The 56,274-nt window shown below is 65.4% G+C and carries 54 protein-coding genes (2 of these 54 only partly in view); 29 read left to right on the forward strand and 25 right to left on the reverse strand.

Going from position 1 to position 56,274, the window contains the following annotated elements:
• From U0034_RS10000 to U0034_RS10020, 5 genes are all read right to left on the reverse strand, one after another.
• Window positions 1-440, reverse strand: the 5' portion of a protein-coding gene (locus tag U0034_RS10000; protein ID WP_085230007.1) for an ABC transporter substrate-binding protein. 781 nt of this gene lie to the left of the window's left edge; the window shows 440 of its 1,221 coding nt (coding positions 1-440); the start codon lies at window positions 438-440; its stop codon lies beyond the left edge, outside the window.
• 88 nt (window positions 441-528) lie between these two features.
• A complete protein-coding gene (locus tag U0034_RS10005) occupies window positions 529-1,296 on the reverse strand; it encodes an ABC transporter ATP-binding protein (RefSeq protein ID WP_085230008.1) in 768 nt (255 codons plus the stop codon).
• Entirely contained in the window at window positions 1,293-2,072 is a 780-nt protein-coding gene (locus U0034_RS10010; protein WP_085230009.1) for an ABC transporter ATP-binding protein, read from the reverse strand. The genes U0034_RS10005 and U0034_RS10010 overlap by 4 nt, the downstream gene beginning before the upstream one ends.
• A 284-nt stretch (window positions 2,073-2,356) precedes the next feature.
• Window positions 2,357-4,051, reverse strand: coding sequence for a GMC family oxidoreductase (locus U0034_RS10015; RefSeq protein ID WP_085230010.1), 1,695 nt, complete (start codon window positions 4,049-4,051; stop codon window positions 2,357-2,359).
• Window positions 4,052-4,132: 81 nt separating this feature from the next.
• Window positions 4,133-5,653 carry a CoA-acylating methylmalonate-semialdehyde dehydrogenase gene (locus U0034_RS10020; protein ID WP_085230011.1) on the reverse strand — a complete coding sequence of 507 codons (1,521 nt, stop codon included), beginning with the start codon at window positions 5,651-5,653 and terminating at the stop codon, window positions 4,133-4,135.
• A 171-nt stretch (window positions 5,654-5,824) separates the two neighbouring features.
• Here U0034_RS10020 and U0034_RS10025 point away from each other — a divergent pair, with 171 nt between their 5' ends.
• Both U0034_RS10025 and U0034_RS10030 read left to right on the forward strand, forming a co-directional pair.
• A complete protein-coding gene (locus U0034_RS10025; protein ID WP_085230012.1) occupies window positions 5,825-6,721 on the forward strand; it encodes a LysR family transcriptional regulator in 897 nt (298 codons plus the stop codon).
• 191 nt (window positions 6,722-6,912) lie between these two features.
• Complete coding sequence (locus U0034_RS10030) at window positions 6,913-7,446, forward strand: class IV adenylate cyclase (RefSeq protein ID WP_085230013.1); 534 nt, start codon at window positions 6,913-6,915, stop codon at window positions 7,444-7,446.
• 28 nt (window positions 7,447-7,474) lie between these two features.
• Here U0034_RS10030 and U0034_RS10035 read toward each other — a convergent pair whose 3' ends face one another.
• Complete coding sequence (locus tag U0034_RS10035; protein WP_085230014.1) at window positions 7,475-7,963, reverse strand: Lrp/AsnC family transcriptional regulator; 489 nt, start codon at window positions 7,961-7,963, stop codon at window positions 7,475-7,477.
• Between the two features lie 155 nt (window positions 7,964-8,118).
• Here U0034_RS10035 and U0034_RS10040 point away from each other — a divergent pair, with 155 nt between their 5' ends.
• On the forward strand, window positions 8,119-8,424 hold the full coding sequence (locus U0034_RS10040) for a 4a-hydroxytetrahydrobiopterin dehydratase (RefSeq protein ID WP_085230015.1): 306 nt from the start codon (window positions 8,119-8,121) through the stop codon (window positions 8,422-8,424).
• Between the two features lie 41 nt (window positions 8,425-8,465).
• On the opposite strand, the gene U0034_RS10045 is transcribed toward U0034_RS10040, so the two are convergent.
• The gene (locus U0034_RS10045; protein ID WP_085230016.1) at window positions 8,466-8,726 is read right to left on the reverse strand and encodes a DUF3717 domain-containing protein; all 261 of its coding nucleotides are present in this window, start codon (window positions 8,724-8,726) and stop codon (window positions 8,466-8,468) included.
• 141 nt (window positions 8,727-8,867) lie between these two features.
• Between U0034_RS10045 and U0034_RS10050 the strand changes: the two genes are divergently transcribed.
• Together U0034_RS10050 and U0034_RS10055 are read left to right on the forward strand one after the other, a co-directional pair.
• Window positions 8,868-9,554: a response regulator transcription factor gene (locus tag U0034_RS10050; RefSeq protein ID WP_085230017.1), complete on the forward strand. Its 687-nt coding sequence runs from the start codon at window positions 8,868-8,870 to the stop codon at window positions 9,552-9,554.
• Between the two features lie 132 nt (window positions 9,555-9,686).
• On the forward strand, window positions 9,687-11,240 hold the full coding sequence (locus tag U0034_RS10055) for a sensor histidine kinase (protein ID WP_085230018.1): 1,554 nt from the start codon (window positions 9,687-9,689) through the stop codon (window positions 11,238-11,240).
• A 32-nt stretch (window positions 11,241-11,272) separates the two neighbouring features.
• On the opposite strand, the gene U0034_RS10060 is transcribed toward U0034_RS10055, so the two are convergent.
• The 5 genes from U0034_RS10060 to mnmC all read right to left on the reverse strand — a co-directional run bounded on the left by U0034_RS10060 (window position 11,273) and on the right by mnmC (window position 18,419).
• Window positions 11,273-11,734: an SET domain-containing protein gene (locus U0034_RS10060; protein ID WP_085230019.1), complete on the reverse strand. Its 462-nt coding sequence runs from the start codon at window positions 11,732-11,734 to the stop codon at window positions 11,273-11,275.
• 270 nt (window positions 11,735-12,004) lie between these two features.
• On the reverse strand, window positions 12,005-12,649 hold the full coding sequence (locus U0034_RS10065) for a MarR family winged helix-turn-helix transcriptional regulator (RefSeq protein WP_085230020.1): 645 nt from the start codon (window positions 12,647-12,649) through the stop codon (window positions 12,005-12,007).
• Between the two features lie 544 nt (window positions 12,650-13,193).
• The gene (locus U0034_RS10070; protein WP_085230021.1) at window positions 13,194-14,312 is read right to left on the reverse strand and encodes a YbdK family carboxylate-amine ligase; all 1,119 of its coding nucleotides are present in this window, start codon (window positions 14,310-14,312) and stop codon (window positions 13,194-13,196) included.
• Between the two features lie 67 nt (window positions 14,313-14,379).
• Window positions 14,380-15,582: a cation:proton antiporter gene (locus tag U0034_RS10075; protein WP_085230022.1), complete on the reverse strand. Its 1,203-nt coding sequence runs from the start codon at window positions 15,580-15,582 to the stop codon at window positions 14,380-14,382.
• 869 nt (window positions 15,583-16,451) lie between these two features.
• Window positions 16,452-18,419: a bifunctional tRNA (5-methylaminomethyl-2-thiouridine)(34)-methyltransferase MnmD/FAD-dependent 5-carboxymethylaminomethyl-2-thiouridine(34) oxidoreductase MnmC gene (gene mnmC, locus U0034_RS10080; RefSeq protein ID WP_085230023.1), complete on the reverse strand. Its 1,968-nt coding sequence runs from the start codon at window positions 18,417-18,419 to the stop codon at window positions 16,452-16,454.
• Window positions 18,420-18,842: 423 nt separating this feature from the next.
• On the opposite strand from mnmC, the gene U0034_RS10085 reads away from it, so the two are divergent.
• Complete coding sequence (locus U0034_RS10085) at window positions 18,843-19,121, forward strand: HU family DNA-binding protein (RefSeq protein WP_085230024.1); 279 nt, start codon at window positions 18,843-18,845, stop codon at window positions 19,119-19,121.
• 117 nt (window positions 19,122-19,238) lie between these two features.
• Here the strand turns inward: U0034_RS10085 and U0034_RS10090 are convergent, their stop codons facing one another.
• Together U0034_RS10090 and U0034_RS10095 are read right to left on the reverse strand one after the other, a co-directional pair.
• On the reverse strand, window positions 19,239-20,549 hold the full coding sequence (locus tag U0034_RS10090; RefSeq protein ID WP_085230025.1) for a GTP-binding protein: 1,311 nt from the start codon (window positions 20,547-20,549) through the stop codon (window positions 19,239-19,241).
• A gap of 120 nt (window positions 20,550-20,669) precedes the next feature.
• Complete coding sequence (locus U0034_RS10095) at window positions 20,670-21,104, reverse strand: lytic transglycosylase domain-containing protein (protein ID WP_386092171.1); 435 nt, start codon at window positions 21,102-21,104, stop codon at window positions 20,670-20,672.
• Window positions 21,105-21,600: 496 nt separating this feature from the next.
• Here U0034_RS10095 and gspD point away from each other — a divergent pair, with 496 nt between their 5' ends.
• The 3 genes from gspD to gspF are packed head-to-tail and all read left to right on the forward strand — an operon-like array spanning window position 21,601 to window position 26,693.
• Complete coding sequence (gene gspD, locus U0034_RS10100) at window positions 21,601-23,952, forward strand: type II secretion system secretin GspD (protein WP_085230038.1); 2,352 nt, start codon at window positions 21,601-21,603, stop codon at window positions 23,950-23,952.
• A complete protein-coding gene (gene gspE, locus U0034_RS10105) occupies window positions 23,949-25,445 on the forward strand; it encodes a type II secretion system ATPase GspE (RefSeq protein ID WP_143795522.1) in 1,497 nt (498 codons plus the stop codon). The genes gspD and gspE overlap by 4 nt, the downstream gene beginning before the upstream one ends.
• Window positions 25,446-25,475: 30 nt before the next feature.
• Window positions 25,476-26,693, forward strand: coding sequence for a type II secretion system inner membrane protein GspF (gene gspF / locus U0034_RS10110; RefSeq protein WP_114718014.1), 1,218 nt, complete (start codon window positions 25,476-25,478; stop codon window positions 26,691-26,693).
• Between the two features lie 15 nt (window positions 26,694-26,708).
• Here the strand turns inward: gspF and U0034_RS10115 are convergent, their stop codons facing one another.
• Window positions 26,709-27,122: a general secretion pathway protein GspC gene (locus U0034_RS10115; RefSeq protein WP_085230823.1), complete on the reverse strand. Its 414-nt coding sequence runs from the start codon at window positions 27,120-27,122 to the stop codon at window positions 26,709-26,711.
• Window positions 27,123-27,257: 135 nt separating this feature from the next.
• On the opposite strand from U0034_RS10115, the gene gspG reads away from it, so the two are divergent.
• The 8 genes from gspG to U0034_RS10155 are packed head-to-tail and all read left to right on the forward strand — an operon-like array spanning window position 27,258 to window position 33,370.
• Complete coding sequence (gene gspG / locus U0034_RS10120) at window positions 27,258-27,722, forward strand: type II secretion system major pseudopilin GspG (RefSeq protein ID WP_085230822.1); 465 nt, start codon at window positions 27,258-27,260, stop codon at window positions 27,720-27,722.
• A gap of 56 nt (window positions 27,723-27,778) precedes the next feature.
• A complete protein-coding gene (locus tag U0034_RS10125) occupies window positions 27,779-28,282 on the forward strand; it encodes a GspH/FimT family pseudopilin (protein WP_085230820.1) in 504 nt (167 codons plus the stop codon).
• A 2-nt stretch (window positions 28,283-28,284) separates the two neighbouring features.
• Window positions 28,285-28,710 (forward strand): type II secretion system minor pseudopilin GspI, encoded by a 426-nt coding sequence (gspI, locus tag U0034_RS10130; protein WP_085230819.1) that lies wholly within the window; start codon window positions 28,285-28,287, stop codon window positions 28,708-28,710.
• Window positions 28,688-29,377, forward strand: coding sequence for a PulJ/GspJ family protein (locus tag U0034_RS10135; RefSeq protein WP_085230818.1), 690 nt, complete (start codon window positions 28,688-28,690; stop codon window positions 29,375-29,377). The genes gspI and U0034_RS10135 overlap by 23 nt, the downstream gene beginning before the upstream one ends.
• Before the next feature lie 2 nt (window positions 29,378-29,379).
• Complete coding sequence (gene gspK, locus U0034_RS10140) at window positions 29,380-30,543, forward strand: type II secretion system minor pseudopilin GspK (RefSeq protein ID WP_085230817.1); 1,164 nt, start codon at window positions 29,380-29,382, stop codon at window positions 30,541-30,543.
• Window positions 30,544-30,568: 25 nt separating this feature from the next.
• On the forward strand, window positions 30,569-32,032 hold the full coding sequence (gene gspL, locus U0034_RS10145) for a type II secretion system protein GspL (RefSeq protein WP_085230816.1): 1,464 nt from the start codon (window positions 30,569-30,571) through the stop codon (window positions 32,030-32,032).
• On the forward strand, window positions 32,029-32,547 hold the full coding sequence (gene gspM, locus U0034_RS10150; RefSeq protein ID WP_085230815.1) for a type II secretion system protein GspM: 519 nt from the start codon (window positions 32,029-32,031) through the stop codon (window positions 32,545-32,547). The genes gspL and gspM overlap by 4 nt, the downstream gene beginning before the upstream one ends.
• Window positions 32,548-32,590: 43 nt before the next feature.
• Window positions 32,591-33,370 carry a type II secretion system protein N gene (locus U0034_RS10155; RefSeq protein ID WP_085230814.1) on the forward strand — a complete coding sequence of 260 codons (780 nt, stop codon included), beginning with the start codon at window positions 32,591-32,593 and terminating at the stop codon, window positions 33,368-33,370.
• Between the two features lie 145 nt (window positions 33,371-33,515).
• On the opposite strand, the gene U0034_RS10160 is transcribed toward U0034_RS10155, so the two are convergent.
• Window positions 33,516-35,021, reverse strand: coding sequence for an efflux transporter outer membrane subunit (locus tag U0034_RS10160; RefSeq protein ID WP_085230813.1), 1,506 nt, complete (start codon window positions 35,019-35,021; stop codon window positions 33,516-33,518).
• 223 nt (window positions 35,022-35,244) lie between these two features.
• On the opposite strand from U0034_RS10160, the gene U0034_RS10165 reads away from it, so the two are divergent.
• Window positions 35,245-36,819 (forward strand): DHA2 family efflux MFS transporter permease subunit, encoded by a 1,575-nt coding sequence (locus tag U0034_RS10165; protein ID WP_085230812.1) that lies wholly within the window; start codon window positions 35,245-35,247, stop codon window positions 36,817-36,819.
• Window positions 36,820-36,847: 28 nt separating this feature from the next.
• Here the strand turns inward: U0034_RS10165 and U0034_RS10170 are convergent, their stop codons facing one another.
• From U0034_RS10170 to ada, 4 genes are all read right to left on the reverse strand, one after another.
• The gene (locus U0034_RS10170) at window positions 36,848-37,276 is read right to left on the reverse strand and encodes a hypothetical protein (RefSeq protein WP_085230811.1); all 429 of its coding nucleotides are present in this window, start codon (window positions 37,274-37,276) and stop codon (window positions 36,848-36,850) included.
• Between the two features lie 175 nt (window positions 37,277-37,451).
• The gene (gene gshA / locus U0034_RS10175) at window positions 37,452-39,068 is read right to left on the reverse strand and encodes a glutamate--cysteine ligase (protein WP_085230810.1); all 1,617 of its coding nucleotides are present in this window, start codon (window positions 39,066-39,068) and stop codon (window positions 37,452-37,454) included.
• Window positions 39,069-39,239: 171 nt separating this feature from the next.
• Complete coding sequence (locus U0034_RS10180; RefSeq protein ID WP_085230809.1) at window positions 39,240-40,166, reverse strand: DNA-3-methyladenine glycosylase family protein; 927 nt, start codon at window positions 40,164-40,166, stop codon at window positions 39,240-39,242.
• The gene (ada, locus tag U0034_RS10185) at window positions 40,163-41,323 is read right to left on the reverse strand and encodes a bifunctional DNA-binding transcriptional regulator/O6-methylguanine-DNA methyltransferase Ada (protein ID WP_085230808.1); all 1,161 of its coding nucleotides are present in this window, start codon (window positions 41,321-41,323) and stop codon (window positions 40,163-40,165) included. The genes U0034_RS10180 and ada overlap by 4 nt, the downstream gene beginning before the upstream one ends.
• A 367-nt stretch (window positions 41,324-41,690) precedes the next feature.
• On the opposite strand from ada, the gene U0034_RS10190 reads away from it, so the two are divergent.
• Window positions 41,691-42,122, forward strand: a complete 432-nt coding sequence (locus tag U0034_RS10190; protein WP_085230821.1) for a VOC family protein — start codon at window positions 41,691-41,693, stop codon at window positions 42,120-42,122.
• Between the two features lie 69 nt (window positions 42,123-42,191).
• Here U0034_RS10190 and U0034_RS10195 read toward each other — a convergent pair whose 3' ends face one another.
• Both U0034_RS10195 and sap1 read right to left on the reverse strand, forming a co-directional pair.
• Complete coding sequence (locus U0034_RS10195; RefSeq protein WP_085230807.1) at window positions 42,192-42,746, reverse strand: YaeQ family protein; 555 nt, start codon at window positions 42,744-42,746, stop codon at window positions 42,192-42,194.
• A gap of 288 nt (window positions 42,747-43,034) precedes the next feature.
• The gene (gene sap1, locus U0034_RS10200; protein ID WP_085230806.1) at window positions 43,035-43,379 is read right to left on the reverse strand and encodes a surface attachment protein Sap1; all 345 of its coding nucleotides are present in this window, start codon (window positions 43,377-43,379) and stop codon (window positions 43,035-43,037) included.
• Window positions 43,380-43,889: 510 nt separating this feature from the next.
• Here sap1 and U0034_RS10205 point away from each other — a divergent pair.
• The 10 genes from U0034_RS10205 to U0034_RS10250 all read left to right on the forward strand — a co-directional run bounded on the left by U0034_RS10205 (window position 43,890) and on the right by U0034_RS10250 (window position 54,610).
• Window positions 43,890-44,516, forward strand: a complete 627-nt coding sequence (locus U0034_RS10205; protein WP_085230805.1) for a LysE family translocator — start codon at window positions 43,890-43,892, stop codon at window positions 44,514-44,516.
• Between the two features lie 129 nt (window positions 44,517-44,645).
• Complete coding sequence (locus U0034_RS10210; protein WP_170151726.1) at window positions 44,646-44,813, forward strand: hypothetical protein; 168 nt, start codon at window positions 44,646-44,648, stop codon at window positions 44,811-44,813.
• A 412-nt stretch (window positions 44,814-45,225) separates the two neighbouring features.
• A complete protein-coding gene (locus U0034_RS10215) occupies window positions 45,226-46,914 on the forward strand; it encodes a methyl-accepting chemotaxis protein (protein WP_085230804.1) in 1,689 nt (562 codons plus the stop codon).
• 184 nt (window positions 46,915-47,098) lie between these two features.
• Entirely contained in the window at window positions 47,099-47,782 is a 684-nt protein-coding gene (cysC, locus tag U0034_RS10220; protein WP_085230803.1) for an adenylyl-sulfate kinase, read from the forward strand.
• Window positions 47,766-48,800 carry a hypothetical protein gene (locus tag U0034_RS10225; protein WP_085230802.1) on the forward strand — a complete coding sequence of 345 codons (1,035 nt, stop codon included), beginning with the start codon at window positions 47,766-47,768 and terminating at the stop codon, window positions 48,798-48,800. The genes cysC and U0034_RS10225 overlap by 17 nt, the downstream gene beginning before the upstream one ends.
• Before the next feature lie 58 nt (window positions 48,801-48,858).
• Complete coding sequence (locus U0034_RS10230; RefSeq protein ID WP_085230801.1) at window positions 48,859-49,983, forward strand: sulfotransferase family protein; 1,125 nt, start codon at window positions 48,859-48,861, stop codon at window positions 49,981-49,983.
• A gap of 34 nt (window positions 49,984-50,017) precedes the next feature.
• The gene (locus U0034_RS10235) at window positions 50,018-50,815 is read left to right on the forward strand and encodes a sulfite exporter TauE/SafE family protein (RefSeq protein ID WP_158243595.1); all 798 of its coding nucleotides are present in this window, start codon (window positions 50,018-50,020) and stop codon (window positions 50,813-50,815) included.
• Between the two features lie 59 nt (window positions 50,816-50,874).
• Window positions 50,875-51,828, forward strand: coding sequence for a sulfate adenylyltransferase subunit CysD (cysD, locus tag U0034_RS10240; RefSeq protein ID WP_143795520.1), 954 nt, complete (start codon window positions 50,875-50,877; stop codon window positions 51,826-51,828).
• 105 nt (window positions 51,829-51,933) lie between these two features.
• The gene (locus U0034_RS10245; protein ID WP_327196996.1) at window positions 51,934-53,250 is read left to right on the forward strand and encodes a sulfate adenylyltransferase subunit 1; all 1,317 of its coding nucleotides are present in this window, start codon (window positions 51,934-51,936) and stop codon (window positions 53,248-53,250) included.
• 229 nt (window positions 53,251-53,479) lie between these two features.
• Window positions 53,480-54,610: a porin gene (locus U0034_RS10250; RefSeq protein ID WP_085228360.1), complete on the forward strand. Its 1,131-nt coding sequence runs from the start codon at window positions 53,480-53,482 to the stop codon at window positions 54,608-54,610.
• 99 nt (window positions 54,611-54,709) lie between these two features.
• Here the strand turns inward: U0034_RS10250 and U0034_RS10255 are convergent, their stop codons facing one another.
• From U0034_RS10255 to atpG, 3 genes are all read right to left on the reverse strand, one after another.
• Window positions 54,710-54,847, reverse strand: a complete 138-nt coding sequence (locus U0034_RS10255; protein WP_233212122.1) for a glycine zipper 2TM domain-containing protein — start codon at window positions 54,845-54,847, stop codon at window positions 54,710-54,712.
• 178 nt (window positions 54,848-55,025) lie between these two features.
• Complete coding sequence (atpC, locus tag U0034_RS10260) at window positions 55,026-55,463, reverse strand: ATP synthase F1 subunit epsilon (RefSeq protein WP_085228362.1); 438 nt, start codon at window positions 55,461-55,463, stop codon at window positions 55,026-55,028.
• 10 nt (window positions 55,464-55,473) lie between these two features.
• Window positions 55,474-56,274: the 3' portion of an ATP synthase F1 subunit gamma gene (gene atpG, locus U0034_RS10265; protein WP_085228551.1), read on the reverse strand. The gene runs 69 nt beyond the window's last position; 801 of the gene's 870 nt are visible here — the last part of the coding sequence; its start codon lies off the right edge, out of view; its stop codon occupies window positions 55,474-55,476.

Here is a 56,274-nt window from a genome sequence, read left to right on the forward strand (position 1 = left end):
TAGGGCGTGCACTGTTCGTTCGTCAGCGCATCGGTACCCGCACCGATCGAGATGAACACGCGCTTTTTGTCCTTCGCCACACCGTTCATCGAGAGCGCCGTCGCGGAGTTGGTCCCGCCGATCAGCAGATCGAGACCTTGCGTATCGATCCACTGGCGAGCCGTGGAAGCCGCGATGTCGGCCTTGTTCTGATGGTCCGCCGAGAGCACCTTGATCGGCTTGCCGTTCACCTTGCCGCCGAAATCTTCGACCGCCATTTGAATGGCTGTCAGGCCGCCCTTGCCGTCGATGTCCGCATACAGGCCCGACATGTCCGTAATGAAGCCGATGGTGACCGCATTTTCATCGGCCGCCGCGTGCTGCGCCGGCAGCGCCGCGGCAAAAGCCGCTCCGGCCAGAGCGGCGAGGCGCACCATGCGTGGGAGCAATTTCGCTTTCATTGGTATCTCCTTGTTGGCATTATGGTTGTGCGTGCAACTAATTTGCGAAACCGGCGCGTGCCGGCGCCGCATGACACGTCGTGTCCGCTCAAACGCCGAGCAGATCGTGCAGGACGGGCATTTTGCTTTCGAGCTCGGCGGCAACGAAACGCTCGACGATCCGGCCGTGCTCCATCACGTAAAAACGGTCGGCGAGCGGCGCCGCGAAACGGAAGTTCTGTTCCACCATGACGATCGTATAGCCGCGCGCCTTCAATGCGAGGATCATGCGCGCGAGCGTCTGCACGATCACGGGCGCGAGCCCTTCGGAAATCTCGTCGAGCAGCAGGAGATTCGCCCCTGTGCGCAGGATCCGCGCAACGGCGAGCATCTGCTGTTCGCCGCCCGACAGGCGCGTGCCCTGGCTCATGCGGCGTTCCTTCAAATTCGGAAACATCGCATAGATCTCGTCCAGCGACATCGCGTCGGACGACGCGCCCACCATCGGCGGCAGCAGCAGGTTCTCCTCGCACGAGAGGCTCGAGAAGATGCCGCGCTCCTCGGGGCAGTAGCCTACGCCGCAATGCGCGATCCTGTGCGTGGGCATGCCGATCGTCTCGCGATCGCCGATGCGCACGGAACCGGTTCGGCGGCTCGTGAGCCCCATGATGGCGCGCAGCGTCGTGGTGCGCCCGGCGCCGTTGCGGCCGAGCAGCGTGACGACCTCGCCGCGGTTCACGGTGAGATCGACGCCATGGAGAATATGAGACTCGCCATACCAGGCCTGCAGGCCGGCAATCGAGAGCGCCGGCACGCCTTGCGGTCGTTCCGCCACGGCCACGCCCTCCTCGATGTTGTCGCGCTCGGTGTGGCTCATCCGTGTGCCCCCGTCAGGGTCGCATCGGCACTGCCCATATAGGCCTGCATCACGAGCGGGTTCTTCGATACCTCTGCGTAGCTGCCTTCGGCGAGCACCTCGCCGCGCTGCAAGACGGTGATCGTGTCGGAGATGCCGGCAATCACGTTCATGTTGTGCTCGACCATCAGAATCGTGCGGCCCGCCGAGACCTTCTTGATCAGTGCCGTCACGCGATCGACATCTTCATGGCCCATGCCCTGCGTCGGTTCGTCGAGCAGCATCAGTTCGGGCTCCATGGCCAGCGTAGTCGCGATCTCGAGCGCACGCTTGCGGCCATACGAGAGTTCGACCGTGGGCGTGTCGGCAAAGTCGGTCAGGCCCACCTGTGCGAGCAGTTCGCGGGCCCGTTCGTCGAGCTGCCGCAGCGTGCGCTCGGAGCGCCAGAAATGATAAGCCGTGCCGAGCGTACGCTGCAGACCCACGCGAACGTTCTGCAAAACGGTCAAATGCGGAAAGACCGCCGAAATCTGGAACGAGCGGATAACGCCGCGCCGCGCGATCTGCGCCGGCCGCTCGCGCGTGATGTCGACGTTGTTGAATACGATCTGCCCCGCGCTCGGCTCGAGAAACTTCGTAAGCAGGTTGAAGCAGGTCGTCTTGCCCGCGCCGTTGGGGCCGATCAACGCATGGATGGAGCCGCGGCGCACACGCAGATTCACGCCGCTCACGGCGGTGAATCCTTTGAATTGCCTGGTCAGCCCGCGCGTTTCGAGAATCGTGTCGCCAAGAATCATGTCCCCTTCCGTGCGAAGTCAGGCGAAGCACTGCTGATTTACGCATGCGCCGCGTCGGCGCATCGCTCAGGAGGGGCTCGATGTCGTCACAACCCCGTCTTTTGGCATGGTGCATCATCGCGGGGAGGTCGGCCCCGCACCATGCGGCACCGCGCATTGTCTCGCCAATGATGCAGCGCATTCATTGGGATTTGCACTTAGGTTTGTTTACGTAATGGGGGCGCGTGCGACACCCGTCCGGAGCGTGTTGCGGCAGGTCCGCCGCAGCGCGAAGACGGGCATCGTCATACTGTGGGCACGGCGGCGATATCGGCGAGTGCGGGCGCCAAGTCGCCTCGCGCAAGTGCGCGGCGGTCGGCCCGGATCATGTCGCTTGCACGCTCGGCGATCATCAGCGTGGGCGAATTCGTGTTGCCCGAGGTGATCGTCGGCATGACGGATGCATCCACCACACGCAGCCCCGCCACGCCCAGCACGCGCAACCGCGAATCGACGACGGCGCCAGGATCGTCCGGCGTGCCCATGCGGCACGTACCGACAGGATGAAAGATGGTCGTGCCGACATCTCCGGCCGCCTTGATGAGTTCTTCCTCGGTCTGGAACTCGGGCCCCGGGAGAATTTCCTGCGGCGCATAGCAGGCAAGCGCCGACGACGCCACGATCCGCCGCGTGAGCCGCAACGCATTGGCGGCCACACGCCGGTCGTATTCGGTCGACAGGTAATTCGGCGCAATGCGCGGAGGCACCTTCGGGTCGGACGATTCGACGTGGATGCTGCCGCGCGAGGTCGGCCGCAACTGGCATGCCGACGCCGTAAACGCATTGAAGCGATGCAGCGGCTCGCCGAAACGATCGAGCGAGAGCGGCTGGACGTGATACTCGATGTCGGGGCGCGTGATCGATGCGTCGTCGGACGCGGACTTCGCGAACGCGCCCAGCTGCGAGGGCGACATCGACATCGGGCCGCTACGCGAAAACGCATATTGCGCGGCGATCCAGAGCTTGCCCCACCAGTGCGCCGAAAGCGTGTTGAGCGTGCGTACGCCGTTGACCCGATAGGCCATGCGCAGCTGAAGGTGATCCTGCAGATTCTCGCCCACGCCGCGCAAGTCGTGCCTCACGTCGATGCCGAGCCGCTGCAGCCGCGCGCCGTTGCCGATGCCCGATAGCTCGAGCAATTGCGGCGAGTTCACAGCCCCGGAGGCAACGAGCACCTCCACGCGCGCGCGCGCGACGAACGCGCGACCATCGCGCCGGTATGCAATGCCGGTGCAGCGCCGGCCCTCGAAGGTCAGCCGCTCGACGAGCGCATCGGTGACGATGGTCAGGTTCGGCCGCGCGAGCGCCGGCCGCAGGAATGCTTTCGACGCATTCCAGCGCACCCCGCGTTTCTGGTTGACTTCGAAGTAACCTACGCCGCCGTTGTCACCGCGATTGAAATCGTCGGTGGCGGGGATGCCTGCCTCCTGCGCGGCCGCGTGAAACGCCTCGAGCACCTTCCACTTGAGGCGCTGACGTTCGACGCGCCAGGGTCCGCCGGACCCGTGCCATTCGCTCGTGCCGCCATGATGATCCTCGCTGCGCTTGAAAACAGGCAGTACGGCATCCCACGACCAGCCCGGATCGCCCGTTACGCGCGCCCATTCGTCGTAGTCCTCGCGCTGCCCGCGCATGTAGATCATGCCGTTGATCGACGAGCAGCCGCCGAGCACGCGCCCGCGCGGATAGGACAACGCACGGCCGTTGAGCCCCTGCTCCGAAGCGGTGCGATACAGCCAGTCGGTGCGCGGGTTGCCGATGCAGTACAGATAGCCGACCGGCACGTGAATCCAGTGATAGTCGTCTTTTCCGCCCGCTTCGACGAGCAGAACGCTCACGTCGCGATCCTCGCTGAGACGGCTCGCGAGCACGCACCCGGCCGTGCCCGCCCCGACGATCACGTAATCGAACTTGCCGGCCTCGATCGCTGCATCGCTCATGACGCGTGTCTCCTCATTCCCGCACGCCGACGGGCGCGCCGCCAACTGCTGCCTCTTTGCTGGCTGTTGCTACATTCGGCGCTATTTCGCCACCGGCATCGTGAACTCCGCACCTTTGGCGATGCTGTCGGGCCAACGCTGCATGATGCTCTTGTAGCGCGTGTAAAAGCGCACCCCCTCTTCGCCGTAGGCATGGTGGTCGCCGAAAAGCGACTTTTTCCAGCCACCGAACGAGTGCCAGGCCATCGGCACCGGAATAGGCACGTTGATTCCGACCATGCCCACCTGAATCTGCCGGGAAAAGGCGCGCGCCACACCGCCATCGGTCGTGTAGCACGACACGCCGTTCGCGAACTCGTGCGCATTGATCAGTTCGACCGCACTCGCGAAATCGGGTACGCGTACAACCGCGAGCACCGGGCCGAAAATCTCTTCGCGGTAGATGCGCATATCGGTCTTCACGTGATCGAAGAGCGTGCCGCCGAGGAAGAATCCGCCGTCATGACCGGGTACTTTCAATCCGCGCCCGTCGACGACGAGCGTCGCGCCCTCGGCCACGCCCGCCTCGATATAGGAAGCGACCTTTTCGCGATGTGCCGCTGTCACGAGCGGCCCCATTTCGGCGTCGGATTCCATACCGTTCCTGATCTTGAGCGCCTTCACGCGCGGCACGAGCCGCTCGACGAGCTCGTCGGCGACATGCCCGACCGCCACCGCCACCGAGATCGCCATGCAGCGCTCGCCGGCCGACCCGTAAGCGGCGCCGATCAGCGCATCGACGGCCTGGTCGAGGTCGGCATCGGGCATGACGACGAGGTGGTTCTTCGCCCCGCCGAGCGCCTGCACGCGCTTGCCGCGCTTCGCGCTTTCGCTGTGGATGTACTCGGCGATCGGCGTGGAGCCGACGAACGACAGCGCAGCCACGTCGCGATGCTCGATCAGCGCATCGACGGCTTGCTTATCCCCGTGCACGACGTTGAACACGCCGTCGGGCAGCCCGGCTTCCTTGAGCAGTTCGGCGAGCCGCACGGAGGCCGAGGGATCGCGCTCGGACGGCTTCAGCACGAACGTATTGCCGCAGGCAATCGCGATCGGAAACATCCAGCACGGCACCATCATCGGAAAGTTGAACGGCGTGATGCCGGCCACCACGCCGAGCGGCTGCCGCAGGTTCCAGTTGTCGATGCCGCCGCCGATCTGATCGGTGAAGTCGCTCTTGAGCAGATTCGGAATGCCGCAGGCGAATTCGACCACTTCGATGCCGCGCATGACCTCGCCCTTCGCATCCGAGAACACCTTGCCGTGCTCGCGCGTGATGAGCTCGGCAAGCTCGGCATGGTGCTCGTCGAGCAGTTGCTTGAAGCGGAACATGACGCGGGCGCGCTTGAGCGGAGCCGTTTCCGCCCACGCCGGGAACGCAGCCTTCGCAGCCGCCACGGCCGCACCGACCTCGGCCTCGCTTGCGAGCGGCACGCGCGCGGCCACGGTGCCGAGCGCGGGATTGAAGACCTCGCCGAACCGTCCGCTCGTACCGCTCGCGCGCTCGCCGCCGATGAAATGGGTCAGCTCGCGCACGCGCGCGCCTTGATCTGCTTCGCTCATGAATGTCCTCGCTGGGTGATGGAATGCGCCGGCCCTGGCCGCATGGCGCCTGATCGAATCGAAGCGTACGCGCCGATGCGGTACTCGATCCAATGAGTTCTTCTCAACAGCGATATAAGCCGCGCTAATATCGAGGTCTGCCTACTCGCGTAAGCGCCCGACTGCCCAACCATGGATCTCACCCTGCTGCGCGCCTTCGTGACGGTGGCGCACGCCGGCAACCTGACGCGCGCCGCCACCCAGTTGCACCTGACGCAACCGGCCGTGAGCCTGCAGATCAAGAACCTGCAGGAGGCGCTCGGCGTGGCGCTTTTCACGCGCACGCCCCATGGCCTCGCGCTGACGCGCGACGGCCAGGCGCTGCTGCCGCATGCCGAGCGTGCGCTCGCGGCGGCCGGCGACGTCGAGCGCGCAGCGGCCGCCTTGCGCCAGGAGGTGCGCGGCCGGCTGCGCATCGGCACGATTCTCGATCCGCATTTCCTGCGGCTCGGCGGGTTTCTCAAGCAACTCGTCGAAACCTATCCTCAGATCGAAACGGCCCTGCGGCACGGCATGTCGGGCTGGGTCGCCGAGCAGGTTCGCACGCGCGAGCTCGATGTCGGCTACTACATTGGCCAGCCGGCCGAGGAAGGCATGCCCGACGGCCTCTTCCACGTCGCGACGCTCACGCGGTTCCAGTACCGTGTGCTCGCGCCAGCCGGCTGGAAGGATCGCGTGAGCCGCGCCCGCGACTGGCGCGCACTCGCGGCCTTTCCATGGATCTGGACCCCGCCGGCTTCGGCGCATCAGCGGCTCTTGTCGCGGCGCTTCGCGCAAGCGGGGGCAAGCCCCGTAAAAGTCGCCGAAGTCGATCAGGAAACGTCGATGCTCGATCTCGTCAAATCGGGTGTCGGACTCACGCTCGCGCGCGACGCCATCGCGATTGCCGAAGCGCATGCGCACGCACTGACCATCGTGGAAGGCGTAACCGTGCCGACCGAGCTGACGTTCATCGCCCTTGCGACGCGCATGGAAGAACCGGCCATCGGCGCCGCGTTCAAACTGATCGAAGCCCAGTGGGCCGCCTGATTCCGGCGCGGTCCCGACCCGGTCGAGGCTTGATTGGTGCCTGATCCCCGGTTTTCTCACTGCTTTCGCCGCTTTTTGTTAGATTCGACCGGCACGCGACATCGCACGCATTCATGCGTTTGCGCTTTTTTGGCCGACGCCGCAAGGCGTTCTCCCGTTGTCTTCCTCGACGCTTACCGCAGGAGCATGACATGGCACGCAACATCGAAATCAAAGCCCGCGCACGCGCTTTCGACGCCTTGCGCGAACGGGCCGCGGCCCTCTCGTCCGAAGCGCCGCTGATCTTCCGGCAACAGGACTTCTTCTACGACGTGCCGCGCGGCCGACTGAAGCTGCGCCAATTCGACGACGGCACGCCCGCCGAGCTGATCTTTTACCAACGCGACGACCGCGAGGGGCCGAAGGCTTCCTACTACACGCGCAGCCCCGTCACGAACCCCGAGGCGATGCACAGCCTGCTTGCGACGGCCCTGACCACGCGCGGGATCGTCTCGAAAGAACGCCATGTCTACCTGACGGGGCGCACGCGCATTCATCTGGACCGTGTGGACGGGCTGGGTGATTTCGTCGAACTCGAAGTCGTGCTCGGAGCCGACGACGACGAGGAAGACGGCACGGCCGAGGCACACGAGGTGTTCGAGAAGCTCGGTGTGGCGGCGGCGGATCTGGTCCCGGTCGCTTACGTCGATCTGCTCAACGCCGAGGCGTCCGGCCGGGCCGCATAGCCGCCGACGGCGGGTGGGCGCCGAGTGCTCAGACGGCCGAGCCCGGCGCGAGATGTCCGAGCGGCAGCGGCCCGTTGCGCTTGAACGTCGTGAGGACGATGTTCGAGCGCACGCTGTCGACGCCGGGCACCCGCATCAGCTTTTTCATGACGAATGAGGACAACGCGCTCAGATCGGGCGCGACGATGCGCAACAGGTAATCGGCCTCGCCCACCACGGCGTGGCATTCGAGCACTTCGGGCAGCATCTCGATTTGCTGCTGAAACTGTTCGACGATGGTGTCGCCGTGGTGCTTGAGCTTGAGGCTCGTGAACGCGGTGACGCTGAGCCCGAGCTTTTCCGGACGCAGCACGACCCGATAACCGTCGATGATGCCGGCGGCCTCCAGCCGCTGCAAACGCCTGCCGATCTGCGAGGGCGACAGCGGCACGCTCTCGCCCAGTTGCTGGTGGGTGGCGCGACCGAAACGCTGCAGGACATCGAGCAGCGTGAGATCGAAATGATCGAGTTCCAGCATGGGCGTTCGTTGCATGGCAAAGCGTATCGACGCGCGATTATCGCATGCACGCCCTGCCCATCGGCCCGCGGCAGCGCCGCGGCTTATGTGGAAAAATGCCCTGTTGGCCTTCGGCGCGCTCAGGCGCGGCCGGCCTTGTCACGAGAGGTGCAACCATGATTCACAAGCTGACATCCGAGGAACGCGCGCGGCAACTCGCCGAATTGCGCGGCTGGCAGGCCGTCGCGGGACGAGACGCGATCCACCGGCAGTTCAAGTTCGCCGATTTCAACGAAGCGTTCGGCTTCATGACACGCGTGGCGTTGAAAGCGCAGGAAATGGATCACCATCCCGAATGGTTCAACGTCTACGACACCGTCGACATCACGCTGTCCACACACGAGGCGGGTGGCGTCACGGAACGCGATCTCACGCTCGCGCGCTTCATCGACAAGGCAGCTGCCCTCAGCGCTGCGCGGTAAGCATTTCGCAAGCGAGCCGAAGGAATCCCGTGGGGCGCGGGCTACCCCGCACTGCCCGCGCCGCCCGCGCCGCCCGCGTCGCCCGCGTTACTGAGGGTCAGATAATCGCGCCAGGCTTGTCGGGCGGTGGGTTCGAGCGCTTCCTCCGGTACCTGGGCCCGACGCTGTACAATCAGCAACGCATACGGCTTGGAGAGCGCGCTCGCCTCCTTGCACAAGCGAAGCTCATCGCCGCTCGACGGCGAGCGGGCGCGCCAGAAGTTGATCGCGGCTTCGAGTTCGTTGATCGTTATCTCGGACATGATAGGCGTGATGACTGCATGGCCACCCGGCGAGCACGCTTGCGACAGCGCGCTCGATCGTGGCGAAGGAGCCCGTTGAACCGCGTGCCGGCCGCGGCGAGTAAGCCGAAGGCTTAACCCATTGTACTTTGAGCGACTTCCATGCGACTCCTTCTGATCGAAGACGACCGCCCGATTGCGCGCGGCATCCAGAGCAGCCTCGAGCAGGCCGGCTTCACCGTCGATATGGTGCACGACGGCATTTTCGCCGAGCAGGCGCTGACGCAGAACCGCCACGAGCTCATCATTCTCGATCTCGGCTTGCCGGGCATCGACGGTATGACGCTGCTTTCCCGCTTCCGCCAGGGCAATCGTCACACGCCCGTCATCGTACTGACCGCGCGCGACGAGCTGAACGATCGTGTTCAAGGTCTGAACGCCGGCGCCGACGACTACATGCTCAAGCCGTTCGAGCCTGCCGAACTCGAAGCGCGCATTCGCGCCGTCATGCGCCGCAGCGGCCCCGCGAACGACGTGCCGCGCCCCGAAGTATCGCTGGGCGGTGTGCGCCTGTCGGGCGTCGACCGCCGCATCTTCAACGAAGATAAACCGCTCGAACTCTCGCCACGCGAATTCGCCGTGCTCGAGATGCTGCTGCTGCGTCACGGGCGCGTCGTCAGCAAGGCACAATTGCAGGACCACCTTACGCACTTCGGCGGCGACCTCGGCGACACCGCCATCGAAGTCTACGTGCACCGCGTGCGCAAAAAGCTCGAGAGCTGCCGAGTCGAAATCGTCACGGTGCGCGGCTTCGGCTACTTGTTGCAGGAAATCCGTCAGGCATCCTGAGCGGCCCGAAGCCGGTACCGTCCAGCATTCCCGCGACGTTCCCGGCTTCGTCCGCGCCCCGCTCGTTTCGTCGGCTTGCTCCATTTCATCCGACGAGCGCGCCCGGGCCCGACACGAAAACCAGAGACGCTCATGCCCCCCGCCGCCGCGACGAGCCTGCGCCGTTCATTGTTGAGGCGCCTGGCCGGGCCTTTGTCGCTGCTCGCGCTCATGAGCGGGCTGATGGCGTATTGGCTTGCATGGCAGTACACGCAGCACGTCATCGACCGGTCGCTCGCCGATCTCGCCACCGCGCTATCCAAGCAAGTCCAGATCGCGGGCCCCGATGCCCGCTTCACGGTCCCGCCGCTCGCGCAGGCGATGTTCTCCGACCCGCCGCAGCACCTCATCTACCGGATCAACGACGGCGAACGCGACGTCGCCGGCGATAGCGAACTCCCGCTGTCGGGTATGAGCGTGCGGCGCACGCGCTACGCCCTGATTTTCGAGGCTCGTCACCGCGACATGCTCGTGCGTGTGGCGCAGGTTCGCATGACGATGGCCAACGGGAAAACGACGCTCGTCGAAGTCGCGCAGCCGCTCAGGCATCGGTACCGCATCGCCGCCGAATTTCTCGTGGCCCTCATGATGCCGCTACTGCTGCTGCTACTCGCGGGCTGGGGCATCGTCTGGCGCGTCGTCAATCAACAGCTCGGCCCACTCACGTCGCTTGCCGATTCGCTGAACCGGCAAACGCACATGTCGCTCGAGCCCGTCGACGAAACCCATGTGCCGCTCGAGATCAGGCCGCTCACGAGTGCGCTCAACGCGCTGCTCGACCGGTTGAAGACCGCGCTCGATGCGCAACGCAAGTTCATCGCCGATGCAGCCCACCAATTGCGCACGCCGCTCACGGCCGTGAAGCTCCATGCCGAGCAGGCAGCGACGGCGCGCGAGCCGGCACAAACGCTCGCGGCCGTGCGCGAGCTGCGTTCGGCGGCCGACCGCGCGGTGCGGCTGTCGAACCAGTTGCTGTCGCTCGCACGCGCGGAACCGGGCGCACAAGCCGCGCGCTTCACCGATGTCGATATCGCCGCGATCGCATTCGAGACGGGCGCGGAGTGGGTGCCGCGCGCATTGGCGGCGCATGTCGATCTCGGCTTCCAACGCCTCGACGATCCTGCCAACGACACACCGCTCATCGTGCGCGGCAATGCCGTACTCCTGCGCGAAGTCATTGCGAACCTGCTCGACAATGCGCTCAAATATGTGCCCTCGGCACGCGTCGATTCGGCACGGGTAACCGTGACGGTGGGGCTCTCGCGTGCACCGAACGGCCTCTCGATGGCGGAGGTCGTCGTCGAAGACAACGGGCGGGGCGTGCCGGTGGAATTGCAGGCCGACCTCTTCAAGCGATTTTTCCGTGGGGACCGCCAGGACGCCGATAACGGTGTGGACGCCGGAGCCGGCCTCGGCCTCGCGATCGTGCACGACATCCTGACGCTACACGGCGGAACGGTGCTTTACGCCGACGCACCGGATGGCGGCGCACGTTTTATCGCACAGATTCCGCTCGCACCGGCGCCCGCAAATGACGGCGGCGGCGAACCGGCACCCGCAGCAAAAGCGCTGGCCGGCCAACACGATGCCGCTAAGGGCTCATCCTCCGCCGCGGCTCACCCGGCCACGAGCGAGCACCCCGGCTGACGGGCCGGGCACCGGCACGAGTCAGCCTCGCATCACCCTTTGCCGTTCTTCTTTGCGGCGAGCATCGTGCCGCGGCACTTGCGCGCGCCGCAGCGGCAGGCGTATTCCTTTTTGAGTTTCTTGGTCTGCCGGGCGTCGATGACGAGGCCGTAATCGTAAAAAAGCTCCTCCTCGGCACCGATATCGCGAAGCGCCCGGATGAACACGCGGCCATCGACCTCCTCGGCCTCGCAGTTCGGGGCACAGGAGTGATTGATCCAACGCGCACTGTTGCCGTCGACGTTGCCGTCGATCACGCGGCCATCTTCGAGTGCGAAATAGAACGTGTGGTTGGGTTCGTCGGGATTGTGCGGATGCCGGCGCTCGGCTTCGCGCCAAGAGATCCGCTCCCCCTTGTATTCCAGCAGTCGCTCATCGGCCTTGATCGGCGCAACGGCAAACACGCCCTTGCCATGCACACCCGAGCGGCGCACGACCAACTTGCGTGAACTCATCGACGAATCCTCTGAAAAACCTCAATACCGCCGCGTCGCGCCCCGGGCGCTGCCGCTCGAACGCATGCGTTTTCGATCACGGGATAGAAAACGCGGCGCCGAATGATCGCAATGACCGATTGGGCGCCGCGTCGACAGATGACGCGAGAGCGTCAAAACGGAATCGTACACGTTGAGCGAGCATTCGTTCAACGTCCCGAGCAGAAATCGACCGGATCGGGCCTTGCCGTGGCCGACGCGCGCAGCGCCAGACGCAGAAAGCCTGCCGCCTCAAGGATGCTGCGAGAAGATCTTCCAGGTCTTTTTCTGAGTACCGAGGTCCGCTTGCTCGTGCCGCTCGCAATCGAGACGCAAATCAAGATCGTCGATACGCTGCCCGTATGCGAGGCATCGATGGACCACCTTCTTGCCGCTCTTGCTCGGCTCGAAGTGCTTGCACGTCACGCACATGCGATGAATCGGGATATCGCCCTGCACTTCGAGCAGGCGGATCATCTTGATCAGCGTGCGGTAAAAGACAGCCTGTTCTTCGTCCTCGAGCTTGCCGATGGCGACATTGAGAAAATCGGGCCATTGCTGCGCACGCTTGGCCGCGGCGCGGCCGCGCGCCGTGAGTCGAACCGCGAGCGCGCGGCCGTCATCGAGCGCACGACGTTTCTCGATGAGCCCCTTCGCTTCGAGCGTGCTGACGGCATCGCTCGTCGTGGCTGCGGTCAGCGCCGTGTCGCGCGCGATGTCGCCAAGCCGCATCGGCGTCTTGCGCTGCATGAGCAGCATGAGGATCTCGCCTTGCGTCGGCGTCAAACCGGTGCTCTCGGCCCATTCCCACGCCTGGCTTCGCATCGCCGTGTTCAGCCGCAGCAAGCTGTGGGTCACGCGCCCTTGAGCCTGCTCTCCGTTTACGCCTTCGCTCATAGTCATTCTTTCGCTATTTCGCCATTGACAGCCTGCCGCGACAGATCCGGCCGGGACGCACGTTGCCTTGCGCGCGCCACGACCTCCGCGGTGCGGCCCTCTCTCCAGCGAGCCGATTTTACGCTTGGCGGGCTCGATATCGGACCAAAGAAAAAACGCATTCCCGGTGTTCGTCCCGCATGCCTGCTCCTTTCATGCGCCGGGCAGACCGGACCAGGCTCATCCGCCAACTCGCGCCGCCATTCGACAATGTGCGCCATTTTAAGCGACTGAATCGATTCGTACAGCCCAGTTATTCGCAAAAACCTGTGGATAAACCGTGTATAACCGCGTGAGCGTACTGTGAAGCGGATCTTGATAACAAAGCGGCAGGAAAAAACGCTCGGCGAGTTACCCGCTCGCCGCAGGCGATTCGCACCGCTCTCCCACGTGGTTATGAATCCGCCATCCCGTTGAAGACACGCGGAATTTGACGGTTGTCCACAGGAAGATGCGGCGCTTGTTAACTACTACTATGTTTGTATACATGTAAACGTCAAAACAACTAAAAACTGCGCCACCGGACGCATTGCTGCCGTGCGGCTTCATGCAAGGATTTTTCTTTCGCCACGATGCCGCGCAGCCAGGTGGCATCGTTCATCTGCTCCTTCGCTATCGCGCCGATTTCAACGAGCGCCTGCTGCGCGTGCAGTGCCTCGGCGTGCGGCGCAATCGTCTCGAGCGTTTGCAGGATGTCTTCGAAGATCGTCTTTCTTTCGCCCGTTTGCGGGTTGATGCAGGTGCCGCCAAGGCCGAACCGGCATGCCTCGAAGCGGTTGAACGTATAAACGAGGTAATCGTCTTCCTTGGGAACGAACGGCTTGTCGACGAGCAGATGCCGCGCGAGCGTCTGGATGTAGCAGGCGATCGCGGCCGCGCGATCGATCGATAGCGGCGTATCCATGACTCGCACCTCGATGGTGCCGTAGCCGGGTTTCGGCCGAATGTCCCAGTAAAAGTCCTTCATGCTGTTGACGACGCCGGTGGCAACCATCTTCGAGAAATATTCCCCGAAGGCGTCCCAGGTAAGCACGAAAGGCGCTCTGCCGGAAAGCGGAAAGGCGAATACGGAGTTGAGCCGGGCCGAGTGAAAGCCCGTATCCACGCCCTGCACGTAGGGCGACGAAGCCGAGAGCGCAATGAAGTGCGGGATGTAGCGCGACATCGCGTGCAGCAAAAAGAGCGCGCTGTCGGGATCCGGGCAGCCGATATGCACGTGCTGGCCGAACACCGTGAACTGCTTGGCGAGATATCCGTAGAGCTCGGACAGGTACTGAAAGCGCGGCGCATCGAAGATCTGCCGCTCGCTCCACTGCTGAAACGCATGCGTGCCGCCGCCGCATAGCCCGACGTTGAGTTGATCGGCCGCCGCCACGAGCGTGTCGCGGATCTCGCGCAGCTGCGACAACGCTTCTTCGTGCGAAGTGCAAATGCCCGTGGAGAGCTCGATCATGCTTTCGGTAATCTCGGGCGTGATGTTGCCCGGGCCCTTGCGGTCCTTCACGAGGCGCATGAGATCCGACGACGCTTTTGTCAGATCGTAGTCGTGCTTGTTGACGATCTGGATCTCGAGCTCGACCCCGAACGTGAACGGTTTGGAATTGACGAAAGGTTCAAGTGCCATAAACGTGTCCTGGTTTGCTGCAATATCGACGAAACGCGACGAGCGCGGCCATCGGCCGCGCTATCGTTCATTCGCGTCGTTCCCCGACGAGCGTGAGGCTCCGATAGACGATCCACGGGCCGACCAGCTGCAGCACCGCAATGGCGCACATGACGATGGCCCGCAGCGTCGGATCGAATTGCGGATAAAGCTGATAGGTGTCGTCGACGAGCAGATAGGCAAGCGCGGACATGGGCGCGAGCGAAAGGCCGAGCGCGATGCCCTGCTTCCAGTCGAGGCCGCTCGGCCGCGCGAACACCAGTACGCCGGTGACCTTCGCGACGAAACGCGCGACGATGAGCCCGAGCGCCGCCACGCCCCCGAGCGCGATGTCGCTCCACCGGAACGAAGTCAGCGTCAGCACGAAAAGGATCACTGTGAGCAGCCAGCCGGCGGTGCCGAAATGCTGCGGCCAAAGCTGAGGCTTTTCCTCGAGATTCTTCACGATGATGCCAGCCGCGAGCAGGCTCAGGATCGTCGAAAGCTTGAATACGTTGGCGATGGCGATCGCCAGCAGGACGAGCCCGAACAAGGTGACGAATGAATGTTCGTCCTGCATGTTGACGCGCCGATAGAAGAAATTGCAGGCACGCGCGAGCAAATAGGCGATGACGAGCGAGCCGACGATGAGATAGACAGGCTGAACGATCGTTGCGAATGCATTGCCGTAGACCTCCTGATGAAGCCAGCCGGAAACGATTTTTTCCACGACTACCGCGTACATGCTGTTGAGCGCGGTCAAGGTCAGCAACCTTTGCGTGACCTGTCCTTCCGCCCGCAATTCGGTCTTGAGCTGAATCACCATCGCCGGCGAAGTCGACATCGCGATCGCCGCCAATACCGTGGCCACGGGCGGTGCGACTTTGGCGAACAACAAGACGGCAATCACGAGAACGAACGTGAGCGTCGCCTCGGCGAGACTCGACGCGATCAGCCACGGGTTGCGGCGGATCCAGCGCAGATCGAGCCGGCTGCCGAGTTCGAAGAGCAGCAGCCCGAGTGCGACGTCGAGCAGCAGCCGCGAACTCGTTCCGAAATCGGCGTCGATCGCACCAATACCGGCCGAGCCGGCGATCAGCCCGATGACAGCGTACCCCGACACGCGTGGCAGCCGCCATGCCCGGTAACAAAGTTCGCCGCAGAGTCCGGCGACGAGCAAGGCGAGTCCTGCCCAGAAGACCGCGCTCGGTTCAAACGGCCAGCTCGGAAGGAAGGAAAACGCCGATTTCATGAGATAGCTTCTCCTTTGCGTCGTACACCGCCCCGAAGCGTGGAGTCGGACGGCGGCGGTTCGGATGCGTGTGTTTGCCCGATCGTGCGCCTGGCACCCCGCGGGCTGTGATGACAGCAGCCGGCACCCTGATGCGGGCGTGGCCGGCTGCGGCGAATGTGCCGGCGCAAACGCGCGCGCTCTGGCAGCGCACGTGCAGTCCGGCTAGATGAGTGAAAACGGACGCTGCCGTTGTTTGTGATTCCGAACCGGCTTGCGCCGTTCCGTTAACGTTCCGTCGACGGTCCGTCAACGTCCACTACGCGCCGCTACCGGCACGCCTGCATGCAACTCATGCGGAAGAACGCGGATTGTGCCACAGCTTGCACGATTTGAAGCAAATCTTCATCGGATCGCTCCTCTATCGGTAGAACTTATCGACAACATCAGCGGAATAGGAAAATTTATCCAATGTTTGTTCTGCTGAAAGCCGAGATCGGCACCGCCTTCCGGCAAAAAACGGACGAGCCGCACCGGTTTTTGCCGGGTTCTGCGGACGTATACGGCTCGTGGCGGATGGCTCGGGTCAGGGTTTACATGTTTACGTATGTATACATGTAGTAGAAGTTAACAAAGGGCCTCCAATTCTGTGCACAACCTCGGTTTACCGATTCGAATCATGGGTTTGGCAAACGCATAACCGGGTAGGAAAAATGTGCGTGACGTATACGCTTGCTGGCATAACTTTGTACCCGTGACCTTGCTGCCACCAGTTGTCCCGTATACGTCCACACACGTTTCACAGCGAATTCACGTACCAATCGACGGGTTGTCCACAGCCGCCAGTGGATAACCGGATTGGCGACCGATTGCCTTACCGTTCTATCTCGTTATCGTTCCAACTCGCCGTGGCGTAGTGCTCGCAACAAGTACCGGGCCGGATCGAGCGCGTCTGCCAGGTCCTGCTCGATAGGCCAGGGTTCGCCTTCGATCTGACAGGCGACGAGCTCGGCCGCAAGCGACGCCCAGACGAGGCCGCGCGATCCGAATGCGAACGAGCCGTAGAGTCCGGCCGAGCGCGGCAGGTCCGCCAACTGCGCGCCGCGCAGCGCAGCGGCGCTCGCCAGACATTGCGTTTCATCGCCGAGCGCGCCGACCATCGGCAGACGATCGCCCGTGACGCAGCGAAAACCGACACGCCCGGCAAGCCGCGCCGAGTCGAGCCGCGACAACTCACCAGCAAGCGTCGGCACGAGCGCGGCAAGTCTCGTCGTGTTTTCGAGGTGCCCCGACGCGCGCAGATCGTCTTGCGCGTCGTCGATCTCGTAGGTCGCACCGGTGAGCAGGCCGTCGTCGAGCGGCACGGCATAACCTTCCCCTATGAGCGGCAGATGCAGCCAGGGGGCCAAGCCGGGTGGCAGCCTCGTCAGTTGCCCGCGCACGAGGCGCGTCGGTGCATGACGCAGGCCAGCCACACGCGCCGCTTCGTGCGCGTTGGCAAACACGACGACTTCCGCGCTTGCAAGCACGCCTCCTTGGTCGTCAAGCACGGACCATCGTTCGCCGCTTCGGACGATATGGGCGGCGTTTGCGCCTGCGCGCCAGTCCAGTGCGGACCCCGCCGCCGCGCAAAGCGCAGCGCTGAGCGCGGCTGGGCTCAGCGAGCCGCCGCGTGGATAGAACAGGCCGCCGCGTCCGAGTGCCGCACCCGTCAGCCGTGCCGCCTCGGCGGCCGGCAGCCACGCCACGAGTTCGGCTGGATAGCCGAAGCGCGCGATGGCCTGCGTCAGCGCGGCGGCTTCCTGCTCGTCTGCCGGCAACTGCAGCAGACCATTGCGGCTGCGCTCGAACGCGTGCCCCGCCTGCTCGAGCGCATCCCATCGGCGCAGTGCGTGCAAGAAGCCGGCTCGCGTGATGCGCGACGCCATGCTGTCGTCGCGCGAGAGCAGTGGATGGAAGACGCCCGCGGGATTGCCCGAAGCCTCCTGCGCGGCACGTGCGTGACGCTCGAGCACCGTCACCCGCCATCCGCGCGATGCGAGCCTTTCGACGAGCGCCGCACCCGCCAGCCCCGCTCCGACGACGATCGCGTGCCGGTCGGCACAGATGAACGGAAGCGGCGGTTCGTGACGACGTACGCGCCAGCGCGGCGCGAACCGCCCTATCAGCATTTCGCGCTTGCCGGCGAATCCCGGCGCTTTGTCGCAGGCGAAACCCGCGGCTTCGAGCCCGCGCCGGACATGGCCGGCGCAGGTATAAGTCGCGAGTGTGGCGTCGGGCGCTGCCAGCCGGGCGAGGCCTTTGTAGACGGGCGCAGACCAGAGTTCCGGATTCTTGTCGGGCGCAAAGCCGTCGAGATAAAGCGCGTCGGCGCGCAGCCGCAGTTTCGGCAGCATGTCCTGCGCATCGCCGAACGCGATAGTCAGTGAAACGCGCGAGCCCTCGAATTCGAGCCGATGTACGCCGCCGACGAGCATCGGCCACGCGTCGACGAGTTGGGCGGCGAGCGGCGCAACCGTTGCGTCGGCAACGATACGATCGTGCAATCGGTGCAGATCGTCTCTCGAGAACGGGTGTTTTTCGATGGAGACGAAGGCCAGCCGTTCGGGACGGTTGCTATCCGCGCGCCACGCGGCCCACGTGGCGAGGAAGTTGCCGCCGAGCCCGAAGCCCGTCTCGAGAATCGTGTAGAGACGGCGTCCGCGCCAGCGATGAGGCAGCCCGTTGCCTTCGATGAAAACGTGCTGCGCCTGTGCGAAAGCGCCGGCGGTGCTGTGATAGATATCGCCGTAAAGCGGCGAAAAGGGCGTGCCGTCCTCGCGGAAGGCAAGCTGGGCGGGCGCGAGCGGAACAGTCATGCAAGGTCGAAAAAGAATTGAAAGGAGCCGCCGATGCGCCAACCGGTGCGCCTGACGGGCGCGATCGGGGTATGGCGGGCAGCGTGAATCGGTCGCGCCTGCACGGCCGGTAACGTTGGCAAAATCCAACGTCCGCGCCTGACGGCACCCCGAAAGCCCTTGGCAGGCGGGCTTTCCGAGTACGACAATGCGGGAAACTCAATGCCGACAAGGTAAAGAAGCGTTAAATTCTTCGGAAGCCTTGTCGTTATTGGGTTTGCGCTGAGCTATCATAGCAAGCGCCGCACGACGGCAGCGCCGGCAGGCGCACCGCTGTTGCTGGCGCACGCTTTCGCCACAGCTACTCGACGGCGCAGCTTGCGTACGTATAATCGGCGCGATTCGCGCTGTCCGTGTCACTCCAATCTGAAAAGAGGAACGTTAATGAACAAACAGGAACTGATCGACGCCGTCGCCGCTCAGACGGGCGCTAGCAAGGCTCAAACCGGCGAAACGCTGGATACGCTTCTCGAAGTGGTCAAGAAGGCAGTGTCGAAGGGCGATTCCGTTCAACTGATCGGCTTCGGCAGCTTCGGCTCGGGCAAGCGCGCAGCGCGCACCGGCCGCAATCCGAAAACGGGCGAGACCATCAAGATTCCGGCTGCCAAGACCGTCAAGTTCACGGCTGGCAAGGCATTCAAGGATGCCGTCAACAAGCGCTGAGCGCATGTTCGCTCGACGCTTCGTCGACACCCGCCTGAAGGCGGGTTTTTTTTTGCCGCGGTTGCGGCGATGATGAGCGGCAAGCCGCGCGCGGCTTGCCCGATGGGTGCCGACGCGCTAGCGGACGATTTGGTCCGTGCCGCCGTGCTCCTCGTCTTGCGCGTCGAGATCCCACGCGGGGAATGGATCGTTCAGCGCGGCCCAGGCCGCCGGCCCCTGGGCGTACTCTTCGTCGCTGAGCAGGCAAGCGTCGAGCTTCGCTCGCCATGCGTCGGCGTTCAGGTCGACGCCGATCATCACGATTTCCTGGCGGCGGTCGCCGATCGACGGGTCATCGAGCGAGCCATGCCAGTCCGCGGCGATTTCGCCGAGCAGTTCGTCGTCCTGGGGCCATTCGTCCCGTGGCTGGGCGGCCCACCAGAACCCTGCAGGGCCGTGGCGGCACGTGCCGCCCGCTTGCGACAGCGAGCCGGTTACGTCGTGGCGCGTAGCCAGCCAGAAAAAGCCCTTGCTGCGCACAACACCGCGCCAGTCGTCGTGCAGCAGCGCCCAAAGCCGCTCCGGATGGAACGGCCGGCGTGCACGGTAGACGAAGCTCGTAATCCCGTATTTGTCGGCTTCGCTTTCATGGCCGTGCCCATGGTCGTGCCCATGAGCATGCTCGTGATCGTGGTCGTGGTGATCATGCTCGCGATTCAGCGACGCGAGCCAGCCGGGCGCCGCGGCGGCGGCGTCGAAATCGAACCGCCCGGTGTCGAGTACCTCGCCCAGCGGTACCACGCCGAAGCGGCTCACGATCTGAACGGCGCGCGGGTTCAGCCGTGCGAGGATGCCCTGGAGCCGCGCCAATGCATCCGCATCGACAAGATCGGCCTTGTTGATGACGAGGACGTCGCAGAATTCCACCTGTTCCACGAGCAATTCGACGAGCGTACGGTCGTCTTCCTCGCTCGTGGCGAGCCCGCGCTCGGCGAGGGCTTCGGACGACTCGTAATCGCGCAGAAAGTTGAAGGCATCGACCACGGTGACCATGGTATCGAGCCGCGCGAATTCGCCGAGCGAAACGCCGTCGTCGCCTTCGAAAGTAAAGGTCTCGGCGATCGGCATCGGCTCGGCGATGCCGGTCGATTCGATGACGATGGCATCGAAGCGGCCTTCCTCGGCGAGGTGCCGTACTTCGGTCATCAGGTCGTCGCGCAGCGTGCAGCAAATGCAGCCGTTCGAAATTTCGACGAGCCGTTCTTCGACGCGCGAGAGCGCCGCGGCGTCGCGCACGAGCGAAGCGTCGATGTTGACGGCGGCGAGATCGTTGACGATCACGGCCACGCGCCGGCCGGAACGGTTGGCGAGGATATGGTTGAGCAGCGTGGTCTTGCCCGCGCCGAGGAAACCCGACAGCACGGTGACGGGCAAAAGGGGCTGGTTCATTGCGGTGGACATCGAATGAGCGAAAAAGGCGGGGCGCCTGGCGGGCGCGTAGCGTGCATTGTGCACCAAACGGCGGTCGACCGCCCCGCCCGGGGGCCGGCTGGTTTTAGCCGCCGGGCCTTACCGCTGCGCCTGGAGCAGATTCCAGCGAACCAGGATGTCGGCGATCTGGCGCGCGTACCGGTCGCGCAAGGTCGGCGTTTCGGAGTGATAGGCGCCGATGGCCGCCCACGTATTGCCGTACTTGTTCATCTTCTGCCGCAGATGCCACGCCGCGATGTAGACGTTCTTGCATGGCTCCATCAGGGTGTCGCTCGATATGCCGTATTCGGCGAGCCGCGGAAGATGAATCGAATTGATCTGCATGAGGCCGTAATCGGTCGACCCATTCGTGTTCTTGTGCTGCGCCTCGGGGCGGTTATGCGACTCCTGCCATGCAATGGCCCGCAAAACGAGCGGATTGACCTGGTGATAGCGAGCGGCTTCGTCGAAGCAGTCGGCGCGCGCGCCGGCGCTGGCGATAGATGCGCCCACGCTCACTGCTAGAACGAGCAAGCCCCGCTTCATGGCTTTTGCGTATTCCTCTATCGGATCGAATCGGATCAAATGACGCGAAACCTCGAAACCTCGAAACCTCGAAACCTCGAAACCCGACGGTTTCGCACCCGGCGGCCGGCCGGGCTCGGGAAAACCCGAGGGCGACACGGCAGATCCGCTGCAACGACGACCGTATGATACCGGGCAGCGGACTGTGCGCAAGGTGTGTCGACCGACATATTGACGGCGGCCGACGACAAATTCGCGACGATTCCGCTTGCGAACGACGGCGAGCGAACATCGCCTGACACCCGAGCGCTCCACAATCTGACGCGCCTGGAAGGAAAATCTGATCCGTTTGGAGGAAAAGAAGCGCACTTCCAACGATTGTGATTATTGGGACATAAAAAGCTGCTAATGTTCGTTTCTCGAAGGCTTGGCCGGCGCGAAGGGGCGGCGCGCGGCCAATCCCGAGATGCCGTGTACCGGCACTTTCGCATTGAACTTCTATTCCATGACAACAAATCGTATGGCATTGCGCCGAATCGCAGCAACGTTGCTGATCGCGGGCATGATGGCAGCGCAAGGCGCGCATGCGGAGGTCGCGCTCAACTTCGTCAACGCCGATATCGATCAGGTCGCGAAGGCGATCGGCGCCGCGACCGGCAAGACGATCATCGTCGATCCGCGGGTCAAGGGGCAGTTGAACCTCGTATCCGAGAATCCCGTTCCCGAGGACCAGGCGATCAAGACGCTGGAATCGGCGCTGCGCATGCAGGGTTTCGCGCTCGTTCAGGATCACGGTTTGCTGAAGGTCGTGCCGGAGGCCGATGCCAAGCTTCAGGGCGTGCCCACTTATGTCGGCAATGTGACGAGCGCGCGCGGCGATCAGGTCATCACGCAGGTTTTCCAACTGCATAACGAATCGGCGAACAATCTGCTGCCGGTGCTGCGCCCGCTTATTTCGCCGAACAACACCATCGCGGCCTATCCAGCCAACAATACTCTCGTCGTTACCGACTATGCCGACAACGTCAGGCGCATCGCGTCGATCATCGCCGGTGTCGACAACGCGGCGGGCCGCGAGATCGAGGTCGTTTCGCTGAAGAACGCCAACGCCGTCGATATGGCGCAGCAGCTCTCGAAGCTGCTCGATCCCGGCGCGATCGGCAATACCGATGCAACGCTGAAGGTATCGGTCTCGGCCGATCCGCGCACAAATTCCCTCTTGCTGCGCGCATCGAACAAGGCGCGGCTGGCGGTGGCCAAGAAGCTTGCGCAGCAGCTCGACGCCCCGAGTTCCGAGCCGGGCAACATGCATGTCGTGCATCTGCGCAACGCGAATGCGGTGCAGCTTGCAAAGACCTTGCGCGGCATGATGGGCAAAGGGGCGGGAGAAGGTGCGTCGAGCGCCGAATCGAACAACGCGAACTCGTTCAATCAGGGCGGCGGCGCGATGTCGACCGGCACGAGCGGCGTCCCGCCGCTGCCCTCGTCGTACGGCGGCAGCTCGCTCGGCGGAAGCGGCAGTTCGCTGCTGGGCTCGAGCGGCGGCGGACGAGGCGGTGCCGACAACAACGGCGGCTTTCTGGGCGACAAGCAAGGCCAGAACAACGACCAGAACCAACCGGGCGGCATGATTCAGGCCGATGCAGCGACGAACTCGCTCGTCATCACCGCGTCGGACGCCGTGTATCGCAATCTGCGTGCCGTGATCGACCAGCTCGACGCGCGTCGTGCGCAGGTCTATATCGAAGCGCTGGTTGTCGAGCTGAATTCGACCAGGGCCGGCAATCTTGGAATCCAATGGCAGATTGCGAACGGCAACCTTCTGGCGGGTACCAATCTCTCCAGTACCGCCGGCAACGCAAACAGTTCCAATATTCTCACCGTGGCAGCGGGGTTGGCCGCGGGCGGCGCTACCGGGGCCGCGTCGCTGCCGAACACCCTCACTCAGGGTTTGAACGTCGGATGGCTGCACAACATGTTCGGCGTGCAGGGGCTCGGCGGGCTGCTCCAGTACTTTGCCGGCGTAAGCGACGCGAACGTGCTGTCCACCCCGAATCTCGTCACGCTCGACAACGAGGAAGCGAAGATCGTCGTCGGCCAAAACGTGCCGATTCCGACCGGGTCGTACGCGAACCTGTCGACCGCCACACCGGGCACGGCCTTCAATACCTACGACCGGCGCGACGTCGGCCTGACGCTGCACGTGAAGCCGCAGATCACCGCCGGCGGGATCCTCAAACTTCAGCTCTATACCGAAGACTCGTCGGTTGTCGGCAGTACGATCAGCACGTCGGCGAATTCGCAGGGCCCGACGTTCAACATACGTTCGATCCAGTCGACCGTGCTCGCGGACAACGGTGAAATCATCGTGCTGGGCGGCCTGATGCAGGACAACTACCAGGTGTCGAACAGCAAGGTGCCGCTGCTCGGCGACATCCCCTGGATCGGTCAACTGTTTCGCTCGGAAACCAAGCAGCGTCAGAAAACGAACCTGATGGTGTTCCTGCGGCCGGTGATCATCAACGACAGCGACACGGCGCAGCAAATCACCGAGAACCGCTACAACTACGTGCAGGACATGACGGGCGGATATCGCTCGGATAACAACGTGATGCGCGACAAGGACTTCCCGGTTGTTCCCCCGATGCCGGCCGGCCCGAGCCAGGGCGCATCGCCGGCAACGAACCTGTTCGATCTCAGGCAGATGACCCGGCAACCGACACCGCAGCCACAGACACAGACACAGCCGCAGACAGCACCGTCACAACCACAGGCCGTGCCGTTGCAGCAGGAGCCGCCGCAACCGCAGGCCGTGCCTCAGCAGGCGCAGCCGGCAACACCGGGAGCGTCGCAGTGAGCGACGTGAGTGGCACTTCCCACGAAGGCGCCGCGGGTGAACGCCAGGCGCCCTCGCCGCTCGCGGCGCGTCTTTTGCCGTACGGATTTGCGCGCAACGGTCAGATTCTCGTCGCGCATCAGCGCCCCGAAGGGATCGAAGTCTGGATCAGCGAGCGCACGAACGGCGCGGCGCTCGCGGAAGTGGCACGCAACTTCGGCGCGCTGACGGCGGTTCGCCTGCCGGCCGACGAACTGGCCCAGGCGATCAACCAGGCATACGAGCGCAACGACGGCAGCGCGGCGCAGGTCGTGGGCGAAGTGGAAGGCGAAGTCGATCTGTCGCGCCTGATGCAGGACATCCCGGAGGTGGAGGACCTGCTCGAATCGGAAGACGACGCGCCGATCATCCGCATGATCAACGCACTGCTCACGCAGGCCGCGCGCGAGCATGCTTCCGACATCCACATCGAGCCGTTCGAGAATGCGTCCGTCGTGCGTTTTCGCGTGGACGGGACGCTGCGCGACGTCGTGCGCCCGAAAAAAGCGCTGCATGGCGCGCTGATCTCGCGCATCAAGATCATGGCGCAGCTCGACATCGCCGAGAAACGTCTGCCGCAGGACGGCCGCATCACCTTGCGCGTGGGCGGCCGCGCGCTGGACGTGCGCGTGTCCACGCTGCCCACGGGGCACGGCGAGCGCGCCGTGCTGCGGCTGCTCGAAAAAGACGCCCAGCATCTGAACCTCGAAGCGCTCGGCATGGGCCCCGATACGCTTGCGCAGTTCGACAAGCTCATCTCGCGGCCACATGGCATCGTGCTCGTCACCGGGCCCACCGGCTCGGGCAAGACGACCACGCTCTACGCCTCGCTCTCGCGCCTGGAGACGGCCACGACCAACATCATGACGGTCGAGGATCCGATCGAGTACGACCTCTCGGGCATCGGCCAGACGCAGGTCAACGAGCGTATCGGCATGACGTTCGCGCGTGCGCTGCGCTCGATCCTGCGTCAGGACCCCGACATCATCATGATCGGCGAGATCCGCGATCTGGAAACGGCGCAGATCGCCGTGCAGGCCTCGCTCACGGGCCACCTCGTGCTGGCTACGCTGCACACGAACGACGCGGCCTCCGCCGTCACGCGTCTGACCGACATGGGCGTGGAGCCCTATCTGCTCGCCTCCTCGCTGCTCGGCGTGCTCGCGCAGCGGCTCGTGCGCAGGCTGTGCCCGGTGTGCAAGGAAGAGCGGGTGGAGGAAGGCCGCGTGCACTGGCACCCGGTGGGCTGCGACAAGTGCGCGCGCTCGGGCTACGCGGGCCGGCGCGGCATCTACGAACTGCTCGTGATCGACGATGCGATCCGCACGATGATCCATCACAACGCGGCCGATGCCGAGATCCTGGTTACCGCCCGCGCGCAGGGCATGCGCACGCTGCGCGAGGACGGCGAACGTTGGCTCGCCTCGGGCATGACGTCGCTCGAGGAGCTGATCCGCGTGACGGGCGGCGCGTGATGGCGCATCAGCAACCGATCGGGGAGCGATATGCCGGCATTCCGCTTTGAGGCGATCGACACGGCGGGCCACGCGCAAAAGGGCGTGCTCGATGCGGACAGCGCGCGCTCGGCGCGTGCGCAGCTGCGCACGCAGGGCTTGACGCCGCTGGTGGTCGAGCTGGCGGGCAGCGCCGCGCGCGGCGAGCGCAGCCGCCGCCTCGCGCTCGGGCGCAAGCTGTCGCAGCGCGAGCAGGCCATCCTCACGCGCCAGCTCGCGAGCCTGCTCACGGCGGGGCTGCCGCTGGACGAGGCGCTGGCCGTACTGACCGATCAGGCCGAGCGCGATTACATCCGCGAGCTCGTGGCCGCGATCCGTGCCGAGGTGCTCGGCGGGCATTCGCTGGCCAACGCGCTCGAGCAGCATCCGCGCGACTTTCCCGACATCTACCGCGCGCTCGTGGCGGCCGGCGAGCATACGGGCAAGCTCGGGCTCGTGCTCTCGCGGCTGGCCGACTACATCGAGCAGCGCAACGCACTCACGCAGAAGATCGTGCTGGCCTTCACCTATCCGGCCATCGTGACGCTCATTGCGTTCGGCATCGTCACGTTCCTGCTCAGCTATGTGGTACCGCAGGTGGTGAACGTCTTCGCGAGCACGAAGCAGCAACTGCCGTTTCTCACCGTGATGATGATGGCGCTCTCGGGTTTCGTGCGGCACTGGTGGTGGGCGATGCTGATTGCGGTGGCGATCGTCGTGTACGGCGTGCGCGGCGTGCTCGCGCAGGCGGGGCCGCGGCTTGCGTTCGACCGGTGGCTGCTCACCGCGCCGCTCGCGGGCAAGCTCGTGCGCGGCTACAACACGGTGCGCTTTGCGAGCACGCTGGCGATTCTGACGGCGGCCGGCGTGCCGATTCTGCGTGCGCTGCAGGCGGCGGGAGAAACGCTGAACAATCGGGCGATGAGCGGCAACGTGGACGATGCGATCGTGCGCGTGCGCGAGGGCACGTCGCTTTCGCGCGCGCTCGGCAATACGCGCACGTTTCCGCCCGTGCTCGTGCACCTGATCCGTTCGGGCGAGGCCACGGGCGACGTGACGACGATGCTCGATCGCGCGGCCGAGGGCGAGGCGCGCGAACTCGAGCGGCGCACGATGTTTCTTACGAGCCTGCTCGAGCCGCTGTTGATTCTGGCCATGGGCGGCGTCGTGCTCGTGATCGTGCTGGCCGTCATGCTGCCGATCATCGACTTGAACAACATGGTGCAGTGAGAATGATGCTCGCGTTTACCGGACGTAGATGGTCGGCCCAGTGACGTTCGTCGGCAAAAAGACTTCGGAGCGCACGCCGTTGTGGTCGATCACGATCGATCGCGGGCGCACTTCAGCGAGCTTCGAATCTTCGCCGATGCGGCCACCGAGGGCGATCGCGTGCGGCGGTTCGTCGCCCACGCCGACGATCGCAGCCGCCCCTTCTCGCAACGCGAGGATGCCGAAGAGCTTGATGCTGCGATTGACGTCGCGCGTGAGCTTGCCGCCGAAGAGTGCGGTGGCGTCTTCGACGGATACGCTCGGCGCGACAGCCGCGGCTGGCGGTGCAGCCGGCGGCCGTGCGCTCAGCACGATGACCCAGTAAGTGATCGTTGCGCAAAAAACCGCGAACGTCACGAACGAGAGGAGGCGAATTTGTAGGGTAGTCATGCGTGTCATTGTACGAACTATTTCCGGGCCTGAGCGTGGCCGCGAACGCAAACGAACTGACATTACAATCACCGGCCGTACCGCGCCGTGCCACGCGGCGTTTTTCGGCAAACTTTTTCAAATGAGGTAGGAATGATGCAAATGTGGACGCGTCGTCAAATGGAACTCGCCACTCATCGCGCACGGCGTCAGCGCGGCTTCACACTGATCGAAATCATGGTCGTGATTGCGATCCTCGGCATTCTCGCCGCCCTCATCGTGCCCAAGATCATGAGCCGTCCCGATGAGGCGCGCCGAGTGGCGGCCAAGCAGGATATCGGCTCGATCAAGCAGGCGCTCGATCTTTACCGGCTCGACAACGGGCGCTACCCGACGCAGGAGCAAGGCTTGCAGGCGCTCACCGCGAAGCCGACCACCGATCCGGTTCCGAACAACTGGAAAGATGGCGGCTATCTCGAAAGGCTGCCGACCGACCCGTGGGGCCATCCCTATCAGTACCTGAACCCTGGCGTGCATGGTGAGATCGACGTCTTCAGCTACGGCGCCGATGGCAAACCGGGCGGGGAAGGCAACGACGCCGATATCGGGTCCTGGCAGTAATCGGGCCTGCGTTCGCCTTCGTGCCTTTTGCGCCCCGTTCTCCTTCTACCGCGATCATGGACCGCCCGACGAGAGGCCGCCGCGATTCCCGCACCGCCCGCCTGACCGGCGCGGCGGGCTTCACGCTGCTCGAGATGCTGGTCGTGCTCGTGATCGCGGGGCTGCTGGTTTCGCTGGCGTCGGTGTCGATCACGCGCAATCCGCGCACCGAATTGAAGGAGGAGGCGCAGCGGCTTGCGCTGCTTTTCGAATCGGCGTCCGACGAGGCGCAGGTGCGCGCACGCCCCATTGCCTGGCAGCCCGTTGCGGGCGGCTATCGCTTCGACGTTCGCACCGACGACGGGTGGCGGCCGATCCAGCGCGACGACCTGCTGCGCGAACGCAGATGGGAAGGTGGCGTGACCGACGTCGCGATCGACTATCCGGGCTCGGATCAGCGTCCGGAGCGCATCGTATTCGGTGTCGAGAGCATCGGTGCGGCGGTGACCGTCACGCTTTACTCGGCGGTTGGCCGCGCGACGATCGTCGGCACCGGCAACGGTCGCTACGAGGTACGGTGACGATGCGCCGTCTGCCCAGCCGTCTGTCCTTTTCGCGCTGTCCCGCCTCCCGTACCCGCTCGCGCGGCTTCACGATGATCGAGGTGCTCGTCGCGCTGGCGATCATCGCTGTCGCGCTGGCCGCCGCGCTGCGTGCGAGCGCGATGCTCGCGAACAACGAGGCCGCGCTTCACCGCCGGCTGCTCGCGGGATGGAGTGCCGACAACGTTCTTGCGCAGCTCTATCTGTCGCGCCAGTGGCCCGAGATCGGTTCGCATTCGTTCGATTGCTCGCAGGGCAACCAGCCGCTGCAGTGCACGCAACGCGTCAGCGCCACGCCGAACCCCGTATTCCGGCGCGTCGAAGTCTTCGTGAGCGTACCCGGTGAAGATGGCGTGCTCGCTCAACTCGTGACGGTGGTCGCCAATGAGACGAATCGTGCGCTCTGAAGGCCACCGGCACCGACACCCGCGCGCGCAGAGCGGCTTTACGCTGATCGAGCTGATGGTGGCGATCGCGATTCTTGCCGTCATCGCTGTGCTGTCCTGGCGCGGACTCGAGCAGATCATCCGCGCGCGCCAGACCATTTCGAATTCGATGGAGGACGAGCGCGTTTTTGTGCAGTTTTTCGATCAGGTGCAGATCGATGCGCGCAAGGCGGCCAGCGACGACGAAGTGGGGCAGCCGGCCGTGGCCGTGGCCGGCGACATGCTGCAGATCGTCCGGCGCTTCGGCATGCCCGGCGAGGCGCCGCGGCTGCAGGTCGTGCGCTACCAGGTGAGCGGCGGGCGCGTGACCCGCTATGCGTCGCCGCCTGTGTCCACCGTCGGGGAGCTGCGGCGCCTGCTCGGCTCGTCGAGCGGCGCCGGTGCTTGGAGTGCCGTACCGCTCATAGGGGGCGTCGGGGTCATCACGGCGCGGCTTTATGTACCGCGCGTGGGCTGGACCACGCAAATGAGCGAAGTGCGCGCGGAGATCGCGCGCAACGACAACAATATGAAGGTGCCGCAGTTCGGCAATGCGCCGCTCGAGCGCGCCGTGAAAGGTCTCGAGATCGGGATTGGCGCCACCTCGCTGCGCGTGCCGGTCACGCGCGTGTTTCTGATCGGGGAGTGACGATGAGCGCGCGCAATCGAGCGTTTTCCCGGCACTCCGCAGTTTTGGGGCGTATCGGCCGCCGCGGCACAGGCCGGCCGGTCCCGCGTTCGCGCCGTGAGCGCGGCGCCGCGATCATCAGCGCACTGTTCGTTGCATCGCTCGCGGCGATACTGGTTGCGGGCATACTTTGGCGGCAACAGGTGCAGATCCGGCGCATCGAGAATCAGCGGCTGCTCGCGCAGGCGCAATGGGTCGCGCGCGGCGCGCTCGACTGGACGCGGCTCATCTTGCGCGCCGAGGCCGATGCGTCGCCGACGGTCACCTATCTGGGCGGCGTGTGGGCCGTGCCGATCGCGAGGACGCGCCTGTCCGATTTCCTCGGCAAGATCGGCGTGGGGCAGGCGGATCAGGGCGAGCATACATACGTGTCCGGCTGGATCGAGGATGCGCAAGGCAAGTTCAACCTGCGCAATCTCGTTTCGGTGCCGGCGCCGGGCAAGCTGCGGGTGGACGCGATGCAATTGCTCGCGTTCCAGCGGCTGCTGCAGTCGCTCGGCTTGAGCGGGCCGCTCGCGTCAAAGACGGCGCTCTACGTTCGCGCGTCGCTGATGCAGTCGGCCACGCGCTTCCAGACGCCCGCGAGCCAACTCGGCAACCAGCCGCCCCCGCCGCCGGGCGGCGCGGCGGGCGGCGAGAACTTCACGGACGATCCGGGGCTCGACGGCGCGCCCGACGACAACGCCGGTGCCGCGCCGCTGCAATTGATCGACGTGGATTCGCTTTTGAACGTGCCGGGGTTCACGCCGGAGATAGTCGAGCGGCTGCGCCCTTTCGTGACTTTCCTGCCGACGCAGACGCCCGTCAACATGAATACGGCGCGGGCCGAGGTCATCGCGGCGATCGTCCCGGGCATGTCGGTGGCGAGCGCGCAGGCGCTCGTATCGAGGCGGCAAACGGTATTTTTTCGCAACAGCGGCGATGTCGAACTGGCGCTGCGCGCTGCCGGAACCCTGGTTTCGGCCACCGGCACGAACGGCCAGATTCCCATGGACGTGACGACGAGCTATTTTTTCGTACATGGCCACGTGGAGCACGAGCGCGCTCAGGTGGACCGCACGACGCTCGTCTACCGCGATCCGCTCACGCACTCTACGCGCGTCGTGCGCGTGAGCGATCAGCCATGAGCCAACAACGAGGAGAACAGGGCCTTTGAGCACGTTGATCGTCTTTTTGCCCCCGCGTGACCCGGCGGCGCCCTCGCAGGAGTGGCAACTGCCCGACATGCCCTTTTTGCTGCTCGACAAGCGCGGCAGGAAAGAGCGCGCGGGCCGGGGTTCGCTGGCGTTCCTGCCGCGCGCGGCCGCCACCGTCCTGATCGTTCCGGCGCGCGACGTTCTCATGCTCGCCGCCACGCTGCCCCCGCTCAAGGGGCCGCGGCTCAGGCAGGCGTTGCCGAACGTCGTCGAGGATCAATTGATTCAGGACGCGCAGACCTGCCATATCGCACTCGATCCGCAGCCGTTGGCCGACGGCTCCCGCGTGCTGGCCGTGGTCGATCGCGGCTGGTTCCGCTTCGTCGTCGAAGCGTTTGTCGCGGCGGGACATCGAAACTTGCGCGCGGTGCCTGTCACACGCTGCTTGCCCGCGGGCGCTCAAGAACAGCCTGAGGCGGTCGAGTCGCCGGTCGAGGCGCTCGCCGCGGCTGCCGAGGCGCAAGCCGAAGCGCTCGGCGAATCGACTGACGAATCGACTGGCCAATCGTCGAATGCAGGGCGCGGCGGCGGTGCGGACCAGGCGACGACGGGCGCGCCCGTGGCCGTGCCGCCCGTGGTGGCACTGTTGGGCGCGGTGGTCGATGCATCGGAAACGATTCCGGGCGAAGCGGGTACGGTGCTCGTGACCTCCGAGCCGCGTGTGGAAGTGGCGATTGCGCGCGGGTTGCTCGGCGAGGGGTTCGCCGTACCGGTGCCGATGCTTGGCCCCACGCTTTCGGCATTGGCGGGCGGCTCGCCGTTCCCGCTTTACGAGTTGACCGACGTACCTGCCGGCGAACCCGGCATCGAGCCCGCCGCGTCGCCGTACGGCGCATACGTGGGAGCCGCGGCCGATGTGCGCGCGCTGGCGTTCGAGACGCTCGCGCACGCGGCGCTCGATTGCCGCTTCGATTTGTGCCAGTTCGAGTTCGAGTCCCGGCCCTGGCGGCTCGATCGTGCGACGCTGCGGCGCCTGCGTGTCCCGATCGCGCTCGTCGTCGCATCGCTCGTCGTGGCGGTTGTCGGCGCGAACATCCAATGGCTCATGCTGGCGCGCGAACGCGACGCGCTCAATGCGCAGATGACGGAGTTGCTGCTCAACGCTTTCCCCAAGACGGCCGTCGTGCTCGATCCGCCCGCGCAGATGCGCACCCAGCTCGAACGGCTGCGGCTGGCGGCGGGCCAGCTTTCGCCTGACGACTATCTGTCGTTGGCCGCGCGACTCGCCTCCTCGTTCGGGCCGCTGCCCGTGAACGGCGTTGCGGCGCTCGACTATCACGACCGCCGGCTCGAGCTGACGTTCAAGCCACAAGTGACGGCGGATCCCGATTTCACGAAGCGGCTCGCGCAAAACGGGCTGACGGGCGAACTCGATACGAACTCGGGCAAATGGGTGGTCAGAAACCGGAGCGGACAATGAAAATGACAACCGCGGTCGAGGCCTGGGGCGGTTTTTGGGGCGCTCGCACGCCGCGCGAAAAGGTGCTGCTGACTTGGGGCGGGGCGATCGTCGGTGCCGTGATCGTCTACTCCATGCTTTGGGCGCCGGCGCAGCAAGGGCGCGCCGAGTTGCGTGAAACGTTGCCGGCCATGCAGCGGCAGCTCGCGCAGATGACCGCCGAAGCCGACGAGGCCCGCTCGCTGGCCGCGGCGGCACAGGGCGCCGCGCCGACCGGCAACGCGCTCAAGGAAGCGCTGCTGGCATCGCTCACGCAAGACGGGTTCGCAGCGCCGCAAGTGCAGTTGACGGGTGACGCCGTGCGCATCGACCTGAAAAACGCGTCGTTTCCCGCCTGGACGATGTGGCTCGACGACGCGCGCCGGCAATTCAAGGTGCAGGTATCGGAAGCGCACGCGACGGCACTCAAGGCGGACGGCCAAGTGGACGTGAGCGCGTCGCTGCGGCCGTCGCTCGCCGGGGCGTCGCCGCGATGAGCGGGCGATCGGCGCGCATCGTTGCCCCGAGAAGGAACTGCTCATGAGAATCTGGATGCGACGGGGGCTCGCCGCGCTGCCTTGGCTGGCGGTTGCCGCCGTCTCGTGCGGCATCGTCGTGCTCGCGCTGTTGCCGGCCGCATGGGTTACGCCGCAGTTCGCCAGGCTCACGCAGGGCCACGTCAACCTGATCGACCCTTCGGGCTCGCTTTGGCATGGCTCGGCCACGCTGATGTTCGCCGCCGGGCCGGATCAGGCGGCGGCGACGGTCCTGCCCGGCCGCATCGAATGGCGGACGGCGTTCTGGCCGCTGTTGGCGGGGAAGGTCCGCATGAACATGCGGCACAGCGAGGCCATGCCGCAGCCGGTAACCATCGATGCGTCGCTCGGCGGCGCAACGCTGTCTCCGGGCGACATCGTGGTCCCTGCCGCGCTGCTCGCGGGCCTCGGCGCCCCGTTCAATACGCTCGACCTGCAAGGCGACGTGCGTGTGAAATGGACGCAATGGCACCTCTTTCGCAACGGGACGTTCGGGCAGATCGCTGTCACGCTCGACGATATGAGTTCGCGCGTGTCCACGGTGAAGCCGCTCGGCTCGTATCGCGTCGTCTACCAGGCTCAGGGGGCGACTGCGACCATCGATCTCTCGACGCTCAAGGGCCCGCTCCTGCTGAGCGGGCATGGCACCGTCGCGCGGGGGGGCGTTTCTTTTCACGGAGAGGCGACAGCGGCGCCCGAGGCGCGCGCGACGCTCGGCGGGCTGCTGGCACTCCTCGGTCAGCCCGTCGGCACAGGCGCGGTCGCGCTCAACTTCGTGCGCTGAGCAAAGCGGCGGTGGGTGCGCGGCGGCTTGCTTTTGGGGCCGGGCGTGGCGGTTGCGCTCCACAGCCGTGCCCGGTAGCCCTGCTCGGCCACGGTGCTTTACGGCGATGGAGCGCAGCGGCGCTACTCCGCCGCGTGGCGCTCTCTCAGCGCGCGGCCGAGCCTGCCGCCACGCCCGTGGCCGAGGCGGTGTCGGCCGCGCCGGCGGCCACGCTCCACCCGCCGCCGAGCGCTTTCACGAGCCCGACCGACGACACCATGCGCTGCCCCGCCAGCGTTGCCAGTTTTTGCTCGGCCGAGAACGCGGTGGTTTGCGCGGTGAGCACGCTGACGTAGCCGACGGTGCCTGCCTTGTATTGGTTCGTGACGATAGCGAGTGCCTGCTTCGCCGAGGCCACGGCTTCGCGCTGCACAATGATCTCGCGCGCCAGGATGCGCTGCGACGCGAGATTGTCTTCGACTTCCTGGAACGCCGTGAGAACCGTCTGCCGGTAGGTGGCAACCTGCTGATCGTAGGCCGCACGCGCGGCCTCGGTCTGCGCGCGGCGCAGGCCGGCATCGAAAAGCGTTGCCGCAAGCGACGGTCCGACGGACCAGAAGCGCGACGGCAACTGGAGCAGATTCGAAAGGACGGAGCTTTGGAAGCCGCCTTGTGCGGAGAGCGTGAGCGACGGGAAATAGGCGGCGATCGCCACGCCGATCTGCTCGTTGGCGGCGGCCGTCTTGCGCTCGGCCGACGCAATATCGGGCCGGCGCTCGAGGAGCGCGGTGGGCAGCTCGAGCGGCACTTCGGGGGGCTCGGCTTCGAGCGGCGTGGGTGGGATCGAAAAGGTGGATGCCGGTTCCCCGACGAGCACGGCAATCGCATGCTCGTCCTGCGCGCGCGCCACGCCGTTGTCGATGGCCGTGGCCTGAGCCGATTGGAGCTGCGTTTGTGCCTGGATCACGTCCGCTCGCGCGGCCACGCCTTGCGCGTATTGGTTCTGCGTGAGCCGGAGTGCCTCCTCGAACGCTTTGACCGTGTCGTCCAGCAGTTTTTGCATCGAATCGAGCGCGCGCAGCTGGAAGTAGGTTTGTGCGAGCGTGGCCTGCGCCGACAGGCGCGCATTCGCGAGATCGGCCGCTGCACCCTGCTCCGCCGCGCGCTCGGCGCTGACGGTGCGGCTCACCTTGCCCCAGAGGTCGGGCTCCCACGATGCGTCGAGCGACGTGCTGAACGAATTCGATACGCGCGACGTCGTGCTGCCGAACGTGCTCGAACCCGACGAGCTCGACAGGCGCTGGCCCGAACGCGTGGCGCTGCCGGACAGACCGAGCGTGGGGAAATAGGCGGCGCGCGCTTCGGCCACGAGGGCATGCGCCTGCCGATAGGCCGCGGCGAACTGGGCGACCGACTGGTTGGCCGTATCGAGCTTCGTCATCAGCGCGTCGAGCCGTGCGTCCTCGTAGATCGACCACCACGGGCCGCGATCGGCGCGATCGGCCGGCTGGGCTACCTTCCATCCGGGCGGCGCTTCCTTGTAGGACGCGGGCACGGCGGCACTGGGGCGCTGGTAGTCCGGGCCGACCGCGCAGCCGGCGAGAAGGCTCAGCACGAGCGCGGCGGTGGCGGCAGCCGGCGCGCGGCGCGGCATCGGGATTCGGTGAGACATCGGGGCGAAGAGAACGTGCGATGCGGCGATGGTAGCGCAGCGGACCCGCCGGCTGGTTACCGGTAATTACAACCCGCCGCCGCCACTCGAGGAAAGCACTGGACGAAACACTTGCCTAATAAAATATTGACAGTGCAATTATTTGCGGCGATAGTGCGCGTCAACGTGGGCGCACACCGCCAAAGCAAGAGCATAGAACGACGGTACGAAGGAAGGAGGACCGATGACAGAAGCGGCATCGACGACGAACCCACAGCATGCGCCGGGTGATTCGCCACCGGCCCCGCTGCAGGGTGCGCGGCTCGCGTTGCTGACCGTCGGGCTGGCGTTCGGCACGTTCATGGAGGTGCTCGACACCTCGATCGCCAACGTGGCCGTGCCGACGATTTCGGGCAGCCTCGGCGTGGCGACGACCGACGGTACCTGGGTCATTTCGTCCTACTCGGTCGCGGCCGCCATTGCCGTGCCGCTCACGGGCTGGCTGGCCCGGCGCGTCGGCGAGGTGCGCCTCTTCACCTTCTCCGTGCTCGCGTTCACGATTGCATCGGCGCTGTGCGGACTGGCCGCGAACTTCGAATCGCTGATCGCGTTCCGCCTCCTGCAGGGGCTCGTGTCGGGCCCGATGGTTCCGCTCTCGCAGACGATCCTCATGCGCAGCTACCCGCTGCAAAAGCGCGGGCTCGCATTGGGCCTGTGGGCGATGACCGTGATCGTCGCGCCGATCTTCGGCCCCGTCATGGGCGGCTGGATCACGGACAACTATACGTGGCCGTGGATCTTTTACATCAATCTGCCGATCGGGATGCTCTCCGCGGCGTCGGCTTATTTCCTGCTGCGTGGACACGAGACCGCCACGGCGACACAGCGCATCGACGCCGTCGGCCTCGCGCTTCTGATCGTGGGTGTGGGAAGCCTGCAGATGATGCTCGACCTCGGCAAGGACCGCGACTGGTTCGGCTCGACGTTCATCGTCACGCTCGCCCTGATCGCAACCGTCGCGCTGACGTTCCTGCTCGCATGGGAGCTGACGGAGCGCACGCCCATCGTCGATCTGACGCTCTTCTCGAACCGCAACTTCGCGCTCGGCGCGCTCATCATCTTCTTCGGCTTCATGGCCTTTTTCGGCTCGGTCGTGATCTTCCCGCTCTGGCTGCAGACCGTCATGGGCTATACCGCGGGGCTCGCAGGTCTGGCGACGGCACCGGTCGGCCTGCTCGCGCTCGTGTTGTCGCCGATCATCGGCCGCAATCTGCACCGGCTCGATTTGCGGATGGTGGCGAGCTTCGCGTTCATCGTCTTCGCCGGCGTGTCGCTCTGGAATGCGACGTTCACGCTCGACGTGCCGTTCGGCCATGTCATCCTGCCGCGCATCGTTCAGGGTATCGGCGTGGCCTGCTTCTTCGTGCCGATGACGACGATCACGCTATCGAGCATTCCAGACGAGCGGCTTGCCAGCGCGTCGGGCCTCTCGAATTTTCTGCGCACGCTCGCCGGTGCGATCGGCACGGCCATCAGCACGACGTACTGGGAAAACGACGCGATTTACCACCACGCGGTGTTGACGGAATCGGTGAGCACCTACTCCCAGAGCACGCAGGCTTACAACGACGCGCTTGGCACGCTCGGGCTCGCCGGCGATCTGGCTCGTGCGCAAATCAATCAGTTGGTGACGCAGCAGGGATACATGATGGCGACGAACGATTTCTTCCGGATTTCGTGCGTCGCATTCGCCGTGCTCGCCGTCGCCGTCTGGACCACCAAGCCGCGGCGCGGCGCCGGGGCGGCGATGGGGCATTGACACGGCCAGGCCGCGTTGCGCGCCGTTCTCATTGCGGCGGCGGTGCGCCTGTCGTTGGCTGTGCCGGCGGCTCGACGCCCGTTTTGACGAACTGCTTGAAGGCGGCACCCGCTTTCCACGGATCGGGCCGGCAACCGATCATGCTGTCGCAGTGGGCTGCGAAGCCGATCGTCGACGACCCGTCCGCGTTCTGCGTGCGCGTGATCTGATAGGCGAGCGCGGCGCTGCCGCCGTCGGGGCCGGCGGTCGCGATCAAGGAATCGGTCGATGTCTGCAAGGCGTAGGCGCTATGTCCTACGACCCAATCGTGCGCGCGTGACCACCAGCGCGCGCATTCGCCGGCGTTCGTACAGACGAGCGGCGCCGTGGCGATCTGCATCGTTTCCGGGCTCACATGATTCTTCGTCGCACACCCGGCCAGGCATGCCACGGCCAGCATCGACAGCGTCCTGTTCATTGCAGCGCCCTCCCCGGTTATCCGATTCGAAAGAGATTCGATCGTGCGCAGCCCGAATTCGTTCGCATGGTTCGTTCGCGTGGTTCATTCATATCGGGAGCGCGCGCCAGCGTCCCGCCCGCATCGAATGCAGGCGAGGCTCCCGCGCGTCGACCGCGCTGGCCAGTACCCCGCCTCAGACGCTGAAGCGATCGAGCGTGTAGCCGCGAAATGCCGTGACGAAGGCATCGAACGAGCCGGGTTCCTCGCTGCGTTCGAGCTGTGCCTGCTCCTCGAGCGACCGGGCGGCCAGCTCGAGCGCGGCGCTCGCCGCCTCGGCATCGAGCGGGTGCGCGCGAAAGTACGCGGCGTGGGACCGGCTCTGCGCGAGGCCGAATTCGAGGAAGCCCTGCCCGCGCTCTCGCATCGTGCGCAAGACTCGGGCCGATGGGGTGGACTCGGGATCGGCGAGCTTCGCCCGTTGCGCATCGACGGCGCGCACGTGAGCGTCGCCCCCCGCCAACGCGTCGAGTGCCTGCGCGGCCACGCGGGTCTTGGCGAGCAGTTCCTCGGCCCACTGCGCGAGTGGCACGTCGCGGCCTTCGCGCGTCAGCGCGAGGCCCGGCTTGCGGCCTTCGAGCGTAACGCGGCCGAAATTCGCATTCGCCTCGGCATGGGCCTCGGCCGGCATTGGCGGGCTGTTGTCGAGTGCGCACACGAGCAGGTACGCATCGAGAAAGCGCGCCGTCTCGAGCGAAATGCCGGATGGCTCGAATGGGTCGATGTCGAGGCAGCGCACTTCGACGTACTGGACGCCGCGCGTCGAGAGCGCGTGCAGCGGGCGCTCGCCCGAGCGCGCGACACGCTTCGGCCGGATGGTCGAGTAAAACTCGTTTTCGATCTGCAAAACGTTCGTGTTGATCTGCACCCACTCGCCGTTGCGGTGCGTACCGATTTTTTCATAGGGCGCGTACGGCTCGCTGACCGCGCGCGAGAGGGCGTCGAGATAACCGGCGAGCGTATCGTAGTCGGGTCGCAATGCGGCCTGCGCCGTCGTATTCGAGTAGCCGAGATCGCTCATGCGCAGGCTCGTCGCATAAGGCCGGTAAAGCGTTGTTGCGTCGAATGCCTCGAGCGCGTGCGGGCGGCCGCGCAAGAAACGCGCATCGATCACGGGCGACGCGCCGAACAGGTACATGAGCAGCCAGCTCGTGCGCCGGAAGTTGCGGATCAGGCCGAAGTAGCGCGCCGACTGAAAATCCACGGCCGTCGCGGCGGACGGCTCCGCGGCATGAACGAGCCGCCACGCTTCTTCGTTCAGCGAGTAGTTGTAATGGATGCCGGCGATGCATTGCATGGTCCGCCCGTAACGCAGCGCCAGGCCGTGGCGGTAGACATGCTTGAGACGGCCGATGTTCGAGGTGCCGTATTCGGCAATCGGAATCTCGTCGTCTTCGGGCAACAGGCCCGGCATCGAATCGGTCCACAGCAGCTCGTCGCCGAGCGCGGCATAAACGAAGCGATGCAGTTCGTCGAGCCGCGCGAGCGTTTGCGCGCTCTCGTGTTCGGCCGGTGTGATGAGCTCGAGCAGCGCCTCTGAATAGTCGGTGGTCAACGACGGATGCGTGAGCGCCGAGCCGAGCGCACGCGGGTGCGGCGTCATTGCGAGCGAACCGTCGGGCGTCACGCGCAGACTTTCCTTTTCGATGCCTCGCAGGCCGCGCGCGAGCACATCGCCTGCCGCGGACGACGTGAGCACGGACAAACGCTGTGCGAATGTCTCGGTATGAAGGGATGATTGGTTATCTGACATCGAAGCCGGCCCGGCTTGCGGGGAAGGCGGCAGTCCCGGGCACAATTTTTTGGGTAGCGGGCACTTTAACACCGCGCCGTGAAGCGCGCTTGAGGCCGCCTCGGCCCCAGGCGGCGGGCCTCCGGCGCCTACGTCCGGCGGGTGTGGCGCCGGCTTTCCGGCACCCTTCCCCTATCCTCCGCGCGCGCCGTTCGCCTGGTCGGCCACGGCATTCCACAGATGCATTGCGGCGTAAGCACGCCAGGGGCGCCAGGGCTCGGTGCGCGCGCGTTGCGCGGCCGGGCGCACGAGTGCGGCATCGCGCGCGACGATCGACTGCATCAGAACGAGGTCGCTCGACGGCCACGCGTCCGCGTCGCGCCACGCCCGCATCGCGATGTACTCCACTGTCCACGGGCCGATGCCGGGCAGCGCGAGCAATGCCTCGCGCAAGGTCGCGAGTGTCTGGGCGTCGCCGGTCGTCGCCGCACCGCGGTCGATCGGCACGGCGCCCGAGGCGACCGCGTGTGCCATGCCTTGCAAGGCGGCCACACGCTTGCCCGGCATGCCGATTTGCGAAAGGTCGGCTTGCGCCAGCTCGGCCGGCGTGGGAAACCGCCAGGCGGTGGCGGGATCGAGGTGCTCCTCGATGCGTGCGCCGGCACGCGTCACGAGGCGGCCGATCAGCGTCGTCGCCGCTTTGACGCTCACTTGCTGGCCCACGATGGCGCGCACGACGAGTTCGAATGCGGACCATGCGCCCGGCACACGCAGGCCCGGCGCGCGTTCCACGAGCGGCGCAAGCCATGGGTCGCGCGCGAGATGAGCGCCGATGCGGGCAGCGTCCGCGCCGACGTCGAAGAATAGGGTCAGATGTGGCGCGAGGGCCTCGGCATGCCGTGCGACGGCGCCGTCGACCGTAACGACGAGGCAGCGCCTGCGTGGATGCCGTGCGACGGCGAGCGTGCCGCTCGCGCCCTGCCAGTCGATGGCGCGGCGGTAGGCGCCTTGCTCGACGCATTCGACGCCGGGCGTTGCGCGGCCGGCGAGAAAGCGCAATACCCGCGCCCAGTCGTAGGGTGCCTTGAACGGCAGCTCGAATCGTGCGGTCGTGCTCAAGCGTCGTCCAGTTGAGCGTGTTTGTCGCGCTGGCGGCTTGTACCGCGGCCCCGGGTTTCGCTTTCCCCCGATGTTTCGCCGGCCGTTGTCCGCGGCGAAGCCGTTCCGCTGTGGCGGGACTCGGCGGCCAGCAGCGCGGCCTTGCGCGGCAGCCCCCAGCGATAACCCGCGAGCGCGCCGCCCTTTTGTACGACCCGGTGGCACGGGATCGCAAGCGCGACCGGGTTCGATGCGCAGGCACTGGCTACTGCCCGTACCGCGCGCGGCGTGCCGAGCGCGGCGGCAATGTCGGTATAGCTGCGCGTCTCGCCATAGGGGATGCGCCGCAGCGCATCCCATACACGTTGACGAAACGCCGTGGCGGGGATGTCGAGCGGCAAGTCGAACTGCTGGCGCGACCCGTCGAGGTAAGCCTCGATCTGGGCGATGAACGGTGCGATGTGCGCGGTATCCTCGCGCAACTCGGCCTTCGCGAGTGCTCCACGCAATTCGGCCACGAGCGTGGCCGCGTCGTCGCCGAACGCGATGCGGCAGATGCCCGTGTTCGTGGCGGCAACCAGCACCTGCCCGAGTGCCGTGGGGGCGCAGGCGAAGCGCACGGTCGAGCCGGCTCCCTTGTCGCGGTAGACCGACGGCGTCATGCCGAGCTCGCTCGCGACATTCTCGTAAAGCCGCGACGGCGAGCCGAAGCCGGCATCGACGGCCGCGCGCGTCACCCGCTCGCCCCGTTGCAGCGCGTCGCGCAATGCCGCGCCGCGCCGGGCAGCTTGGTACTGCCGCGGCGAAACGCCCATGACGCGCGTGAAAAGACGCTGCAAATGAAAGGCGCTCACGTGCACGGCGTCGCTCAACTGCGCGAGCGTCATGCGGGCATGCGGCTCGGCGTCGAGGGCCGCGCGGGCGCGCTCGACGATGGCCAGATCGCGTGGCAGGCTGTCCGGGCGGCAGCGCTTGCAGTCGCGAAACCCGGCCGTGCGCGCCTGATCCAGCGTGTCGAAAAAGCGGACGTTCTCGCGCCGGGGTTGGCGCGACGAGCAGGACGGCCGGCAAAAGATGCCAGTCGTCACCACGGCGTAAAAGAAGGTGCCGTCGGCCTGCGCGTCGTGAGCGCGAACGGCCTGCCAGCGCGCTTCGTCGGTGGTATAGGCGGAAGACATGATGCTCCTCGGTTTGGCTCTCGGTTGACCAAGCCTACTGTACGCGCCCGGACGTCGGCTCGCGCGCCGGATCTTGCTCTGTAATCGAGTGCCGTAATCGATGGGCACCGAACCCGATCAGGCGCGGCCGATCGACTCAATCCGAATTTTCCGACGAATGGCATATTGCATTGCACCATCGAATCGTATATAGTTCGTTTTGTCTCCTCCATGTCTCCTCCTGATATGGATTCACCCGCTCAACTTGAGCGGGTTTTTTTTGTCCGTCGTTTTCGTATCGTCCGCTTTCGGGCAGCGGCCGCCCGGCTGCCCTACACTTCGAGCGAGCGGCCCGCGCCCAGCGGGCGGCAAAGACGGAGGCGCGCCGATGAAACCGGTCATTCGCGACATCGATCATGTCGTCATTCGCACGACGGACCCCACCGCCTTGAAACGCTTTTATTGCGACGTGCTCGGTTGCGTGCCCGAACGGGAGCAGCCCGAGCTGGGGCTCGTCCAGCTGCGGGCCGGTCGTGCGCTGATCGACCTTCTGGCCGTGGGCGGACCGCTCGATCGCGCCGATAGCGGCCTGCCCGGAGCGGGCCGCAACATGGACCACCTCTGCTTGCGGATCGAGCAGTACGACGCTCAGGCGCTGTCGAGCTACCTCACGGAGCGTGGCGTGCGCCTCGGCGAAGAGGGGCGACGCTATGGCGCGGACGGGTTCGGGCGATCGCTCTATCTCTTCGACCCCGAAGGCAACATGGTGGAGTTGAAAGGGCCGCCGGAGGAGCCAGCGCAGACATCGGTACCGGGCTGAAGCGGTTGTCCTCTGCTTCGTCGCGGGTTCGGGCGTTCGGGCTTTCCGGACGCTCGGGCCTTCCGGCCTTCAAGCCGCCCCGTTGCCTTTGAGCACCGTCCACTCCACTGCGACGGGTTCCGCCTCGCCGCCGCCGACCCACGCGGCGCCGTCCTGCACCGTGACCTGCAGCCGCATCGTGCGTTCGGCGAGCGCCGCGAGCGCGCTGCCGGTACCCTCGGCGAGCGTCCAAACGGTGAGGTTGCGCAGCCGTTCCGCCTTGCCGCGCACGCCCTCCCACCAGAGCGCCGACGTCCGGCCGCCGTATGCGATCACGATGACGCGGGCGGCGCGCCCGCATGCTTTCGACAGCCGCCGCTCGTCGGGCTGGCCCACCTCGATCCAGGTTTCGATCGCGCCGGTGAGGTCCTTTTGCCAAAGATCGGGCTCGTCGGTGTCGGAAAGCCCCTTGCAGAACTCGAGTCGCTCGCCGGCGTTGAGTGCGAACGCGAGCAGGCGAACCATCATGCGCTCGTCCGTCTCGGACGGGTGACGAGCGAGGGTCAGCGAATGGTCGGCGTAATAGTGCCGGTCCATGTCGGCGATTTGGAGATCCGCTTTGTAGATCGTCGATTTGAGAGCCATACGGCACCGGATGAAGGCGAAGGGGCGGGCCGGAAAGCGCTCGTCGCGGCAGGCGGGAGGAGCGATGCGACACCGCGCCGGCTTCAGGGCCGGCGCGTGATGATAGCGAATGATCGGGGCGACGCGAAGTCTTGTCGGCTAATGGAACGCCGAGCGCGGGGGGGCCATGCCTGCCGGCGCGAAAATAAAACGAAGACGCGGCCGGCTGTTTGCCGGGCCGCGTTGTGCCGGTGCGCAAGCGGTGCCGCTACTTGCCCCTCGCACAAGGGGCAACGGGCGGCCGGTCGGTTACTGTTTAATGAAGCGGTCGTTCGTCCACAGGCCTTGCGTGTCGCCGTTTCCCGCATTCACGAACTCGACGTCGTGGCCAACGACGCGCACCACGCGGAAGTCGGAATGCTCAGGTGTGGACAGGCACTCGTAGCCGGCGAAAAACTGCTGCATCTTTTGCTGTTCGCCGTTCTGATGGTGCTGATAGGCGGCGTCGAACTTGTCCTTGCTGAGACAGCCGTAGGCGCCGGAAACGAATTGAACGGTCTGCTGGGGCCGAAGTACGGTGTCTTGCGCCTGAGCGACCGAAGATGCCACTGCAACGACGGCCAATGCCGCCAACATCGCGACTTGTTTCCTCATGTCCTGTCTCCCATACGGGTTTCTACTCGGTTTAGCTATGCACTTAACGGCAATAGAAAACCCACGGCTTTGACATTAGAACAAGCGCGGAAAATCACAAGCACATTTTGTGTGCGTTTGCAAAAGCGACGAATTGTCGCACCTCCCGGTGAAGGGCTGCGGCATGCCGCTTGGGTTGACAGGCGGGGCTACCCGGCTTGCGCGGCAAATCGCCGCATTGGCCACGCCCATATTTTATAAGCCTTCCAGACGGATTTTTCCAGGTCGCCCTGTATTTCATTTAAGTGGCTTACTAAAAATAGCAGGAATTGGTGCATCGCACACACGATCGTCGATTTTGGCATTGGGGCGCGCGCAATGTCGCATTCGATTACTGAATAAAAACGGTGCCTGGGGCCTTTCCCCTCCCGTTTTGCGAATGCCCGTGCGCGGCCCGACGTCTCGGCCCGCGAGATACTTGCGTGGCGGCCCGCGGTCGTGGATTAATCGGGTTTTCCTCTGGAGGCAAGCATGTCCTTTGCTCAGTGGCTGCCGTTTGCGATCGCATCGGCCATCGTTATCGTCATTCCCGGGCCCACCGTCCTGCTCGTCGTCTCCTATGCGCTCGGGCACGGGCGGCGATATGCGTTGGCCACTACCGCCGGCGTCGCGCTCGGCGACCTCACGTCGATGACGGCGTCGATGCTTGGCCTCGGGGCCGTTCTCGCGGCCTCGGCAACGCTCTTCACGGCGCTCAAGTGGGTGGGCGCCGCCTATCTCGTCTATCTGGGCATCAAGCTCTGGCGCGCGCCGGTGAGGGAACCGCAGGCCCCGGACGTCTCGGAAACGCGTACGCGCAAGGTCGTCGCGCATGCCTACGCGGTCACGACGCTCAATCCGAAGAGCATCGTGTTCTTCGTCGCCTTCGTGCCGCAGTTCATGAATCCGCACGCACCAATCTGGCCGCAGGCGGTCATCCTGGAGGCGACCTTCATCGTCCTGGCCTCGCTCAATGCATTCGGCTATGCCGTGCTCGCCTCGAGCGCGCGCCGCGCCATCCGCAGCCGCCCGGTGCAGCGGGCCGTCAACCGGGTCGGAGGCACGGCGCTCGTGGGTGCCGGCGTGCTCGCCGTAAGCTGGAAGTCGGCGAACAACTGACCCGGACGCCGCACGCCTGCCGGCAAGCCCGTGCGGGCCAGCCCACGCCCGGGCGAATCCGGGCGCCCGCGGATCGCCTGCGATGCCTACAATGAGTCTCATCGTCGCAGCGTTCGCGGGAGTCGCATCGTGATCGAGCGTTTGATTCTGGGCGTATTCCTCGTCCTCCCCTTGCTCATCGTGGCCTTTCTTTTTTCGGACGAGCTTTGGCAGGAGCGCCGCAAGGCACCGCGAGGCGATGCCGGCCGGCGCATCGACTGGCGTCATCCCGTGCGCAGTCTGTTGCATCGCCATTGATTCCGGTATCCCCGATACGCGGCCGCTCGTCCTCTCGTCCTCTCGTCCTCTCGTCCTGTCTGCCCTCTCTGCCCTCTCTGCCCCGCGCTTTTTCGCCCCCCGCCGGCTTGGCCCGCTCCGCCCCCGTTGCGCGCATCGCCGGACCTTACATTGCCTTTTCTATTTGTCGGTGTTTGTAGTCGCCGGCCCACAAGCGCGTAGTCCATGACCGACGTAGCCCGCCAGCTGGGTTTTGATCCGCCGACGGCTAAGATATTTTCGTCATATGGATACGACTCGTCCTCAAGAGCGCGCAATCGTTTGCCGTAGTCCTGCCTGTGGCCGGGGAAGGCCGCCACGCCCGCGGACTCTGAGAGAGCAGTTGGTCCCGGTCCGCGTGTTCCGTGGGGACTTTTAAAAGGTAGTAGAAGAGATGAATCTATCCCATATGAAGGTGGCGAGCCGGCTTGGAATCGGTTTTGGCCTCGTCTCCTGTCTGCTGATCATCGTCACCGGCTTCGCGCTCATGCGCATGGCGCAGCTCGAATCGTCGATGATCGACATCACCGATGTGAACGCCGTCGAGGCAGGCCTTGCGAGCCGCCTCGATCAGACGATCTCCAATCGCGCGCTCGCCCTGCGCAACATCATCCTGCTCGATGCCGACCAGCAGGACGAAGTCGCGATCGAGACGAAGCGCTTTGCCAGCGAAACCAAGGTCTATGACGAATCGATCGCAAAACTCGCCACGATGTTCCAACGCACGGAGACGATGCCCGAGGAGCACACGTTGCTCGAGCAGGTTCGTCAGCAAGGCGAGCTTTCCCTGCCGCTCATGACGAAGGCGCAGGAACTCGCGCTCTCGGGGCAGAAACAAGCCGCCTATCATCTGCTGCGCTTCGAGCTGCGTCCCGTGCAGGCGAAATGGTGGGGCGCGGTGCGTCAGCTTCGTGAATTCGAGCGCAAGCAGAACGACGCCGAAACCGCCGAGGCCAAGGAGATGTACTCGATGAGCCGCACGCTGATCATCGGCCTGGCCACGCTTGCGCTCGTGCTGAGCATCGTTTCGGCTCTGCTCATCACCCGCGGTATTCTCAAGCAGCTCGGCGGCGAACCCGCCGATGCGGCCGATGCCGCGAATCGCGTCGCCACGGGCGATCTGACCGTCGAAGTCGTCGCCCGCGACGGCGACCGTACGAGCCTCATGCATGCGATGAAGACGATGCGCGAAAGCCTCGTCGACATCGTCGGCCAGGTGCATCGCAGCACCGGCGCCATTGCCACGGCCGCCAACCAGATCGCCAGCGGCAATCTCGACTTGTCGTCGCGCACGGAGCAGCAGGCCGCCTCGCTCGAGGAAACGGCGGCCTCGATGGAGGAGCTCACGGCCACGGTGCGTCGCAATTCCGAGCATGCGCGCCAGGCTAACGAGCTTGCCTCCTCCGCCTCGGGCGTCTCCGAGCGCGCGGGCTCGGTGGTGTCGGAAGTCGTGCGCACGATGGGCTCGATCAACGATGCCTCGCAAAAGATCGTCGAGATCATCGGCGTGATCGACGGCATCGCCTTCCAGACCAACATTCTCGCGCTGAATGCGGCCGTCGAGGCGGCGCGCGCCGGCGAGCAAGGCCGCGGGTTCGCCGTCGTGGCGAGCGAAGTGCGCTCCCTCGCGCAGCGCTCCGCGACCGCGGCCAAGGAAATCAAGGCGCTCATCGGCGGCTCCGTGGAACAGGTCGAAATCGGCAACAAGCTCGTGCAGGAAGCCGGCGCGACCATGAGCGAAGTCGTGGACAGCGTCAAGCGCGTGACGCTCATCATGGGCGAGATCATGGGCGCGAGCGAAGAGCAGGCGCAAGGCATCGAGCAGATCAATCAGGCGCTCACGCAAATGGATCAGGTGACTCAGCAAAACGCCGCGCTCGTCGAAGAAGCGGCAGCGGCGGCCGAGTCCATGCGCGAGCAGACGGCCTCTCTCGTGCAAGCGGTCGGCGTATTCCGCCTCGCTCAGAAGTTCGACGTCGCGCCGGTTCGCGCGATGGCGCCCGCGCGCCGCGGCGCGGTGCCCCGGCTCGCCGAGCCGGCCCTCGGCAAGCCGCTGCTGACGCACGACGCTCAGCCCGCATAAGCGCGAGCGGCGGCGCCCGTAACAGAAGGAGAAGGCCGGCCCTGACTGGACCGGCCTTTCGCAGAGTCTGTCCGGTGGCGCGCCTTGCTTTCGAGCGTGGCGCGCATTGCCGGCGCGGCTAGCCGCCGCCGCCGATGCTGTGTATCGTCGTCATATCCCAAAAACAACGAGAGGGCCACTCACCATGAGCTGCAATGCGCTCGATTCCTCACGGGCCGACGAGCCCGTCGCCGCGCGCGCGCGCGGCGAGACGCGTCCAGCCAATGTTCACTGGCATGCGACGAGCGTGTCGAACGAGGCGCGTGCGACGCTCTTCCGCTATGCGCCGCTGACTTTTTGGCTGACCGGTCTGAGCGGCGCGGGTAAATCGACGATTGCCTACGAACTCGAGCAGCGGCTCATCGGCGAGCGGCAGCCCTGCGCGGTGCTCGATGGCGACAATCTGCGCCATGGCTTGAACCGCGATCTCGGATTTTCCGAGCGCGATCGCCGCGAAAACATGCGCCGCGCGGCGGAAGCGGCACGGCTCATGAACGACGCGGGGCTTATTGTCGTCGCCTCGCTCGTCTCGCCTTTTCGCGAAGACCGCGCAGCCGTGAAGGACATCATCGGCGAAGCGCGCTTTGTCGAGGTCTACGTCAATACGCCGCTCACCGTGTGCGAATCGCGCGATCCGAAGGGGCTTTACCTCAAGGCGCGGCGCGGCGACATCGAAGGCTTTACTGGCGTGTCGTCGCCGTATGAGCCGCCGCTCGCGCCGGCACTCACCGTCGATACGGCGTCGATGCCGCGCGGCGGCGCCGCCGCGCATCTGTATGCCTATCTGACCGAACGCTCGCAAGGACGGGACCATGACGGCGGCCGCTGAAGAGACGCGCGCGCCGCTGCCGCAGGATGCGCAGGCCTTCGACGTCTTCAACGGCGACGCCGACGGCATTTGCGCGCTGCACCAGTTGCGCCTCGCCCAGCCACTCGATGCGGTGCTCGTCACGGGCGTGAAGCGCGACATCGCGCTCGTCGAGCGGGTACCGCGGCGCGCCGGCATCGACGTATCGGTGTTCGACGTTTCGCTGGATACGAACCATGCGGCACTCGTCGCGCTGCTCGACGCCGGTGCGCACGTGCGCTACTACGATCATCACTCGGCCCGCAAGGCATTCGCCCATCCCGGGCTGCGTCTTTACTGGGACGATGCGCCCGATGTCTGCACGAGCCTCATCGTCGACCGGGAGTTGAGTGGGCGCTTTCGCCGCTGGGCCATCGTCGCCGCGTTCGGCGACAACCTCGAGGTGCGCGCGCGTGCGCTCGCTGTCGAGGGTGGCTGCAGGCCCGACGAGATCGACGCGTTCGAGCTGCTCGGGCGCGTGCTGAATTACAACGCGTATGGCGAAACGGTCGGCGATCTTCACGTCGCACCCGATCGGCTGTACCGCGAGTTGCACCCGTATGAAGAGCCGCTCGAGTTCGTCAGGCGTTCGCCATGCTATGCGGCGCTCGCCGATGGGTATCGCGAGGACGTTGCCCGCATCGAGGCCATTGCGCCATACCGCACGTTTGACGGCGGCGCGATCTATTTGCTGCCCGATGCTTGTTGGGCCCGGCGTATCTCGGGCGTGCTGGCGAACCGGCTCGCCGCGGCCGAGCCGGATCGATCGTTCGCAGTCCTGACCGAATGCCCGGGCGGGCGCTACACCGTCAGCGTGCGCTCCGCCGATCCCGAGGGGCATCCGGCCAACCTGCTGTGCGAGCGGTTCGCATCGGGCGGCGGCAGACGCGGCGCGGGCGGCATCAACGGGCTGCCGGCCGACGAGCGCGAGACGTTTTTCGAAGCATTTCTCTCTTATTTCACGCGGGCCGGCGACCCGACGTATCGGCGACCGGTGTGAGAGGCCGGTCCATCAACCACACGCGTATCAATAGACGTCATATAAAGGACTCCTGTCGATGAACACGAGCGTACCTTCCGAGGGCAAGGCCAGCCGGCCAAGACCCGTACTGATGATTCCGCTGCGCCGCTGCGGCTCCCACGCGCTGCGGCTGAGGCTCAATTTCAACCCGCAGTTTTATTCGCCGTACCCGCTACATATCGTCGACTTCATGCCGATCGTGCCGCTCTACGGCGATCTCGAGGACGATCACGCCTATTTCCGGCTCGTTGCCGACATCGTCGGCCTGCAGGCGGTCAGCATGGTGAAATGGCCCGGCGTGGTGTTCGATCCCGTCGAGATCTTCGAGGCGATCCGCCACGAGCCGCGCAGCGTGCATCGCATCGTTTGGGAGTTGCTGCTGCGCACCGGCGAAGCGCGCGGCGCGCGCGTCGTCATGGACAAGTCGCTCGACAGCGTGCATTACGCCGACGAACTGATGCGTCTCTTTCCGGACATGCGCTTTCTGAATGTCGTGCGCGACCCGCGTGCGCAGATCGCTTCGATGAACAAGGCCATCATTCACGACTTCGATACGCTGCTCAACGCGCGCACATGGGTGGAGGCGCAGCGCGCGGCCGACGCCCTGATGGCAAAGCACGCCGAGCGCGTGATGACGATCCGCTACGAGGATTTTCTGTCGGACCAGGAGGCGACGCTGCGCAAGGTCTGCGCGTTCTTCGAGATCGACTATCTGCCGCAGATGCTCGACGTCTCCCGTTCGGAGGAGGCGCGCCAGATTTCGCAGATGTCGGCGCTGTGGTCGTCGAATTGCTTCGCGCCCATTCCCGCCAACATCGACAAGTACAAGCGGCAGCTGTCGGGCGACGAGATCGCGACGATCGAGACGCTGGCGGCACCATACATGCACCGCTACGGCTACGAGCTGGCGACGGCGGCCGATGCGCCCGTCGACGCGGCAGCCTACGAGGCGGCGCGCCGCCGCTCGGACGACGGCAAAGCCGAAGCCTGGCATGCGCTGGAGCGCAGCAATTTCCGCGACTTCGTGCTGCGCCGGCAGCGAGCCGAGTATCTCGCGAGCGTACGCGCACGCATGGAGCAGGTTGCCGCCGCACGTGGCCCGGCCGATGCGCGCGTACAGCGGCTCGACGAACTGGCCGAGCCGTTCGAGGTCACCGACTAAGGCGGCGCCGCCACTGGCGCTTCGCGGAACATCCATGACCCTACTCTTGTCCTGGCTGCACGAGCAGCTTGCGTTGGCAGGCATGTGCGGCCTCTCGATCGGATTCACGCTCGGGCTCGTCGGCGGTGGTGCCGGTATGCTGGCCGTGCCGCTGCTGCTTTACGTCGTCAAAGTGGGCGACGTGCATGTCGCGATCGGCACGACGGCCGTGTCGATCGCGCTGACGGCAATCGTCAATCTCGTGCGCTATGCGCGTGCCGGGCTCGTCCATTGGCGCTTCGGGGCGACCTTTGCAGCCACCGGTGTCACCGGTGCGTTCGTCGGATCGATGTGGTCGCTGCACGTCGACGCCGCCGCCGTCATGTTGCTGCTCGCGGCGCTCGTGGCGATGGTCGGCGTGACGATGTTCTCGCGCAGGCAACCGGCTGCCGATGCGGTCGAGCTCGCGGCGGCGCCGGTGCGCGGGCTTGCGACGGCAGGCGCCGGCGTGGCGGTGGGCGGTTTGTCCGGCTTTTTCGGTGTGAGCGGCGGATTCCTGTCGGTACCCGCGCTGCATCTGATTGCGCGCATTCCGATGCTGCAGGCGGTGGCGTCGTCGCTCGTTTCGGTCGTGGCGTTCAGCACGACCACTGGCCTGAACTATGCGCGAGCCGGAAAAGTGAGCGTGCCGCTCGCGCTGGCGCTCGTTGCCGGCGGCCTTCTCGGCAGTGCCGCGGGGATGCGTGCCGCGAAGTCGCTCTCCGGCCGGGGGCCGGCCCTGCGACGGCTCTTCGCGCTCATGTTGATCGCGATCTCGGCGTATATCGCCTACCGTAGTACCGTGCGGACCTGAGCGCGTGCGCGTGACATCGGACCCTTCTTTTACGAATGACCAAGAACCTGAGAGCAACCATGAGTACCCCTGTTATCGCCACGCGGCTCGGCGAGGTGCCCGCCCGCATGGACCACCTCGACTGGCTGGAAGCGGAATCGATCTACATTCTGCGCGAGCTCGTTGCCGAGTGCAGCAAGCCGGCGCTGCTGTTTTCGGGCGGCAAGGACTCGGTGGTGGTGCTGCACCTGGCGCTGAAGGCGTTCGGTCTGGGCGCGGCGCGCAAGACGTCGCTGCCGTTTCCGCTGGTGCACATCGACACGGGGCACAACTACCCGGAGGTGATCGATTTTCGCGACCGACGCGCGGCGCAGATCGGCGCGCAGCTGGTGGTGGGGCACGTGGAAGATTCGATCAGGCGCGGCACGGTGCGGCTGAGGCGCGAGACGGATTCGCGCAACGCGGCGCAGGCGGTGACGCTGCTGGAGACGATCGCGGAGCACGGCTACACGGCGATGATCGGCGGGGCGCGGCGCGACGAGGAAAAGGCGCGCGCGAAGGAGCGCATATTCTCGTTTCGCGACGAATTCGGGCAGTGGGATCCGAAGGCGCAGCGCCCGGAGCTGTGGAGCCTCTATAACGCGCGGCTGCACGCGGGCGAGCACCTGCGGGTGTTTCCGATCTCGAACTGGACGGAGCTGGACGTGTGGCAATACATCGCGCGCGAAGGGCTGGAGCTGCCGCCGATCTACTACGCGCACGAGCGCGAGATCGTGCGTCGCAACGGGCTGCTGGTGCCGGTGACGCCGCTCACGCCGCTGCGCGAGGGCGAGACGAGCGAGCGCGCGCTGGTGCGCTTTCGCACGGTGGGTGACATCAGCTGCACGTGCCCAGTGTCGAGCGACGCGGACGACGTGGAGAAGATCATCGCGGAGACGGCGGTGACGGACATCACGGAGCGCGGGGCGACGCGCATGGACGATCAGACCTCGGAAGCGGCGATGGAGCAGCGCAAGAAGCAGGGCTACTTCTGAGCGGGCGCCAGGCGCAAACGGCATCCGGCCATCCATCCAACATCGACATATCGAACGCCCGGCATGAGCGCGGGCGCGGCGAAGCGAATACGAAGGGCGTAACACATGAGCACACATGAACCGGCGGACCTCGGGGTGCTGCGATTCATCACGGCGGGCAGCGTGGACGATGGCAAGAGCACGCTGATCGGGCGGCTGCTATACGACAGCAAGGCGGTGCTGTCGGACCAGCTTTCGGCGCTCTCGCGCGCGAAGAACAAGCGCACGGTGGGCGAGCAGATCGATTTGTCGCTGCTGACCGATGGGCTGGAGGCCGAGCGCGAGCAGGGCATCACGATCGATGTGGCGTATCGGTACTTTGCGACGGCCAAGCGCAAGTTCATCATCGCGGACACGCCAGGGCACGAGCAGTACACGCGCAACATGGTGACGGGGGCGTCGACGGCGCACGCGGCGATCATCCTGATCGACGCGACGCGGGTGACGTACGACGCGGCGGGCGAGGCGGTGCTGCTGCCGCAGACGAAGCGGCACAGCGCGATCGTGAAGCTGCTGGCGCTGCAGCACGTGATCGTGGCGATCAACAAGATGGACCTGGTGGAGTACAGCGAGGCGCGCTTCAACGAGATCCGCGACGCGTACGTGCGGCTGGCGCAGCAGCTGGGGCTCTCGGAGGTGCGTTTCGTGCCGGTGTCGGCGCTCAAGGGCGACAACATCGTGACGGCGAGCGAGCGCATGCCGTGGTACGCGGGCGAGCCGCTGCTGGACGTGCTGGAGCAGTTGCCGGTGGGCACGCGCGCGGGCGAGGCGCTGCGCTTTCCGGTGCAGTGGGTGGCGCGCCAGGACGGGGCGAGCGCGGACGACTTCCGCGGCTACATGGGGCGCGTGGAGGCGGGCGAGGTGCGCGTGGGCGACACGGTGGCGGTGCTGCCGGCGGGGCGCACGGCGACGGTGGCGGAGATCGTGGCGCCGGTGGTGGGCGGCACGGCGGCGGTGGCGAGCGCGTTCGCGGGCCAGACGGTGACGATCCGGCTGGAGGAGGACGTGGACGTATCGCGCGGGGACATGTTCGTGCGGGCCGAGCAGGCGCCGCAGCCGGCGAAGAAGCTGGAGGCGGACCTGTGCTGGTTCGACGAGGAGCCGCTGTCGACGCAGCGCAAGTACCTGCTCAAGCAGACGACGACGACGGTGTTCGCGCGGGTGGGCGCGGTGAAGGAGGTGCTGGACGTGCACACGCTGGCGCATACGAGCGAGCGGCACGAGCTGGGGATGAACGACATCGGGCGGGTGGCGCTGACGCTGCAAAAGCCGCTCGTGTGCGATGCATACGACGACGAACCGGGCACGGGCGCGTTCGTGCTCATCGACGAAGCCACGCATCATACGGTCGCAGCCGGCATGATACGTTGCCACGACGCCTGACCTCTTCCATCTCCTCCTCTCGAAGCGTGGGGTGTTGCGTGCACCCCACGCTTTGCCTGCGGCAATATCACTGCTACAAAACATTCATATTCGAATGATAAAAAGCCCTCGTCGCATTGGACGAACGAGGTGCTCGATCATCTGACTGCAAATCATCGCGGCATTACGACGCGATAGACGTGTCCGCGAAGCGGCCGTCCATTTCAACAACAACGGATATCATCGATTTATGAATAAGAAAATTCTGGTGGCTGCCGTTCTGAGCAGCATCGGGGCAGTTGCACACGCGCAAAGCAGCGTCACGCTCTACGGGCTCATCGACGCCGGTGTCAGCTACGTGAACCACAGCAAGAACGCCGCGGGCGGTTCGGACAAGCTGGTCAAGTACGACGACGGCATCGCATCGGGCAGCCGCTGGGGCCTGCGCGGCACGGAAGACCTCGGTGGCGGCCTCAAGGCGCTCTTCGTGCTCGAAAACGGCTTCAACAGCGGCAACGGCACGCTCGGCCAAGGCTCGCGCGAATTCGGCCGTCAAGCGTTCGTCGGTCTTTCGAAAGACGGTATCGGCTCGCTGACGATGGGCCGTCAATACTCGTTCTCGACCGACTTCCTCGGCCCCTACTCGACGGGCGGTCAGACGGTGGCCGGCAATTACGCCTACCACATCAATGACCTCGATCAACTGACGTCGAGCCGTATCGACAATTCGGTCAAGTTCACGAGCGCGAACTTCTCCGGCGTGACCTTCGGCGCGATGTACGGCTTCTCGAACCAGGCAGGCGCGTTCGCCGGCTCGCTCGGCAACTCGTCGCGCGCCTACAGCTTCGGCGCCAACTACGCGGCCGGCCCGTTCGGCGTCGGTGCCGCTTACACGGATATCCGCTTCCCGGCGTCCGGCGGCTTCTCGACGAGCGCGGCGAACGTATCGGTCGCGAACGTCAAGGAACTGCGCACGTTCGGCCTGGGTGGCCGTTATGCGTTCGGTCCGGCCACGCTCTGGGCGCTCTACACGAACACGCGCTTGACCCCGGTCACGGGTTCGGCCACGCGTTTCGACGCCTATGAGGCGGGCGGCAAGTACGCCTTCACGCCGGCGCTCACGGCGGGCCTCGGCTACACGTACATGCATCTCGCCGATGCGTTCAAGGGCCACTGGAACCAGGTGGATGCCAGCGTCGACTATGCGCTCAGCAAGCGCACCGACGTCTATGTGCTCGGCATCTATCAGATCGCTTCGGGCAAGAACGGTGCAACGCCGGTGCAGGCGCAGATCGGTTCGAGCGCGAGCTACTTCAGCACGTCCGGTACCGGCGCCGATAATCAGCTCGCATTCCGCGTAGGCATCCGCCACAAGTTCTGACGAGCCGCAGGCCGCCTGGTTTCCCCAGGCGGCACGATGAGGGTTTTGATAAGGGCGAGGATCGTTCCTCGCCCGTTTTTTTTATTCACCCGCGCGACTTTATTTGCCCAGTTCGTAGCCCACGATGCCGCCGGCAACCGCACCGCCCACCGTGCCCGCCGTACTGCCGTGAGTGAGCTTGTTGCCCGCATACCCGCCTACCGCGGCACCGCCTAGCGTGCAGCCGGCAAGCAACATCGCCACGATCGCCGTGGCCCCTACCCCAATCCGCTTCAATCGTATGAATCGCATGATGCAGCCTCCGCATCGCCAGTCATACCGCATCGAACGCAAGGGCCATGCCAGACATACCAACGCGCCTGTGGCGAGCCTTCGCGCGCCAGGCGCGATCGCATGGCGCAGCGGCGGCCGGCAATCATTTCGTCGTCCTATGTAATGCAAGCATGAAAAAGCGCCTCAGTTCGTCGACCAGTTCGGATTTGGCCGCGGCGAAATCGAAGCCCGGCTGTTTGCCGGTATCGCCGAGCCGTGTGCGCAGTGTTCGCGCTTCGCGCCGCGCATCTTCGGCCTTGGCTGCGTCCAGCTCCGGTGTACGCACGGCGTGGTCCGCCAGCACCGTGACGCGGTTGCCCGACACTTCCACGACGCCGCCAGCAACGAAAAGCCGCAGTTGTTCCTCGCCGCCCGCGGAGTGAATCGTGATCATCCCCGGCTTGATGCGCGTGAGCAGCGACGCATGGTGTGCGCAGATGCCGAGCTCGCCGGCTTCGCCCGGCAGCACGACGAGCGACGCTTCGCCGCTGAAGAGTTCGTCTTCCACGCTGATGATGTCGAGATGGAATGGATGGGCCATGAGCCTGCTCTCAGACGGCCGCCGCGCCGGAGACGATCTCGCACAGCTCGGTGGTGATCTTCGCCTGACGCGTTTTCTGATAGAGGCGCTTGAGATCGCGCAGCGAATGCTCGGCGTTGTCCGTCGCGGCACGCATGGCCAACGTGCGCGCGCACTGCTCGCACGCGTTGTTTTCGGCAACGGCCTGATAGACGAACGCTTCGACGTAGCGCAGCAGCAGCGTTTGCACGACCGATTTGGGATCGGGCTCGTAGAGGTAGTCGGCCACGGGCTCGACGGCGCTTTCGCCGTCGTTGAGCAACGCATCGATCGGAAGGATCTTGTCGATTCGCGCCTGATACGAGATTGCGCTTTCGAGCCGGTTATAAGCGATATGAACTTCGTCGAGTTTGCCGGCGACGAATTCGTCGAGCGGCACGGAAACGGCGCCGAAAAAGGATTCGAAATGCAGCTCGTCGGATGGCGCCGCGCAGCGCGATGCGATATGTGCGCCATATCGCAGAAGCGGCGTGACGCCGCGTGCGCCCACTACGCTCAGTTGTGCCTCGATGCCCGCGGCTTGCCATGAACCGATCGCTTCGGCACATCGCAGCAGCAGGTGGCTATTGAGCGGGCCGCAGAGCCCGCGATCGGTGCTCACGACAATGAGGCCGATGCGGCGCGTCGACGATTGCTTGCGCAAAAATGGGGAGACGTACTCGGGATTCGCATCGCGCATGCGCAGCGCGAGCGTGCGCATGTGCTCGGCGTAGGGCCTGAACCGGCTCGCGCGGCGCCGTGCCGCCGCGACCTTCGTGCGCGAGAGCATTTC

The sequence above is a fragment of the Trinickia caryophylli genome (genome assembly GCF_034424545.1).
GTDB lineage: Bacteria > Pseudomonadota > Gammaproteobacteria > Burkholderiales > Burkholderiaceae > Trinickia > Trinickia caryophylli.

Bases quoted from the DNA above. Each gene is read 5' to 3' on its own strand.
- U0034_RS10050 (WP_085230017.1), top strand. From the start codon at position 8,868: ATGCGACTCCTTCTGATCGAAGACGACCGCCCGATTGCGCGCGGCATC.
- cysC (WP_085230803.1), top strand. From the start codon at position 47,099: ATGAGCTGCAATGCGCTCGATTCCTCACGGGCCGACGAGCCCGTCGCC.
- U0034_RS10160 (WP_085230813.1), bottom strand. From the start codon at position 35,021: ATGTCTCACCGAATCCCGATGCCGCGCCGCGCGCCGGCTGCCGCCACC.
- U0034_RS10010 (WP_085230009.1), bottom strand. From the start codon at position 2,072: ATGATTCTTGGCGACACGATTCTCGAAACGCGCGGGCTGACCAGGCAA.
- U0034_RS10075 (WP_085230022.1), bottom strand. From the start codon at position 15,582: ATGAAATCGGCGTTTTCCTTCCTTCCGAGCTGGCCGTTTGAACCGAGC.
- U0034_RS10225 (WP_085230802.1), top strand. From the start codon at position 47,766: ATGACGGCGGCCGCTGAAGAGACGCGCGCGCCGCTGCCGCAGGATGCG.
- cysD (WP_143795520.1), top strand. From the start codon at position 50,875: ATGAGTACCCCTGTTATCGCCACGCGGCTCGGCGAGGTGCCCGCCCGC.
- U0034_RS10035 (WP_085230014.1), bottom strand. From the start codon at position 7,963: ATGCTGGAACTCGATCATTTCGATCTCACGCTGCTCGATGTCCTGCAG.
- U0034_RS10245 (WP_327196996.1), top strand. From the start codon at position 51,934: ATGAGCACACATGAACCGGCGGACCTCGGGGTGCTGCGATTCATCACG.
- mnmC (WP_085230023.1), bottom strand. From the start codon at position 18,419: ATGACTGTTCCGCTCGCGCCCGCCCAGCTTGCCTTCCGCGAGGACGGC.
- U0034_RS10025 (WP_085230012.1), top strand. From the start codon at position 5,825: ATGGATCTCACCCTGCTGCGCGCCTTCGTGACGGTGGCGCACGCCGGC.
- gspK (WP_085230817.1), top strand. From the start codon at position 29,380: ATGAGCGCGCGCAATCGAGCGTTTTCCCGGCACTCCGCAGTTTTGGGG.
- gspD (WP_085230038.1), top strand. From the start codon at position 21,601: ATGACAACAAATCGTATGGCATTGCGCCGAATCGCAGCAACGTTGCTG.
- U0034_RS10060 (WP_085230019.1), bottom strand. From the start codon at position 11,734: ATGAGTTCACGCAAGTTGGTCGTGCGCCGCTCGGGTGTGCATGGCAAG.
- gspF (WP_114718014.1), top strand. From the start codon at position 25,476: ATGCCGGCATTCCGCTTTGAGGCGATCGACACGGCGGGCCACGCGCAA.
- gspM (WP_085230815.1), top strand. From the start codon at position 32,029: ATGAAAATGACAACCGCGGTCGAGGCCTGGGGCGGTTTTTGGGGCGCT.
- gspG (WP_085230822.1), top strand. From the start codon at position 27,258: ATGCAAATGTGGACGCGTCGTCAAATGGAACTCGCCACTCATCGCGCA.
- U0034_RS10155 (WP_085230814.1), top strand. From the start codon at position 32,591: ATGAGAATCTGGATGCGACGGGGGCTCGCCGCGCTGCCTTGGCTGGCG.
- ada (WP_085230808.1), bottom strand. From the start codon at position 41,323: ATGTCTTCCGCCTATACCACCGACGAAGCGCGCTGGCAGGCCGTTCGC.
- U0034_RS10170 (WP_085230811.1), bottom strand. From the start codon at position 37,276: ATGAACAGGACGCTGTCGATGCTGGCCGTGGCATGCCTGGCCGGGTGT.
- U0034_RS10165 (WP_085230812.1), top strand. From the start codon at position 35,245: ATGACAGAAGCGGCATCGACGACGAACCCACAGCATGCGCCGGGTGAT.
- U0034_RS10235 (WP_158243595.1), top strand. From the start codon at position 50,018: ATGACCCTACTCTTGTCCTGGCTGCACGAGCAGCTTGCGTTGGCAGGC.
- U0034_RS10195 (WP_085230807.1), bottom strand. From the start codon at position 42,746: ATGGCTCTCAAATCGACGATCTACAAAGCGGATCTCCAAATCGCCGAC.
- U0034_RS10055 (WP_085230018.1), top strand. From the start codon at position 9,687: ATGCCCCCCGCCGCCGCGACGAGCCTGCGCCGTTCATTGTTGAGGCGC.
- U0034_RS10135 (WP_085230818.1), top strand. From the start codon at position 28,688: ATGAGACGAATCGTGCGCTCTGAAGGCCACCGGCACCGACACCCGCGC.
- U0034_RS10230 (WP_085230801.1), top strand. From the start codon at position 48,859: ATGAACACGAGCGTACCTTCCGAGGGCAAGGCCAGCCGGCCAAGACCC.
- U0034_RS10070 (WP_085230021.1), bottom strand. From the start codon at position 14,312: ATGGCACTTGAACCTTTCGTCAATTCCAAACCGTTCACGTTCGGGGTC.
- gshA (WP_085230810.1), bottom strand. From the start codon at position 39,068: ATGTCAGATAACCAATCATCCCTTCATACCGAGACATTCGCACAGCGT.
- U0034_RS10030 (WP_085230013.1), top strand. From the start codon at position 6,913: ATGGCACGCAACATCGAAATCAAAGCCCGCGCACGCGCTTTCGACGCC.
- U0034_RS10045 (WP_085230016.1), bottom strand. From the start codon at position 8,726: ATGTCCGAGATAACGATCAACGAACTCGAAGCCGCGATCAACTTCTGG.
- U0034_RS10250 (WP_085228360.1), top strand. From the start codon at position 53,480: ATGAATAAGAAAATTCTGGTGGCTGCCGTTCTGAGCAGCATCGGGGCA.
- U0034_RS10215 (WP_085230804.1), top strand. From the start codon at position 45,226: ATGAATCTATCCCATATGAAGGTGGCGAGCCGGCTTGGAATCGGTTTT.
- gspI (WP_085230819.1), top strand. From the start codon at position 28,285: ATGCGCCGTCTGCCCAGCCGTCTGTCCTTTTCGCGCTGTCCCGCCTCC.
- U0034_RS10040 (WP_085230015.1), top strand. From the start codon at position 8,119: ATGATTCACAAGCTGACATCCGAGGAACGCGCGCGGCAACTCGCCGAA.
- U0034_RS10020 (WP_085230011.1), bottom strand. From the start codon at position 5,653: ATGAGCGAAGCAGATCAAGGCGCGCGCGTGCGCGAGCTGACCCATTTC.
- U0034_RS10090 (WP_085230025.1), bottom strand. From the start codon at position 20,549: ATGAACCAGCCCCTTTTGCCCGTCACCGTGCTGTCGGGTTTCCTCGGC.
- U0034_RS10015 (WP_085230010.1), bottom strand. From the start codon at position 4,051: ATGAGCGATGCAGCGATCGAGGCCGGCAAGTTCGATTACGTGATCGTC.
- atpC (WP_085228362.1), bottom strand. From the start codon at position 55,463: ATGGCCCATCCATTCCATCTCGACATCATCAGCGTGGAAGACGAACTC.
- U0034_RS10115 (WP_085230823.1), bottom strand. From the start codon at position 27,122: ATGACTACCCTACAAATTCGCCTCCTCTCGTTCGTGACGTTCGCGGTT.
- U0034_RS10255 (WP_233212122.1), bottom strand. From the start codon at position 54,847: ATGTTGCTTGCCGGCTGCACGCTAGGCGGTGCCGCGGTAGGCGGGTAT.
- U0034_RS10190 (WP_085230821.1), top strand. From the start codon at position 41,691: ATGAAACCGGTCATTCGCGACATCGATCATGTCGTCATTCGCACGACG.
- U0034_RS10205 (WP_085230805.1), top strand. From the start codon at position 43,890: ATGTCCTTTGCTCAGTGGCTGCCGTTTGCGATCGCATCGGCCATCGTT.
- sap1 (WP_085230806.1), bottom strand. From the start codon at position 43,379: ATGAGGAAACAAGTCGCGATGTTGGCGGCATTGGCCGTCGTTGCAGTG.
- U0034_RS10125 (WP_085230820.1), top strand. From the start codon at position 27,779: ATGGACCGCCCGACGAGAGGCCGCCGCGATTCCCGCACCGCCCGCCTG.
- U0034_RS10085 (WP_085230024.1), top strand. From the start codon at position 18,843: ATGAACAAACAGGAACTGATCGACGCCGTCGCCGCTCAGACGGGCGCT.
- U0034_RS10065 (WP_085230020.1), bottom strand. From the start codon at position 12,649: ATGAGCGAAGGCGTAAACGGAGAGCAGGCTCAAGGGCGCGTGACCCAC.
- U0034_RS10005 (WP_085230008.1), bottom strand. From the start codon at position 1,296: ATGAGCCACACCGAGCGCGACAACATCGAGGAGGGCGTGGCCGTGGCG.